Origin of the sequence: Exiguobacterium sp. s130, assembly GCF_018619055.1 — a bacterium.
Lineage (GTDB): Bacteria > Bacillota > Bacilli > Exiguobacteriales > Exiguobacteriaceae > Exiguobacterium_A.
Genome location: NZ_JACSNI010000003.1, coordinates 223,246 through 280,489, shown reverse-complemented (window position 1 = coordinate 280,489; position 57,244 = coordinate 223,246). Strand labels below are relative to the sequence as shown.

At 47.7% G+C, this 57,244-nt stretch carries 61 protein-coding genes (1 of these 61 cut by a window edge); 23 read left to right on the top strand and 38 right to left on the bottom strand.

All coding sequences use genetic code 11. From position 1 onward, the window contains the following. Positions 1-82: 82 nt before the first annotated feature. Together HZS85_RS09095 and HZS85_RS09090 are read left to right on the top strand one after the other, a co-directional pair. Positions 83-937 (top strand): aldo/keto reductase, encoded by an 855-nt coding sequence (locus HZS85_RS09095; protein ID WP_214855225.1) that lies wholly within the window; start codon positions 83-85, stop codon positions 935-937. 67 nt (positions 938-1,004) lie between these two features. After that, entirely contained in the window at positions 1,005-1,664 is a 660-nt protein-coding gene (locus tag HZS85_RS09090) for a type 1 glutamine amidotransferase domain-containing protein (protein WP_214855223.1), read from the top strand. 66 nt (positions 1,665-1,730) lie between these two features. Here HZS85_RS09090 and HZS85_RS09085 read toward each other — a convergent pair whose 3' ends face one another. The 11 genes from HZS85_RS09085 to HZS85_RS09035 form a co-directional block, all read right to left on the bottom strand. Continuing rightward, entirely contained in the window at positions 1,731-2,348 is a 618-nt protein-coding gene (locus HZS85_RS09085; RefSeq protein ID WP_174316073.1) for a hypothetical protein, read from the bottom strand. 80 nt (positions 2,349-2,428) lie between these two features. Further along, on the bottom strand, positions 2,429-2,965 hold the full coding sequence (locus HZS85_RS09080; protein ID WP_023467670.1) for a PadR family transcriptional regulator: 537 nt from the start codon (positions 2,963-2,965) through the stop codon (positions 2,429-2,431). 162 nt (positions 2,966-3,127) lie between these two features. Beyond that, positions 3,128-3,712, bottom strand: coding sequence for an NUDIX hydrolase (locus HZS85_RS09075; protein ID WP_214855221.1), 585 nt, complete (start codon positions 3,710-3,712; stop codon positions 3,128-3,130). After that, positions 3,709-4,290, bottom strand: a complete 582-nt coding sequence (locus tag HZS85_RS09070) for a CDP-alcohol phosphatidyltransferase family protein (protein WP_214855219.1) — start codon at positions 4,288-4,290, stop codon at positions 3,709-3,711. Before HZS85_RS09070 ends, HZS85_RS09075 begins: the two co-directional genes overlap by 4 nt. Position 4,291: 1 nt before the next feature. After that, a complete protein-coding gene (locus HZS85_RS09065) occupies positions 4,292-5,179 on the bottom strand; it encodes an ABC transporter ATP-binding protein (protein WP_064300242.1) in 888 nt (295 codons plus the stop codon). After that, entirely contained in the window at positions 5,151-5,900 is a 750-nt protein-coding gene (locus tag HZS85_RS09060; RefSeq protein ID WP_214855217.1) for an ABC transporter permease subunit, read from the bottom strand. Before HZS85_RS09060 ends, HZS85_RS09065 begins: the two co-directional genes overlap by 29 nt. Then, positions 5,897-6,655 (bottom strand): ABC transporter permease family protein, encoded by a 759-nt coding sequence (locus HZS85_RS09055; protein ID WP_214855215.1) that lies wholly within the window; start codon positions 6,653-6,655, stop codon positions 5,897-5,899. The genes HZS85_RS09060 and HZS85_RS09055 overlap by 4 nt, the downstream gene beginning before the upstream one ends. Continuing rightward, a complete protein-coding gene (locus tag HZS85_RS09050; RefSeq protein ID WP_214855213.1) occupies positions 6,642-7,838 on the bottom strand; it encodes an ABC transporter substrate-binding protein in 1,197 nt (398 codons plus the stop codon). The genes HZS85_RS09055 and HZS85_RS09050 overlap by 14 nt, the downstream gene beginning before the upstream one ends. A gap of 19 nt (positions 7,839-7,857) precedes the next feature. Continuing rightward, a complete protein-coding gene (locus HZS85_RS09045; RefSeq protein WP_214855210.1) occupies positions 7,858-8,616 on the bottom strand; it encodes an SDR family NAD(P)-dependent oxidoreductase in 759 nt (252 codons plus the stop codon). Next, positions 8,616-9,587, bottom strand: coding sequence for an MBL fold metallo-hydrolase (locus tag HZS85_RS09040; RefSeq protein ID WP_214855207.1), 972 nt, complete (start codon positions 9,585-9,587; stop codon positions 8,616-8,618). The genes HZS85_RS09045 and HZS85_RS09040 overlap by 1 nt, the downstream gene beginning before the upstream one ends. A 173-nt stretch (positions 9,588-9,760) precedes the next feature. Beyond that, positions 9,761-11,200 carry an NADP-dependent glyceraldehyde-3-phosphate dehydrogenase gene (locus tag HZS85_RS09035; RefSeq protein ID WP_214855204.1) on the bottom strand — a complete coding sequence of 480 codons (1,440 nt, stop codon included), beginning with the start codon at positions 11,198-11,200 and terminating at the stop codon, positions 9,761-9,763. Between the two features lie 218 nt (positions 11,201-11,418). On the opposite strand from HZS85_RS09035, the gene HZS85_RS09030 reads away from it, so the two are divergent. Continuing rightward, positions 11,419-12,297 (top strand): chemotaxis protein CheV, encoded by an 879-nt coding sequence (locus HZS85_RS09030; protein ID WP_214855202.1) that lies wholly within the window; start codon positions 11,419-11,421, stop codon positions 12,295-12,297. A 119-nt stretch (positions 12,298-12,416) separates the two neighbouring features. Here the strand turns inward: HZS85_RS09030 and HZS85_RS09025 are convergent, their stop codons facing one another. Beyond that, positions 12,417-12,713 (bottom strand): Hpt domain-containing protein, encoded by a 297-nt coding sequence (locus HZS85_RS09025; protein WP_251137908.1) that lies wholly within the window; start codon positions 12,711-12,713, stop codon positions 12,417-12,419. Between the two features lie 122 nt (positions 12,714-12,835). On the opposite strand from HZS85_RS09025, the gene HZS85_RS09020 reads away from it, so the two are divergent. Then, positions 12,836-13,771 carry a magnesium transporter CorA family protein gene (locus HZS85_RS09020; protein ID WP_023467658.1) on the top strand — a complete coding sequence of 312 codons (936 nt, stop codon included), beginning with the start codon at positions 12,836-12,838 and terminating at the stop codon, positions 13,769-13,771. A gap of 71 nt (positions 13,772-13,842) precedes the next feature. Here HZS85_RS09020 and HZS85_RS09015 read toward each other — a convergent pair whose 3' ends face one another. Then, positions 13,843-14,946, bottom strand: a complete 1,104-nt coding sequence (locus HZS85_RS09015) for a PP2C family protein-serine/threonine phosphatase (protein WP_214855200.1) — start codon at positions 14,944-14,946, stop codon at positions 13,843-13,845. Between the two features lie 126 nt (positions 14,947-15,072). Here HZS85_RS09015 and ytzI point away from each other — a divergent pair, with 126 nt between their 5' ends. Then, on the top strand, positions 15,073-15,246 hold the full coding sequence (gene ytzI / locus HZS85_RS09010) for a YtzI protein (RefSeq protein ID WP_023467656.1): 174 nt from the start codon (positions 15,073-15,075) through the stop codon (positions 15,244-15,246). Between the two features lie 134 nt (positions 15,247-15,380). Then, the gene (locus HZS85_RS09005; RefSeq protein WP_214855198.1) at positions 15,381-15,932 is read left to right on the top strand and encodes a hypothetical protein; all 552 of its coding nucleotides are present in this window, start codon (positions 15,381-15,383) and stop codon (positions 15,930-15,932) included. 49 nt (positions 15,933-15,981) lie between these two features. On the opposite strand, the gene HZS85_RS09000 is transcribed toward HZS85_RS09005, so the two are convergent. Next, positions 15,982-16,566 (bottom strand): YdcF family protein, encoded by a 585-nt coding sequence (locus HZS85_RS09000; protein WP_214855196.1) that lies wholly within the window; start codon positions 16,564-16,566, stop codon positions 15,982-15,984. Between the two features lie 360 nt (positions 16,567-16,926). Further along, positions 16,927-17,751, bottom strand: coding sequence for an endonuclease I family protein (locus HZS85_RS08995; RefSeq protein ID WP_214855193.1), 825 nt, complete (start codon positions 17,749-17,751; stop codon positions 16,927-16,929). Between the two features lie 337 nt (positions 17,752-18,088). Between HZS85_RS08995 and amyS the strand changes: the two genes are divergently transcribed. Next, positions 18,089-19,630 (top strand): alpha-amylase, encoded by a 1,542-nt coding sequence (gene amyS, locus HZS85_RS08990; protein ID WP_214855190.1) that lies wholly within the window; start codon positions 18,089-18,091, stop codon positions 19,628-19,630. A gap of 267 nt (positions 19,631-19,897) precedes the next feature. On the opposite strand, the gene HZS85_RS08985 is transcribed toward amyS, so the two are convergent. Beyond that, positions 19,898-20,512, bottom strand: a complete 615-nt coding sequence (locus tag HZS85_RS08985) for an NAD(P)-dependent oxidoreductase (RefSeq protein WP_023467651.1) — start codon at positions 20,510-20,512, stop codon at positions 19,898-19,900. Positions 20,513-20,693: 181 nt separating this feature from the next. Here HZS85_RS08985 and HZS85_RS08980 point away from each other — a divergent pair, with 181 nt between their 5' ends. The 7 genes from HZS85_RS08980 (at position 20,694) to HZS85_RS08950 (ending at position 26,607) form a co-directional block, all read left to right on the top strand. Further along, positions 20,694-21,002 carry a hypothetical protein gene (locus tag HZS85_RS08980; protein ID WP_214855187.1) on the top strand — a complete coding sequence of 103 codons (309 nt, stop codon included), beginning with the start codon at positions 20,694-20,696 and terminating at the stop codon, positions 21,000-21,002. A 17-nt stretch (positions 21,003-21,019) separates the two neighbouring features. Next, positions 21,020-21,388 carry a hypothetical protein gene (locus HZS85_RS08975; protein WP_214855184.1) on the top strand — a complete coding sequence of 123 codons (369 nt, stop codon included), beginning with the start codon at positions 21,020-21,022 and terminating at the stop codon, positions 21,386-21,388. 17 nt (positions 21,389-21,405) lie between these two features. After that, positions 21,406-22,329: an AAA family ATPase gene (locus HZS85_RS08970; RefSeq protein ID WP_214855182.1), complete on the top strand. Its 924-nt coding sequence runs from the start codon at positions 21,406-21,408 to the stop codon at positions 22,327-22,329. Between the two features lie 6 nt (positions 22,330-22,335). Continuing rightward, positions 22,336-23,403, top strand: coding sequence for a DUF58 domain-containing protein (locus HZS85_RS08965; protein ID WP_214855180.1), 1,068 nt, complete (start codon positions 22,336-22,338; stop codon positions 23,401-23,403). 28 nt (positions 23,404-23,431) lie between these two features. Then, positions 23,432-24,292 carry an ABC transporter permease subunit gene (locus tag HZS85_RS08960; protein ID WP_023467647.1) on the top strand — a complete coding sequence of 287 codons (861 nt, stop codon included), beginning with the start codon at positions 23,432-23,434 and terminating at the stop codon, positions 24,290-24,292. After that, on the top strand, positions 24,292-25,320 hold the full coding sequence (locus HZS85_RS08955; protein WP_214855178.1) for an ABC transporter permease subunit: 1,029 nt from the start codon (positions 24,292-24,294) through the stop codon (positions 25,318-25,320). The genes HZS85_RS08960 and HZS85_RS08955 overlap by 1 nt, the downstream gene beginning before the upstream one ends. 114 nt (positions 25,321-25,434) lie before the next feature. Next, positions 25,435-26,607 carry an MFS transporter gene (locus tag HZS85_RS08950; protein ID WP_214855176.1) on the top strand — a complete coding sequence of 391 codons (1,173 nt, stop codon included), beginning with the start codon at positions 25,435-25,437 and terminating at the stop codon, positions 26,605-26,607. A gap of 268 nt (positions 26,608-26,875) precedes the next feature. Here the strand turns inward: HZS85_RS08950 and HZS85_RS08945 are convergent, their stop codons facing one another. From HZS85_RS08945 to HZS85_RS08925, 5 genes are all read right to left on the bottom strand, one after another. Then, positions 26,876-27,985: an MFS transporter gene (locus tag HZS85_RS08945; RefSeq protein WP_214855174.1), complete on the bottom strand. Its 1,110-nt coding sequence runs from the start codon at positions 27,983-27,985 to the stop codon at positions 26,876-26,878. Positions 27,986-28,129: 144 nt separating this feature from the next. Further along, positions 28,130-30,685, bottom strand: coding sequence for a sensor histidine kinase (locus HZS85_RS08940; protein WP_214855172.1), 2,556 nt, complete (start codon positions 30,683-30,685; stop codon positions 28,130-28,132). A 208-nt stretch (positions 30,686-30,893) separates the two neighbouring features. Then, positions 30,894-31,352: a hypothetical protein gene (locus tag HZS85_RS08935; protein WP_214855169.1), complete on the bottom strand. Its 459-nt coding sequence runs from the start codon at positions 31,350-31,352 to the stop codon at positions 30,894-30,896. Between the two features lie 71 nt (positions 31,353-31,423). Next, positions 31,424-31,843 carry a hypothetical protein gene (locus tag HZS85_RS08930; RefSeq protein ID WP_214855166.1) on the bottom strand — a complete coding sequence of 140 codons (420 nt, stop codon included), beginning with the start codon at positions 31,841-31,843 and terminating at the stop codon, positions 31,424-31,426. Next, positions 31,843-33,960: a DNA topoisomerase III gene (locus HZS85_RS08925; RefSeq protein ID WP_214855163.1), complete on the bottom strand. Its 2,118-nt coding sequence runs from the start codon at positions 33,958-33,960 to the stop codon at positions 31,843-31,845. The genes HZS85_RS08930 and HZS85_RS08925 overlap by 1 nt, the downstream gene beginning before the upstream one ends. A gap of 44 nt (positions 33,961-34,004) precedes the next feature. On the opposite strand from HZS85_RS08925, the gene HZS85_RS08920 reads away from it, so the two are divergent. Beyond that, on the top strand, positions 34,005-34,901 hold the full coding sequence (locus HZS85_RS08920) for a DMT family transporter (RefSeq protein WP_214855161.1): 897 nt from the start codon (positions 34,005-34,007) through the stop codon (positions 34,899-34,901). Between the two features lie 46 nt (positions 34,902-34,947). On the opposite strand, the gene HZS85_RS08915 is transcribed toward HZS85_RS08920, so the two are convergent. Further along, a complete protein-coding gene (locus HZS85_RS08915) occupies positions 34,948-36,408 on the bottom strand; it encodes an MDR family MFS transporter (protein WP_058712922.1) in 1,461 nt (486 codons plus the stop codon). A gap of 145 nt (positions 36,409-36,553) precedes the next feature. On the opposite strand from HZS85_RS08915, the gene HZS85_RS08910 reads away from it, so the two are divergent. Next, positions 36,554-37,369: an SDR family NAD(P)-dependent oxidoreductase gene (locus HZS85_RS08910; protein ID WP_214855159.1), complete on the top strand. Its 816-nt coding sequence runs from the start codon at positions 36,554-36,556 to the stop codon at positions 37,367-37,369. Between the two features lie 253 nt (positions 37,370-37,622). On the opposite strand, the gene HZS85_RS08905 is transcribed toward HZS85_RS08910, so the two are convergent. The 7 genes from HZS85_RS08905 to rnz are packed head-to-tail and all read right to left on the bottom strand — an operon-like array spanning position 37,623 to position 42,374. Continuing rightward, positions 37,623-37,994, bottom strand: a complete 372-nt coding sequence (locus HZS85_RS08905; protein ID WP_214855157.1) for a hypothetical protein — start codon at positions 37,992-37,994, stop codon at positions 37,623-37,625. 27 nt (positions 37,995-38,021) lie between these two features. Further along, positions 38,022-38,585 carry an ECF transporter S component gene (locus HZS85_RS08900; RefSeq protein ID WP_214855155.1) on the bottom strand — a complete coding sequence of 188 codons (564 nt, stop codon included), beginning with the start codon at positions 38,583-38,585 and terminating at the stop codon, positions 38,022-38,024. Further along, entirely contained in the window at positions 38,582-39,535 is a 954-nt protein-coding gene (locus HZS85_RS08895; protein WP_251137906.1) for an ATP-binding cassette domain-containing protein, read from the bottom strand. The genes HZS85_RS08900 and HZS85_RS08895 overlap by 4 nt, the downstream gene beginning before the upstream one ends. Next, complete coding sequence (locus HZS85_RS08890; protein ID WP_214855154.1) at positions 39,471-40,190, bottom strand: hypothetical protein; 720 nt, start codon at positions 40,188-40,190, stop codon at positions 39,471-39,473. The genes HZS85_RS08895 and HZS85_RS08890 overlap by 65 nt, the downstream gene beginning before the upstream one ends. Next, on the bottom strand, positions 40,168-40,572 hold the full coding sequence (locus tag HZS85_RS08885; RefSeq protein ID WP_035409014.1) for a DUF4430 domain-containing protein: 405 nt from the start codon (positions 40,570-40,572) through the stop codon (positions 40,168-40,170). Before HZS85_RS08885 ends, HZS85_RS08890 begins: the two co-directional genes overlap by 23 nt. Beyond that, a complete protein-coding gene (locus tag HZS85_RS08880) occupies positions 40,569-41,465 on the bottom strand; it encodes a hypothetical protein (RefSeq protein WP_214855152.1) in 897 nt (298 codons plus the stop codon). Before HZS85_RS08880 ends, HZS85_RS08885 begins: the two co-directional genes overlap by 4 nt. 3 nt (positions 41,466-41,468) lie before the next feature. Continuing rightward, positions 41,469-42,374 (bottom strand): ribonuclease Z, encoded by a 906-nt coding sequence (rnz, locus tag HZS85_RS08875; RefSeq protein ID WP_214855150.1) that lies wholly within the window; start codon positions 42,372-42,374, stop codon positions 41,469-41,471. Between the two features lie 108 nt (positions 42,375-42,482). Between rnz and HZS85_RS08870 the strand changes: the two genes are divergently transcribed. Then, positions 42,483-42,662: a hypothetical protein gene (locus HZS85_RS08870; RefSeq protein WP_023467629.1), complete on the top strand. Its 180-nt coding sequence runs from the start codon at positions 42,483-42,485 to the stop codon at positions 42,660-42,662. Between the two features lie 61 nt (positions 42,663-42,723). Here the strand turns inward: HZS85_RS08870 and HZS85_RS08865 are convergent, their stop codons facing one another. Continuing rightward, a complete protein-coding gene (locus tag HZS85_RS08865; protein WP_056060303.1) occupies positions 42,724-43,848 on the bottom strand; it encodes a M20/M25/M40 family metallo-hydrolase in 1,125 nt (374 codons plus the stop codon). A 231-nt stretch (positions 43,849-44,079) separates the two neighbouring features. Beyond that, a complete protein-coding gene (locus HZS85_RS08860) occupies positions 44,080-45,033 on the bottom strand; it encodes an aromatic acid exporter family protein (protein WP_035409021.1) in 954 nt (317 codons plus the stop codon). Positions 45,034-45,119: 86 nt separating this feature from the next. Between HZS85_RS08860 and HZS85_RS08855 the strand changes: the two genes are divergently transcribed. From HZS85_RS08855 to HZS85_RS08840, 4 genes are all read left to right on the top strand, one after another. Then, positions 45,120-46,196 (top strand): N-acetylglucosaminidase, encoded by a 1,077-nt coding sequence (locus HZS85_RS08855; protein ID WP_214855148.1) that lies wholly within the window; start codon positions 45,120-45,122, stop codon positions 46,194-46,196. A 57-nt stretch (positions 46,197-46,253) separates the two neighbouring features. Next, positions 46,254-47,189, top strand: a complete 936-nt coding sequence (locus HZS85_RS08850) for a manganese-dependent inorganic pyrophosphatase (RefSeq protein ID WP_087679899.1) — start codon at positions 46,254-46,256, stop codon at positions 47,187-47,189. Positions 47,190-47,273: 84 nt separating this feature from the next. Further along, on the top strand, positions 47,274-48,038 hold the full coding sequence (gene fadH / locus HZS85_RS08845) for a 2,4-dienoyl-CoA reductase (protein ID WP_214855146.1): 765 nt from the start codon (positions 47,274-47,276) through the stop codon (positions 48,036-48,038). A 298-nt stretch (positions 48,039-48,336) separates the two neighbouring features. Then, positions 48,337-49,050 (top strand): ZIP family metal transporter, encoded by a 714-nt coding sequence (locus tag HZS85_RS08840; protein ID WP_035409029.1) that lies wholly within the window; start codon positions 48,337-48,339, stop codon positions 49,048-49,050. A 63-nt stretch (positions 49,051-49,113) separates the two neighbouring features. Here the strand turns inward: HZS85_RS08840 and HZS85_RS08835 are convergent, their stop codons facing one another. From HZS85_RS08835 to HZS85_RS08805, 7 genes are all read right to left on the bottom strand, one after another. Further along, positions 49,114-49,752, bottom strand: a complete 639-nt coding sequence (locus tag HZS85_RS08835) for an HD domain-containing protein (RefSeq protein WP_214855144.1) — start codon at positions 49,750-49,752, stop codon at positions 49,114-49,116. Next, positions 49,734-50,270: a GNAT family N-acetyltransferase gene (locus tag HZS85_RS08830; RefSeq protein WP_035409031.1), complete on the bottom strand. Its 537-nt coding sequence runs from the start codon at positions 50,268-50,270 to the stop codon at positions 49,734-49,736. The genes HZS85_RS08835 and HZS85_RS08830 overlap by 19 nt, the downstream gene beginning before the upstream one ends. Positions 50,271-50,335: 65 nt before the next feature. After that, a complete protein-coding gene (locus HZS85_RS08825; protein ID WP_035409728.1) occupies positions 50,336-51,058 on the bottom strand; it encodes an amino acid ABC transporter ATP-binding protein in 723 nt (240 codons plus the stop codon). Positions 51,059-51,071: 13 nt separating this feature from the next. Further along, positions 51,072-51,731, bottom strand: coding sequence for an amino acid ABC transporter permease (locus HZS85_RS08820; protein WP_035409731.1), 660 nt, complete (start codon positions 51,729-51,731; stop codon positions 51,072-51,074). Positions 51,732-51,788: 57 nt separating this feature from the next. Continuing rightward, positions 51,789-52,562 (bottom strand): transporter substrate-binding domain-containing protein, encoded by a 774-nt coding sequence (locus tag HZS85_RS08815; RefSeq protein WP_035409033.1) that lies wholly within the window; start codon positions 52,560-52,562, stop codon positions 51,789-51,791. Between the two features lie 286 nt (positions 52,563-52,848). After that, a complete protein-coding gene (locus HZS85_RS08810) occupies positions 52,849-53,274 on the bottom strand; it encodes a BrxA/BrxB family bacilliredoxin (RefSeq protein WP_023467616.1) in 426 nt (141 codons plus the stop codon). 30 nt (positions 53,275-53,304) lie between these two features. Beyond that, complete coding sequence (locus tag HZS85_RS08805; protein WP_214855142.1) at positions 53,305-54,489, bottom strand: class I SAM-dependent methyltransferase; 1,185 nt, start codon at positions 54,487-54,489, stop codon at positions 53,305-53,307. Between the two features lie 110 nt (positions 54,490-54,599). On the opposite strand from HZS85_RS08805, the gene HZS85_RS08800 reads away from it, so the two are divergent. Both HZS85_RS08800 and HZS85_RS08795 read left to right on the top strand, forming a co-directional pair. Then, positions 54,600-55,373: a sporulation protein gene (locus tag HZS85_RS08800; RefSeq protein ID WP_035409037.1), complete on the top strand. Its 774-nt coding sequence runs from the start codon at positions 54,600-54,602 to the stop codon at positions 55,371-55,373. A 201-nt stretch (positions 55,374-55,574) separates the two neighbouring features. Next, positions 55,575-57,244: the 5' portion of a glycoside hydrolase family 3 protein gene (locus HZS85_RS08795; protein WP_214855140.1), read on the top strand. The gene runs 247 nt beyond the window's last position; only the first 1,670 of its 1,917 coding nucleotides appear in the window; it begins with the start codon at positions 55,575-55,577; its stop codon lies beyond the right edge, outside the window.

The window sequence follows — 57,244 nt, the reverse complement described above, 5'->3', positions numbered from 1 at the left end:
GCCGTCTTTTTCATAAGATATGATACACTAGAATGCAGAAGTTCCAAACTTACAGTTCATTTAAGAAAAGAGGGAATTGAACATGTCATTAGGATTAGGTACGATGACGATCTTAAAACGCGGACAGGAAGAAGCGGCAGCAATCCTGCGGACGGCACTCGACGCGGGTATCACCCATTTCGACACAGCGGATGTCTATGCAAACGGAGCCGTCGAATCGATTATCGGCCAAACCTTCGCGCAAGAGGATCGTAGTCGATTGTTTCTTGCCTCAAAAGGTGGCAATCGAATGAATGCGACCGGAACCGGTTGGACATGGGATCCGAGTTATGACTATCTAAAGCAAGCTTGTCTTGAAAGTTTGAATCGTCTTGAAACTCCTTATCTCGATCTGTATTACGTCCATGGCGGTACGATTGATGATGATATCGATGCGTCGATCCGCGCGATGGAAGACTTAAAAGCAGATGGGAAAATCAAGGAATATGGTCTCTCATCATTGCGACCGAATGTCATCGAATATTGGCTCGAGCACAGTAATTTCTCTTACTTGATGACGCCTTATTCGTTGCTCGATCGCCGCATCGAAGAGTTGTTGCCACGCTTAAAAGAGAAAAACATCCAAGTCGTTGCCCGTGGTCCACTGGCAAAAGGACTCTTGACACATGAAAGTGCTTCACGCCTGCAGTCGGTTGATCGGTTCGAACAATTCGATAAGGAAACGCTTGAGGCGAGTCTACAAAAACTTCAAGATTTCCCGCTTCCGGCGCTTGCATTGCAAGCCATCGATCAACAGGTCGATATCGTCCTTCCTGGCGCGTCAAGCGTGTCACAGCTTCAAGCAAACGTCCAAGCGATGAAAGAGTCGATCTCGCAAGCTCAAATCGACCAGGCACTTGCTACACTGCCGGTTCATCACTATACGGAACACCGTTGAGGTTTAACTCTTCATATCTCCGGGAAACTCCTTCTTTGTAACGTTCATACAGAGGAGGAGTTTTATTATGGCTCGTATTTTAATCGTATCAACAAGTGCAGATGACATGAATGGTCACAAAACAGGATTATGGTTCGAAGAGTTCGCAGCACCATACAACCTGTTTAAGGATGCAGGACATGACGTGACGGTCACTTCGATCAAAGGTGGCGACGTCCCGATCGATAAAGCATCGATTGTCAAAGAAATTTTGCCGAAATTCCAAGATGCACGCCGTGCGTTGCACGACACGAAAGCACTCTCAGAAGTCGATCCAGCATCATTTGATGCTGTTTACTTCCCAGGTGGTCACGGTGCGGTCGTCGACTTCCCGAATAACCCACAAGTGGCAGGTGCCATTGAAGCTGTCATCAAAAAAGATGGCGTCGTCGCATCGGTCTGTCACGGTCCAGCGGCCTTCGCACACGTCATAATCGATGGCAAACCTTTCGTATCAGGTCGTCAAATCAACGGCTTCACAGACGAAGAAGAAAAATCGACAGGTCTCGAAGATAAAGTACCATTCTTGCTTGAGACGACACTTCGTGGTGAAGGCGCTACTTTCCTGACATCAGATGCTGGTAAGGAATTCGCAGTCATCGACGGCAACGTCGTCACAGGACAAAACCCGGCTTCAAGTGAAGCGGTCGCGAAACTTGTCCTTGCGAAACTTGCGACACAAGCTTAATACGATACCTTTATACAAAATGGAGCAAACGACATAACGTCGTCTGCTCCATTTTTTTGGCGTGAATTACAATCGGTGAAGTGAATCCAATCGTTCGAGATCAGCTTCAGTCTCACGTTTTTTTTGTTCGAGTCGCTTTAACTCATCCTCGAGTTGTTGCTGTTGTGCCTGTAGCGCAGATCGTTCTTCCTCCGTATAGGAACGTGCTACTTCTTTTTCTTTGAGATACCACCATTTTTTGACCTTTTTAGGCGGCGGTCCGAGTTCAATCTGTTGCTCGTGTTGTTTGACCTCATCTATTTGTTCAGCATGCGCCAATTGAAGCTGCTTCAATTCCGCCTCATAAGTGGCTTGTCTCGCTTCAAGAATTGGTGTGAGGTACGCGAGGATATGCGCAGTAAAGTCTCGCTTGACGACCCGTCGTAACACATCTCGCCGAAGGGAAGCTTCCGAATGACCTGAGGCATTCTCCCAAACGATTGAATCCGCTCGTTCTAGAATCTCCTCTTCTTCTGCTTCTCCGAGCCAACGTAATTTCAGCAATAATGGTTCAAGGAGTGCCTCTTCTACATACGCCGTAAATTGCGAATACGAGATCGCTTCTCGTATCAGCGGTTCTTCATGTAAGCGAAATAATGCTTCCGCCTCTTCCTCAATCCAGTCTTCATAGTCATTAAAGTACATCGATTCTCTCCTTACTAAATCCTATTACAAAATAAAACTGGCTCGAATCCGCCATCTACATGACAGTCGAGCCAATATTGTTAGACGTTTGCTTCGTTCTTTTTGATTTCCGCGATTGCCCAGTCACACCAATCCAAGTAATTCAACATCATACGCAAGCCGTACTCACTCGTCAAGGTCTCCCCTAGTGTTGCACCGTTCTCGAGGTGGTCGTGACGCCAACTATGCATCATCTCGACGGCAAATTGATGGTGCCGCTTCGACTCTTCCAAATAAGCAACGGCTTCCTCTGGTGGGAGCAGATGCAAGAGCGACACCCGCATCAAGTTCTCATCCTTCATCTTCGGTTTGAATTCATTTGGTGTCCGTAACCATTCAACGAGCTCCGTACGCCCTTTATCGGTAATCGAATAGACTTTCTTGTCCGGCAAGTCTTCTTGGACGATATGAACACTCGTCACGAGCTCTGCCTCTTCCATTTTCAACAACTCTCGGTATATTTGAGTATGGTGTGCGGTCCAGAAGTGGATCATCTGTTTTTTAAAAGTCGCGCTTAAATCGTAACCGGTCGCTTCCCCTTGGGTCAGCAGCCCGAGTAGTGCAAATCGTAATGCCACTGGCTGTACCTTCTTTCCTTCTTTTGTATATATACTTAATTATCTCAAATATATCTTAATTTCGCTACTCTTGCGTCGAACGAATGTACGATTAAAAAAAGACCTACGAGCGAAATCACATTCGATCGTAGGTCTTCATGCGTTATTTCTTTCCCATTCTTTCTATTTACGTAATTGCTCGATTCCCTGTCGTACATGTCTCCAGTAAGAAGAAGGATGCGGAACGAATTGACGACGATCGAACCACTCGCCTGTCGTGTCCTGAATACGCTCGATGGACATGTCAGCGATTCGCTCAAACTGCTCGATCGAAAAAGCAATCAATCGCTTCACTTCTGTTTCCTGGAGGACGTATGCGTCTATCGCTTGATCACTTCGAGCAAGAAAGACATGGCATCGCTCACAGTCCCAGAGCGACGCATCCCGAAACTCCTCTTCCTGGATGCCAAGCGGCATCAATTGATCAAACGTACACGTCAAACCAATCTCTTCCTCGAGTTCCCGGACACCATCCTCGACTGTCTCATTCGCAAGCAAGTGACCCGCTGCCGTGATATCAAGCATTCCTGGAAAGTCCTTCTTTTGTTCAGACCGTTGCTGGAGCAGCACGACGTCCCGCTTTGGATCGTAAACAAAACAATGAAACGTTTCGTGCCACAAGCCGTTTGCGTGGACTTCTGATCGCGGACGAGGTCCGAGCAGGTTGCCCGCTCGATCCACAGTCATGATCATCTCTTGTTCACTCATCGTAACACCTTCGAAGCTTGATAGAATCGCTCCCCGACCGTATAGAGTTCAGCAATCAAAAAGACAATTGCGATCCAAATGATGGTGCTTGGGAACAGGATCATCGCTGTTAGGAATAAGAACCCTTCCGTTCGCTCGACCAGTCCCGGTTGATATTGAAACGACTTGTAGCCGTAATTTTCACTGACCGCTCCGATTGCAAGGAACATCGTCATCCCAATGACGAATGATGCGACGAGCAACAGAATAACGGCCTGCGTTTCCGGAAATCGGAGTGCAAGACCAATCAGCACTGACAGCTCGACGATCCGGTCGAGAACAAGGTCGAGAATCGTGCCGATTGGAGTCGTCTTTTCTTTTCGTGCCATCGTTCCATCGATGACATCAAGCATGCCCGAGATCCACAATAAGACAATCGCCGTTCCCATCATATCGTTATAGACGAAAAAGCCCGTCGCACCACCGATGATGCCGGAGATGATCGTCACCTGTGTCGCCGATAATCCAATTTTCTTAAATAAGGTCGCCCCTTGATCAAATAGGGGTTGAACGATTTTACGCGCACGCGTATCTAACATGTCACCCCTCCTTTCTAACGATATAGCCTTCTTTCTCATGAATCGTCTCGTCTGAAGAGAGCACGAGTCGTTCTCCGGATGCTCGTTCGACTTCGTAGAATCGAACACCGTATTGAATGAGTTCTTTCGTAATCGTAACACGTTCATCCGTCTCCTTCGTCGGTCTTGAGACCAAGTTGACTGCCGTCAACGGATGCCATGTTTCTTCAATTTGAATGCCTTCGCCAAAAAACGGGCTGGTCTGGCTCAGCGTAATCGGTGTACCATGATCGACGATTCGCCCCTGTTCTAAGACATAGACGATATCCGCCATCGCCATTGCCTCTTCCCGATCGTGTGTGACAAGGAGTGTCGTGACACCTTGTTCCTCGGTCAACTTCCGAATCAATGTCCGTAGTTCCCGTCGTCTCGGTACATCTAGACTCGAGAACGGTTCATCGAGCAACAAGAAGTCCGGTTGACTCGCCAGCGCACGAGCTAAACTCGCCCGCTGCTGTTCGCCCCCTGACAATTCGTGAACAGCACTTTTTCCTCTTCCCTCGAGTCCGACGCGATGTAACCAGGATTCGAGCTCGATCGGTGTTAATTGTTTGGCACCGAGACGGATGTTCTGTTCGACGTTCAAATGTGGGAACAACAGCGACCGTTGAAACATCATCGTCACACCTCGCTGATTCGGTGAAAGAACAGTCACATCTCGGTCACCGAACTGAATCACTCCACTCGTCACACGTTCGAGACCCGCAATCAGGCGGAGAAGCGTCGTTTTCCCACTACCACTCGGTCCGACTAAAGCCACACATTGTCCAGATGCGATATTTAAATCGATATCAGACAACACATGCTTCGTTCCAAATCGTTTATTGACTTGTTGTATCGTGACTTCCATTTAAACGCCTCCGTACGATTCGTATCCAACTAGAAAAAATAACGGCTTGTCCAGCATAAAAGAGAATGGGCACCCCGATCAACCAGAGTGTCGCTAGACGCGCCGCCCCTTGCGAATTACCAGAATACGCCGGGAATACTTCGAGTGATATCATGCGGACGATCCCACCACCAATCAACGCAACTAGTGCATACTGACTGATCGTGATCACCGTGACGAGTAGCGTCACGGATTGTAACGTCGACCGAAGCATCGGTCCCGTCAAATAGAACCAACGCTTGAACCGGTTCCCCTCAATCAAGACCATCTGTTCAAGCATCCGTTCTCCGAGCGCCTGAAATCCGTTCGTGTACAAGCGAACTGTATACGGCAAGGTCGGCAGAAGCAACACGAGCAGGACACCAAAAAATCGATCTGCCAAACCAAGACGGATCCATGTCAAATAGAGACCGAATGATAGCAATAACACGGGAACGAACAGCGGCAAACTAATCAAGAACTCTGCTATACGAATCCGTTTCCCCGTTTGAAAGGCAATCGCTTTTCCTGCCATGTACCCGAAGAGATGATTCAACAATACGACGGCACAAATCATCGCGACGGTCGTGCCGAGCGTCGCTTCTAGGCGCGGATTCCAATTCCACTCTCCTAGAATCAAACCAATTAAAGGAACGATGAACAGGATTACAACGAATACAGTCACACTGATTTTTTTTATCATTCGCTTCGCCCCCTACTGATCTTCGTTGCCAGTGGGCGTGTCAAACCAGTCATAAGCAATAGCAGGAGGAAGAGTCCTCCCGTCAAGACGACACTCATTGCAAAAGCGAGTGGTTGCTCCGATAAATCGCCTTGTGTATACAAATCGAATGCATAGACGCCAAGTAATTTTGGATAGGTCACGCCGAGCAGTGCTGGAATCTCATATGCGAACAGGATGAAGGCAAGCAAGATAAATGCTGCCTCAAGCATCGGAACGAGTAGGAAAACACCCCGCGCATGCCAGAATCGGCGCACTGGTGATAAACCGAGCATCATACCGAGTTCTTGATAACGCGAATCAAGGCGCCGGACCACCGGTAAGAGATAAAAAAACACGAACGGAATTTCTTTATACAGATACGTCAAGATGACATTAAAATAATTCCCTTCATGCGGTCCGATGACAGGCACATCACTCAAATAGAGAATCGCGAGGTATGCTGCTCCTAGATGAGGGATGAATAAAGGAATCGCAAGTAACGCAGCTAGTCTTGTTCTGCTCAAGAGCCTTGCGAGCACCACACCAATGATCAGCGCGAGCACCGTACTGACGATGGCCACGTAACTACTGACGGTTAGACTCTCTAAAAAGACCTCATCCGTCAGTAGCTCGCGGTAATCAGCAGATGTCGTCATCGAGATACTGACCCATAACCCGTATAAGACCATACCTGCCATCAAGAGTGCAGCAGGATACGCGTTACCGCGCCACACGAGACGGCCATTCCTTACGGATCATCTCGAAGACCGATGGATCTAGTTCCGTCCGGACTTTCCCTTCAAAGACACTCGGCTTCGGTGTCGACGGTGCGGCCGGTACATCAGCGAACTGCTTTTGTTCTGCCTGATCAAGTGTCGACAAATCGAGACTCGTTCCATCGCCCCAGTAAGTCGCATCATATTTTTTCAATTGTGCCTCTGGTGACAACAGCGTATTGATCGTAACGAGTGCACCTCTCGGGTTCGGTGCATTGAATGGTACGGAAAGGAAATGGGTCGATGCGATTGAGCCATCCTTCAAAACAATCGGACGCGTTTGTTTCGGAAACGTTCCTGACTTCACTTCTTGTTCTGCCCGTCGTTCGTTGAAGCCCATCGTGAAGTCGACGTCTCCCTTCGCGTATAACTGATCGAGTTGCGCAAGCGTCTTCGGATACGTCTTCCCCTTTTTCCAGAGGTACGGTTTGATTTCGTTCAGGTAAGCCCATGTCTTCTTGAAGTCTGCTTTTGGGTCTTTTAGGGTCGCGTTCGATTCGACACCATACATGACGTGACGGACGAAGGCGTTTCCTGTAAAATCCGTCACTTCTGGATACGTGAAGCGTCCTGGATTTTCCTTGACCCAAGACTTCAACGCTTGTAAGTCCTTTGGTGGCGACTTTACATCAGCTGCGTCATAGTGCAACGTATATTGGACTTTTCCCCATGCGGCTTCGAGCCCGTCTGTTTTCGTACCGCTATCTGAACTTTGGGCGGCAGCATCAACGTATTTCATGTTTGGAAGAACTTTTGTAATTTCCCCATAAAGTAACTCATCTTTTTTAGCATTCAAGAAGTTATCGCCATTAATCCAGACGACATCGATGACGCCTTTTTCCTTACCTGCCTTTTTCTCAGCACGTAATTTTTGAATAATGTCTGCCGTCTCGATCGGAACGCGTTCGAGTGTAATATTATGTTCCTTCTTCAGACGGGGCGTCACATATTCATCGATATAGGCGTTGATTCCGTCATCGCCCCCCCACATGTACATCCGAACCGTTGATTTTTCTGCTTCTTTCTCAATCGTCTGATAAGCGGTTCCTAAAACGGTTTTCGGTTCCGGTGTCGCATCCGGCGTCCCGCACCCGGCAAGCAAGGTACCTAAGGCAAGAAAGCTCATTACTTTTGTTTTCATTCGTTGTTCTCCTCCGTCATCACTTTTTGTCAAAACCTGATTTTCCTAACCATTCAATCAGCCGCGGCATGACGCCGTACCCTTTTGCGGAAAGCTCCATCCACCACGGCGCATTGACCTCTCGCTTTCGGCGACGCATCGCCCGAACGACGGTCAGTGCGAGTTGTTCTTTCGATAAGACGATCGAAGCCACGTTTTTTTCATATTTTCGGCTGATGTCAGCTCGAACAAAAAATTCCGTCGCAATCGGTCCTGGGTTGACCGTCATGACGTGGATGCCTTTTGGACGTAACTCCAGACGTAACGCATTCGAAAACTGCAACATAGCAGCTTTTGTCATGCAATAGATCGTCGACTTCGGTGTCGGCAACTTTCCTGCCTGACTCGCGATATTGACGATCATGCCGCCTTCTCGAAGTAACGGAAGGCACGCTTTCGTTAGACGAACAGGACTTAAGACATTGATTCGGTGCATCGATTCAATCGTTTCAATCGAGGTATCGTCTAGGAAGCTGAATTCCCCGAAACCTGCGTTATTAATCAAAATATCAATCCGTCCATAACGATTTGCGAGTGTTTTCGCAAGCATTTCGGGCGCCTCTTCCAAATCGTAGACCAGGTAGTCTGCCTGGAGTTCAGACGCTAACGTTTGTAATCGATCCTCGCGTCGTGCGATTAAAATCAAGTTTGCCCCTTCTTTATGCAGAGTGCGCGCCAGTGCTTCCCCGAGTCCACTTGAAGCACCGGTGATGACGATCGTCCGGTTGATGAGTTGCATTAAACTTCCTCCATTTTCGAATAGTAGAGGATACCAGATCGTTTCTCAACCGTAATCGCACCACGTGCGACAAGCGTATCAAGACGTGCCTTCATTTCACTCATGACGAGTGGGAATGATTTTTTTAATCGATTCCCATACGTCACTTGTGCTAATTCAAATAATGTATGCTCTTCTGAAAAATACTTCAACAGTTGATCGCCGCGTGCCTTGCGTTGCATCAATCGTTCTTCGACGAGTACCGCAACATCTCGAATCGGAGCACCATGTCCAGTGTAGGCGATTCGAATCTGCTCACTTTGTAATTTTTCTAAAGAGTCAAGATACGCAAGAACGGGTCGTTTCACGAGCACGTCATCACCCGGTTGCGGTTGTTCAAGCAACGGGTTCGGTTCGACCCGGTCCAGCAAATGGTCCGCCGCGAACAATATACCATCGTCGCTTAAAATTCCGATTTGGTCACTCGCATGACCTGGCAGTTCGATGACGCGATATCGCCCAGAAGGTGTAATTGCGTCGCCTTCCTTTAATATGAAATCAAGTTGACCTTTTCCAAGCCATTTTAAGGCAGATTGATAGCTCGGTAACATCTCTTGAATCGCTGACGGAACACCAAATGAAGTCGCCAGTCGACGTAAGAACACGTCCCCATTGTTTAGGAACGTCTCGTCCTGTTCCAAATACGGGCGCAACCGCGCATGTCCATAGACAGGAATGCCTTTCTCTGAAAATCGATGTGCCATCCCAGCATGATCCGCATGGTGATGCGTCACGATGACACGATCTAAATCCTCAACCCTCAAATCGTGTCGCGCAAGCGTCTGTTGCATCATTTGCCACGCCTCGAGTGTATCGGGTCCACAATCAATGAGGATGTTTTCCCCTTCCGTTCGTAACACATAACAGTTCACGTCCCCTACAGGAAATGGTGTGGGAATCGGAATCGGGATGATTTCGTCTGATACAGTCATGCCTACACGCCTCTTTTCTCTCGTCCATTTTCTTTCATTATAGAGAGATTGAAGCTATAGCGCCAAACTTTGTGCGTCAGCGGATGATATTTGTTGTCTAGCTTACGCTAGAGTATAAGAAATGGATGCACAAAAAACCGACCTTTCCGCAGATTGAAAGGTCGGTCAAAAACTTATTTTAAGTTGAGGACTGTTAATTTGTCGCGTGTCATCGAAGCTAAGCTACGTCCGACACCTTGAACACCAAGACCCGATGATTTCACACCGATGAATGGGAAGTGGTCAGGACCACGTTCCGTACGTCCATTGATTTGAACAGAACCTGTTTCAAGCGCGTCCGCTACCGCAAACGCAGCATCGATGTTTTCCGTGAAGACACTTGCTTGAAGACCGTATTCTGATTCGTTCGAGTATGCGATCATTTCGTCGACCGTGTTAACACGAATAATTGGAAGAACTGGTCCGAACGGCTCTTCCCAAGCGACGCGCATATCACGTGTCACGTTGTCAAGAAGTGTTGGTTCGATCAAGTTTGCTGTACGTCCGCCACCTGTGACGAGCGTTGCGCCCTTGTCTGTTGCGTCCATAATCAAGCCTTCGACGAAGTCCGCTGATTTCGTATCGATGAGCGGTACGACGACACTTTCTTGTTCAGGTGAACCGACTGTCAATTTTGCAATTCGAGTCTTAAGTTCTTCAATAAGCGCATCCGCTTGGTGATCGAGAACGAAGACACGTTTGATTGCTGTACAACGTTGACCTGAGTAAGAGAATGCACCACTGATGATGTGATCTGCTGCAAGGGACAGGTTCGCATCCTCAAGAACGAGTGCTGGGTCTTTTCCGCCGAGTTCAAGGACAAGTGGAATCATTGCAGATTGACGTGATAAATGTTGTCCTGTTCCTGTACCACCTGTGAATGTGATCATGTTGATTCCCGGATGAGCTGTCAAGTAATCACCGATGACTGATCCACGACCTGTGACGATGTTGACGAGTCCAGCTGGAAGGCCGGCTGCGACGAGCGCCTCAACCATTAAGATACCGCTGATTGAACCTTGTGTTGCCGGTTTAAAGACGACGGCGTTCCCTGTCATGAGTGCAGGTGCGAGTTTCGCTGCTGCCAAGTTAACTGGGTAGTTGAACGGTGAGATGGCAAGCACGACACCGAGTGGCGCTTTTTTGATAATCGCGATTTTTTTCGCGCTACCGCCTGGGAACGAATCCCCTTGCATCATCTGACCGTCGAAACGGAGACCTTCTTCCGCAGTGTAGCGAATGATTTCAGCTGTCCGTTTGACTTCTTTGACGCCATCTGCACGCCCTTTACCGACTTCGCGCATGATGACTTCACCGATTTCGTCCGCACGTTTCTCGAGTTCCGTTGCCCAAGCGTGAAGCAGTTCAGCCCGTTTGTTCGCTGGTTGTTTTGCCCACTCTGCTTGTGCCGCTTTCGCTGAAGCGATGGCACGATCGACTTCTGGTTTTGTCATCGCTTGAACACGACCGACAAGATCCTCTTTATATGGTGAAGAGATTTCAATCGTCTCTTTTGATTCACTTTCATGCCATTTTCCATCTAGTAAAAACGTGTAGGTTGTTGCTGTAGTCATTCCACTCTACCTCCATTTATTTTTATCTCTCTCATTTCAGTGTGTGGCTGCATAGCTTATTGTAATCAATTGGTCTGACAAATGCCAAACTTTTTGCTTAACATATTATGAAAGCGATTACAACAATTTTTTTGTCGATTCAGAACTAGAATTTTTAACGTAGCATGCCGATAACTAGTCAGAAGTGAAGTGAAGGTAATGGAAAGGGGCACAACCATATGTACAATCAGCACGATATTTTATTAGAAGCCGGCACGAACGAACTCGAGATCGTCATCTTCCATTGTGGTCCGTATACGTTCGGTATCAACGTCATGAAGGTTCGGGAAATCATCGTTCCGCTCCCGATGACACCACTTCCGGGTACACCGGATGCTGTCAAAGGATTGATCGAACTCCGCGGCGAAGTCATGACGGTGATCGATTTGCCTACAGTCATCGGTGTTCCCCACGACGAAGCAACCGAGGATCGACTGATCATCTGTGAATTTAATGGAGAAAAGAGTGTCCTACGCGTTGATTCCGTGACGGAAATCCGCCGTATCTCATGGGAGCAGATCGATACACCAAACGAACTCGCTCGTGGCATCGAAGGGTTAACGAACGGTGTCGTTAAAACGGGAGACAAGATGATCATCCTGCTCGACTATGAAAAAATTGCCCTTGAGCTCTCACGCAAGGATATCTTCGCCCGCGAAGAAGGACGTCGCGTCCAGTCCCGTGACCGGTCCGATAAAATCATCTGGATTGCCGAAGACTCGGAAATGCTCCGGATGTTGATCATCGAAACACTCGAGGAAGCCGGTTACCACGGACTGAAGTGGTTCATCAATGGGAAAGACGCATTCGATGCTTTCGAACAAGGAAGTAACTGTGATCTCCTGATTACGGATATTGAAATGCCCAAGATGGATGGACTTCATTTAACGAAACGACTCCGTGAAGATGATCGTTATGCGGAATTGCCGATCATTGTCTTCTCTTCCTTGATTTCCGACGATTTACGCCATAAAGGTGAATCCGTTGGTGTCAATGCACAAATCACGAAACCAGAAATCGGTCGTTTGATCGAAACGGTCGATTCCTACGTCTTATAAGAAAAAAAGCCGACAGCATGTCGGCTTTTTTGATCTATTCGATTGCTCAACGCAGAGCGTCAAGATTTTTCCCAGTAAACACATCGAGCCAGACGACACGGAATTCCACCATGCATTGCTCAATCCGATCGACGATTTCTTGTGTTCCGGTCATTGAACCGGACTCTGCTTCTTTTTTCAAGCAGTTCGAAATCATCAGCTAAATCGTCAGCGGCAACGGAATAGGAAGCACCTTTTAGCAAGTGAGCGAGCTTTTCAGTTTTCTCAGCATCTTGTTTGGCGACGGCATCTTTTAGTTCAGGAAACTTTCGATCGAACTGCGCGATATACGTCTCTCCAATTTTTTGAAGGAACGCGTGATCCCCACCCGCGATCGATTGAAGTTCTTCGAGCTTCTTAGCATTAAAAAAAGGCATGTCTTCCCCTCCTCTGTTTTCATCTTATCACTAATCTTCTTAAAAAAAAATCGGAGAATCATTTACACGCCATCGTTTCTATTTCTATAATGAGACAGTGAAGAGCAGGAGGGATAGACAATATGTTGACGATTTATCGAAGCGATGTCACTGGGGCAGTCAACGAGATACAGGAGTTTACGAAAGGTTCCTGGATCCATCTTGTCAATCCGACCAAGGATGAAGCCGACCAAGTCATCGCTGCTACGAATATTCCAGAGGATTTCATTTATGACCCTTTGGACGTGGAAGAAAAACCACGTTTTGAAAAAGATGAAGAAGGTCTACTGATGATCGTCGACGTTCCCTACATCGAAGAAGAATCATCAGGACGCCGTTATAATACGATTCCGCTCGGTATCATCGTGACATCCCGTCATTTCATCACCGTTTGTTCGCAACAGCTCGATGTCCTGACGTTATTTTCGAGTGGTAAGTTGCGAGGATTCCGGACGAATTATCGATCGCGCTTCGTATTTCAGATACTCTATAAAGTCAGTTCCTCGTATCTCCGTTTCCTACGCCAAATCGATCGACGGATGGATGAACTCGAGGAAGAATTACAACGTTCGATGCGAAATCAAGAAATCTTTCAACTCATGAACCTTCAGAAATCATTGGTCTATTTCATGACATCCTTGAAATCGAACGATGGTGTCCTCGACCGAATCATCAAGACACCGAGTCTTGAGAAACACGAAGACGATGAAGACTTACTCGAAGATGTCTTCGTCGAACACCGGCAAGCAATGGAAATGGCACAAATCTATAAAGACATCATCAGTTCGACGATGGATACATTTGGTTCCGTTATCTCGAACAATGTCAACTTCGTCATGAAGTTCCTCGCCTCGATTACGATCGTCATCTCGATTCCGACGATGATATCTGGGATGTTCGGAATGAACGTCCATGTCCCTTGGGAAGGAGAAGTCATCGGTTTTTGGATTGTCTTCGGCATGATGATCTTCTTCTCTGGTCTTGCCGCATTCATCTTATGGCGGAGAAGGTTTTTCTAGTCCTAAAGTTTGTATGCGTCAAAAAAGACTCAGCGACGGTGCTTCCGTCGCTGAGTCTTTTCGTTTGTATTTTAATTGATTTCGACTGTCACGAGACAAAGATCATCCGCTTCATCGCTCTGATCCGGTTGAATCAACTGATGGATGTTCGGTCCTTGTTGTTCGATTAGGTTCTGGATGGCGAAGATTCCTTCATCAATGCCTTTACTATAGAGTTCCATGAATCCGTCCGTATACAGGTAAACACATCCGGGTGAGACGATGTCGATCGTCTTGCTCGTATACGTCGAGTCTTCGAACATACCAACAGGAAGTCCCGTATTCTCAAGCGGAATGATTTGATCGTTCATCCGCAACAAACCAGGTGGATGCCCCGCGTTCGCATAGCTGAGTTTCATTTCATCTAAGTCGATATAAAGGTAGACAGCCGTAAAATAGATTTCTGTCTCATCTCCCGGAAACAGTCGACTCATCTGTTGATTCAACTCTTCAAGCACTTGAGCCGGATCACCAATCCGGTGCACGAGTTCAAACAAGATTGAACTCATCCCCATCGTAATCAATGCAGAGGAGACACCGTGTCCCATGACGTCAAATAAGATGATGCCGTATTTATTCTGAGAGATGCGATACCAGGCATACATGTCTCCCGCTAGTTTCTTAGACGGGATATAGGTCGCCATGATGCGGATCTCATCGTCTTCGATATTGGCACTCAGCACACTCTGTTGCAGTTTTTGCGCCAAATCAAAGTCTTCCTGTAATACTTTTTCATATCGTTTTCGTGCATCGATTGCTTGTTTCAGACCAATCGCGTTACGAACTCGCGCGAGCAATTCCGTTTTACGGATCGGTTTCGTCGTATAATCGGATGCCCCTGCATTCAGTCCATCAACAATATCTTCTTCGTTAGATCGCCCGGAAACGATCAGAATCGGTAATTCATCAAGACCAAATCGTTTTCGAATCAAACGTGTCGCCTCGATTCCGCTGATCCCTGGCATCTCGACATCGAGGAGAACGACGTCCAACTGTTCGATGAATAACGGATCCTCCATCAATTCAATTGCTTCTTCTCCACTCATGGCTTTGACGACGTCATAGCCTTCATTTTCTAACAATCGCTCTAAGAGCAATAAATTCGTTAACTCATCATCTACGACCAAAATACTCATCCGCCGTCACCTCGTTCCGTTTAACATGTTTATCCGACATCAGTTTAGCACACAACCTACAATTTCGTTTAGACGGAAGCTGCGTTTTCCGTCATACTAGTAAGTGAACGAAAGGAGGAGTGGACTATGTGGTTATACGTCGTCTCCATTCTCATCATCGTATTCGTCTTGGTCGCCTCGATCATCGTCATTTCGAAAGGATATGGCTACAAGGGCAACAAGGATGATATCGAAATCGATTATGATGAAATCAACCGAAAACTTCGTCACGAAAATGATGATGATTCATCCAACAAATGAACCTCTTAGACCATCATAACACGATGGTCTTTTTTATATTCATTTCAAATACATGTTATTTTTAGATGTTTTTGATTCACTCACAAGGGTATATCCATATCATGGTTAAATATTATCTCAAGGGAGTGTTCATCATGGAACCGAAGCTTCAACATGATCCACACGCAGCACACGCAGAACATCCGAATCGCCAGTTCGATCAGGAAGAATCATCAGGTCGTCAAATCAATCTCGTCACTGGGATGTTGCTCGGTGCCCTTGTCGGCGGACTATTGACGCTACTTAGTTCTTCGTCCCGTCAAAACACGAAACAAAGCTTACGTGGTGCGAAGGATTCCGTCTCGACACTCGCGTCTTCCATCAAGGAAGATCCGTCGGGCAAAGCGTCACAAGTTATCAATCAGGTAAAGAGTGCTTCAAGTATCATCCAAGAAGTGGCGTCTGACGTTCAAAACGTTTATGACAAAGTGAACACAGAACTTGAAACAGTAAAGTCTGATGCTTCGACTGTGAAGGATACAGTCAACGAGACAAAAGGTGACCTGAGTTCTATCAGCAATAAAGTCGTCGAAGCGAAAGATGTCGCACTTGGCAAAGAAGAACCACCTGCTGAGCATGATGCTTCCAACAAACAAGCAAATGATTCTCAATCTTCTGAGGAAAAGCATAAAGGTGAAGGCATCTAATCACTCAATGCACTTCTTTCTCCCCGACATGTTCACCGTGTCGGGGATTTTAGCGTAGGAATTGAACAACGATCGCAACGCGTTCACGCATTCCAAATCGAAGGACTCCTGAAAGTGGCGTTTCAGCCGGAATCGCATCCGTCTGTAAACCAAGTTGTTTCGCCTCTTGTCGCGCACGGTACAGATGAAAGTCTGACGTGACGATCGAGACGCGACGAACGTCCTTTGGCAACAACGCTTTTGAAAATTGTAGATTTTCCGTCGTTGATGTCGAGTCGGCTTCAAGGATCAACCGCTCTTCAGCAATCCCAGATGCCACCATCCCGCGACGCATCGCCTCTGCTTCTGAAATATCTTCATCTGGACCTTGTCCACCACTCAAGATGAAGCGGACTTCTGAATGTTGTTTCCCATATGCCGCAGCTGCCTGAATCCGATTATGTAGGATTTGCGACGGTTTTTCTCCTTTGACACCCGCACCGAGGACGATGACATACGGTGACGTCCCATCAGCGAGTGGCCGTTCCCCTTTATTGACGAAAATACCGACACTGTACCAGAAGGCGACACAAGCAACGAGTCCCCCACCGACCACCCATTTGATGTTTCGTTTGTTAAACGTGCGTTTAATCATACCGTACGACCTCTCTACTAAAAAAATGGCTTACAGTAGGCAATACGAATGGTTCTCCAAAAAAGTTTCAGCATAACAGGTTCGGACTCCATGAAAAAAGGCTGACTCAAAAAAGAATGACGCGTCTTTTCACGCCCTTTCCTCAGGCGAGACACAAGCCAGTTTTCCTGCTTTTTCAAGCAGGAAAGCGGGTCTTATTTGTCTCTGTCAGCGCAAAGATGCGCTTTTCCCTGTAGGAGTTGCGTGAAACGCGTCATTCTTTTTGTTACAAGATAGGGGTGGCAGATCATTATTCTGCCACCCCTATCTTTGTAGAGACTGACTGTTGAGTCAGCCCCTTTCCTATTCACTGACTCGTCATCAATTTCCCCAAATTGATGTCACGTATTCCGGATGATCAATGAATGGATTCCGGTTTTTTTGCCACTTCTCGAAGATGACGTCGTTGCGACGCATTTCGAAGCTATCGACTGGATCAAGCTTATTCCATGCTTTTAGCGTCGACAATTTGCCGTGTAACGGGTTCGTTCCGTTACTGACGTTCTCAGAAGCCTCGAGATCGATTTCTCCGCCACCTTCATAACGAACTGCCATGTAGAAAATCATCCGCGCGATGTCACCTTTGACACGGTTCGGTGGTTCCCACGAATCACCATCGCGGTAGCAATCGCAACCACTGTATTTCGTACCGCCATTGTCGAAATCAAGATTGCCACGTGCACTGTTGACGACGACGTCTTCCGGACGCAAGTGATGCAAGTCAGTTCCTGGTCCTTTAGCTGTTCCAAAGTCACCGTGCGACTTTGCCCAGACGTGCTCCCGGTTCCATTGACCGACACTCCCACCGTTGTTACTTTTCGCAATCGATTTCCCCGTGTATAACTCGATGACGTTATTCGCATTATTTGGATCTTGATCCGTTTCTTTTAGTGCTGTCCATACCGTATCGTATGACACTTGTGTATGGTTGTCGATGATATCGTGCAGCGATGCCTTCAACGCTGCCCCTGTTTTCCCTGCTGCTGGTAGATAGTACGCATCGATCGTCGATTGAGATGTAACCATCTGCGGACCTGCAGAAACTTGTTTCGGATCGACTGTTTTTGCTGTGACCGGTGTAAAGACGATTGACCCGATCGCAAGTGTTGCGGCAAGCGCACCTGTGACCTTTGACTTCCAGTTCATGTGTGTTCCCCCTTAAATGGTATGTATGAAAACGGATGTTACACGCTCATTTTCACATCGAATCCATTCCTGGTGGAAGATGGACGATAGACCTGGTTTTTTGAGGATGAGCCACCGTTCAGAATATTCATCGAAAGGCAACGGTTAGATGGTCCTGATTTTTTTCGTCCAAGACGTCAATCCCATCGAAATAGTACTTCAGAAGAAATATTCTAGGGTCAAAAGTCACGAACAAAAGAGACTTACAAATAAGAATCCGGGACGATATTCCTCCTGTCTGAAGCTTTCCTATAATAAATAATGCAAGCGATTTCACAAATCATAAGGAGGTCTTTACGTGAAACAAAAAAGATGGATTTTAGCAACCGTCGCATCCGCTGCTTTTTTAGCGCCACTTGCGCAACCGATTGCAGTCGGCGCAACGGCAGACAACGGAACGATGATGCAGTATTTCGAATGGTATGTGCCAAATGACGGTAACCACTGGAACCGTCTCGGAAGTGACGCGACGAAACTCGATCAGCTCGGAATCACATCAGTCTGGATTCCGCCTGCCTACAAAGGGACTTCGCAAAATGATGTCGGATACGGCGCCTATGATTTGTACGATTTAGGTGAGTTCAACCAAAAAGGAACAGTCCGCACGAAATACGGCACAAAGGCCCAATTAAAAACAGCGATCGGACAATTGCATACCGCCGGAATCGATGTCTATGGCGATGTCGTCATGAACCATAAAGGTGGCGCCGATTTCACGGAAGCCGTCACGGCAGTCGAAGTCAATCCGGGTAACCGTAATCAAGAAGTCTCTGGCGATTATCAAATCCAGGCATGGACAGGCTTCAATTTTGCAGCGCGAAATAACCTCTACTCGAACTTCAAGTGGAAATGGTACCACTTCGACGGCACTGACTGGGATCAATCGCGTTCAAAAAGCGCCATCTACAAGTTCCGCGGTACTGGTAAAGCGTGGGATACGGATGTCTCAGGTGAAAATGGCAACTACGATTACTTGATGTATGCGGATCTCGACTTCGATCATCCAGAAGTCCAGCAAGAAATGAAGAACTGGGGTAAATGGTACGTCAACGAACTTGGTCTTGATGGGTTCCGTCTCGATGCCGTCAAGCATATCAAACACGGTTACTTAGCGGACTGGCTCGCGAACGTTCGTCAGACGACGGGCAAACCATTGTTTACAGTCGCAGAGTACTGGCAGAACGATCTCGGCACGTTGCAAAACTACTTAAGTCGGACGAATTATCAACAATCCGTCTTTGATGCACCGCTTCATTATAAGTTCGAACAGGCAAGTAAAGGCGGCGGGTACTATGACATGCGGACGATCTTTGACGGTACTCTCGTCAAGAGCAATCCAGCCCAAGCCGTCACACTCGTAGAGAACCATGATTCGCAACCTGGACAATCGCTTGAATCAACGGTTCAATCATGGTTCAAACCACTCGCCTACGCGATGATCTTGACACGTGAACAAGGCTATCCATCCGTCTTCTACGGTGATTACTATGGCACAAAAGGTACGTCGAATCGCGAAATTCCAGCACTCGCTTCGAAGATTGATCCGTTACTTAAAGCACGGAAGGACTTCGCATTCGGGAAACAAAATGATTACCTCGATAACCAAGACATCATCGGTTGGACACGTGAAGGTGTCTCAGACCGTGCGAAATCAGGTCTTGCAACAATCCTGTCAGACGGCCCTGGCGGTAGCAAATGGATGTACGTCGGGCTTCAGAACAAAGGAGAAGTCTGGACGGATATCACTGGTAACAACACAGCATCAGTCACGATCAACCAAGATGGCTACGGTCAATTCTTCGTCAATGGTGGTTCAGTCTCCGTCTATCGTCAACAATAAGCATTTAAAGGGGCTGACTCGGCTGACTCAAAAGTCAGTCTCTACAAAGATAAGGGTGGCAGAATGATGATCTGCCACCCTTATCTTTTAACAAAAAGAATGACGCGTTTCGCGCCACTCCTACAGGGAAAAGCGCATTATGCGCTGTCAGAGACAAACAAGACCCGCTTTCCTGCTTGAATGAAGCAGGAAAACTGGCTTGTGTCTCGCCTGAGGAAAGGGCGTGAAAAGACGCGTCATTCTTTTTTTGAGTCAGCCCCTTCTTCATCATTCAGCGAGACCGACACTCGATTTGATATGATCTTCTGTCTCGATTGCCTGTAAGAGGAAATGCGCCACATCTGCGCGATTGATCTGTTTCGCATCTTCCGGTACACCTGTATCTGCTTGACGATAAAGTCCCGTCAACGGACCGTTCAGTAAACGGAGTGGTCGAGCTACCGTATAGTTCAAATCCGCTTGTTGCAAAAGCGCGATCGCTTGGCGGTGATCCTTCAGTGGATTTTTCAGAATCCGCTGAGCGAGCATCCCTTGTACACCCGGTAATTCATCATCAACACCGGCAGACGCAACATAACCGATCCGGTCTACCCCCTGTTTTTTCATCGCTGTCACGATCCGGACGAGACTCCGTTCTAAAAAGCCACTGTATGCAAGACTTTCAGTGCCAAGAGCCGTCAGGACAGCCTCTTGCCCGGCAACAGCAGCCGTCACCGCTTCTTGATCGAGCACGTCACCCTTAACGACGTGTAACCGTTCGTCACGTAGTGTCAGTTTTTCCGGACTACGGACGAACGCTGTGACCTCATGCCCGTGATCAATCGCTTGCTTGACCAGTTCTTGCCCCGTTTGACCCGTCGCTCCAAAAATAATCAATTTCATACAAAACACCCTTTCTCTTTCAAGAACCACTGATTCCATCATACCCTCACCACTTGAAAATGAATCGTCTCACCCTGTCTTTATTTTCAGAAAATTGTTTTTATTTGTTAAGCGTGTATGCTAAAATCTTCCTAAGTACATATGGATATTTTTTCCTTAAAAACAGGAAGAAGGATCGCTTGTGTTACGGCAACGCTTTATCATGTCGCTCGGTGTCATTTTGATTGGTCTGTTCTTGTTTCAAACTACCGCGACGTATATTTACACGCATTACATCATGCCGGATCCTTTTAAAAAGCCTTCGATTGCAGAAACTGAAGCGAACGGCGAAATTAGTTTTAAAAACGGTCACTCACCTACTAACACAAAAGGCAAAATGCCTTTTGAACCGATCGATCCACGACCTGGTCCAAAAGAACTCTGGAAATCTTTTAAAGCGGATGTATCTAACTCTGACTCCCCCTTTCTTATCTGCAATACATCATTTTAATCAGCTTGTTTAGTTTCGTGGTCTGGAAACTCGTTCAGTCGCGCCGCGTGAAAAAACGGCGCAGGTCTACAGGAGAAGTAACGGATGACGTTACATTCGCTCAATCGATCTTTCATCCTGTTTCTTTAAGAAAATCGCCTTACCTGTATTCATCGTATTCGTTTTCACGTGTCCGTGATCTCGTCATCCGCTTTGAGCAACACTTACCGCGCAGTCAGCAACATCGTCCGAACGAAACGCTTGAAGACTGGTTACGTCGGATTGAAGTCGCTGTCGATTTTCAGTTATATCGGAATATTCGCTACGGTGATATGTCGGAAACGATCGTCTCGAATGATGAAATTCTACGCTTCGAACAACAACTAGCACGCTACTCAACCATTTAACCTTGGAGGGATTTCCTATGAAACTACAACAATTAAAAGATCAACTCAATTCGATCTATCTCGGTAAACCGGACGTCATCGATCTCTGTCTGACGGCACTCATCGCAGAAGGACATATTCTACTAGAAGACGTACCGGGAACAGGGAAAACGATGCTCGCCAAGTCGCTCGCTCAGAGCTTTGAGAGTGCCTTCTCGCGGATCCAGTTCACGGCGGATCTTCTCCCATCAGACGTCATCGGTTCGGACTTCTTCAACTTAAAGACGCAGGAGTTCGAAAATAAACGCGGTCCATTGTTCGCGAACGTCGTCTTGATCGATGAGATCAACCGTGCTGTTCCGCGGACACAATCCGCATTGCTTGAAGCGATGGAGGAACGTCAAGTCTCGATCGGTGGAACGACCTATCAGATGCCAGCCCCATTCTTTGTCATCGCGACGCAAAATCCGATCGAATCGGCAGGAACGTTCCCACTACCGGACGCCCAACTCGACCGGTTCATGGTCGCAATTGAAGTCGGTTATCCGGATTTTGAGAACGAACGGCGCTTATTGTCTGAAATTCTGACGAACGTCCGTCGGTCAGCTGTTGGCATCGCGTCAGGTGGCGACTTGATTTCCTGGCAGGAAGAGGCACGCCGCGTCCATGCATCGCAAGACGTGCTTGATTATCTATTACACATCGTTCAAGCGACACGAAACCATGAACTCATTGAAGTCGGTGTCAGTCCGCGTGGAGCGATTGCATTACTTCGCGCCTCGCAAAGCTACGCTTTCTTGAATCAACGCGACTTCATCATCCCGGAAGATATCAAATATCTTGCAAAACACGTCCTATCCCATCGCCTGACACTGACACTCGCAGGTGGAATCAAGACGACGAAAGCGGCTGTTTTGACGCATATTCTGGACGACGTGCCGGTTCCGGTCGAGATGGGGTGACGAATCATGCAGATTGAACGTTCCGTCCCGTTTTGGCTTGAACGCCGACTTTTTCCACTGTACGTCACGATGACGTTCATCTTCCTCTTCATTCCGCGTCTTTCCGTCCTCGGATTTCTGTTCGCAGCTTTGGCGACGATTCATTTCGTCGTCGGGCGAACAGAAAAGCAGTTACGACGGGACGTCGCCATCGAATGGAAACACTATGAATCATTGATGTTCAACCAGGAGAAGACGTCGCTCCATTTGCAAGTCTTCGGCGTCGAATCCTTGAGTCAGCTTGGGCTCGAAGCGACACTTCGTTTGCACACGGATGGCGGAGTCATCTTCCCGGAGATGGATCCACTACATCCGGCGACGTTTCATGCAGTGATTGACTCTGAAGACGCAGTGACGATCCCGATTCAGACGGTTCGCCGCGGACCAGCCGAGTTCGATGAGATCATCTTAACGATTCGCCTGCCTTGGAAGATGGGCGTCTATCTCTTTACGTTCGATACGTATCCGTCGTTTACAGTCTTGCCGTCCTTGACAGCGCAAGCGACGCCGCTTCTTTTACAACGTTTACGGATTGGCGACCGACCAGACCGCTACTCACCGCTCAAGAACAAACTGGTTCAGCTTGGTGCAAAACCTTATACGGCGGAACCGTCAAAAGAGATCGATTGGTATGCGACGGCGAAGACCGGTCGCTTGCAGGCAAAAGTATTCGAAACGAGCAATCAAGATACGTTTACGATTGCCTTGAACTTATCTGCCCCGAGCGGTTACGGACTCCACCAACAATTTGAGACGTTCATCGAACAATCGGCATTCCTGATCAGTGAATTAATCAAGGAGGGCTGTAAGATTGAACTGTTCTTGAATCGACTCGACGGAGCAAACCGGATGACACATCTCTCGTTACAAGAAGGACAACCGCAATTAAAACATGTCTTGATGACCCTTTCGACGGTCTCGACGCGTGATTCGTTCATCGCGACACAACAGTTCGAACGCTATGTACTGCGCCGGAAACATATGAACAGTCAGTTGATCCAAATTGGCAATGACCGGATCCTCGCCATCGGCTGAGGATCCAAAGAAAGGAGTTTTTCGCCTCATGGTGTTTATCGCCCGAAAATCAATTCAGCTTATCGTGGCATTTTTTGTCTTGATTGCGATCAGCGCCCTTCCGGCGCTTGTCGCGCAAATGAAATTCAACCCAGCAAGCTACTGGGAAGGTCTGAAGCAACAATTTGCTCAATTAACGAAACTTGATGAGATTACCTATTTCAACGTAACCGCTCAAAAGGAATTCTTGTTGCTTCCTACCATCAGTCCATTCATTAAAGAGACGTTGATCATCTTTACGACAGCTATGCTGGTCTCCGCTGTGTGTGCGATTTTTTATGCTTATTTGTTTTATCGGAGTGGTCGCAAAACACGCATGATGCTGAAACAAACGACTCGGACGCTTGAGATGGTTCCGGATCTGTTCTGGATCATTCTTTCGCAATTCCTTGTCCTCTATCTGTTTAAAACGACCGGGTATGACAAAATCGAAATTGCGGGATCCTATGCTGAGTACATTCGTTTTTTACCGATTCTTACGCTAACGTTGACAACACTATTCTTCTTCATCAAATGGTTAACGACGCAAGTACTCGAACAGGAAGCTGCTCCTTTCCTTGAACTCGCACGGGCTAAAGGCATTCGTCCTGCGGCTCTTTTCTGGAAACATTTGATTCCGACAATGATCTATCGGTTTTATCTGTTTTTCCGAGCGAACATCATTACGGTCTTATCGAGTCTCGTGATCATTGAATACACGTTCGAAGTGCAAGGTATGTTCCGGTTCGTCTTTTATAATGGACAAATGCCGATTTTGATGGTCATCTTGTTCTTAATCTATCTGCCGATTTTCATCATTGATTTGTTGGCAGAATGGCTTATTCCTAACGCCTGGAAAGGGGGGATTTGATGCGTCGTACTTTGATGCGAGATCCTGTCTTCTGGTTATGTTTATTTTTACTCACTGGTTTACTGCTCCTTAGTTTTGGAAATACGATCTTCCGTGATGGTCAAGTCGATCAAATCTCGAACCGGTATGCTGAAGACGGTACGTTCCTTGCGACGTCACCACTAAAACCGTCAAGTGATCAATGGCTCGGTACAGACCGCTCTGGCTATGACCTCTTTCAATTGATGATTGAAGGATTTAAATGGACAGCCGGTATTTGTATGATTGTTGCGCTCGGTCGAATGTTTCTTTCGCTAGTGATTGCGATTCCGCTAGCTTTTAGAAGTGCTCGCGTCAATCGATACTTAAAACTTATTCTTGATGGATTTTTAGTTTTACCGCTCTCTCTTGTCGCGTTGCTCATTTTGCTTCCATCACTTACGTTCTTTGATTCGACTGCTATCCCACCGTTGTTCGACCGTGTATCGTTCGAGTTGATCGTCTTGATTTTGCTTGGTCTCCCCTCTTTATCGCTTTATCTGATTGCTGAGACCCGTCAGTTACTTAGTCAAGAGTTCATGATTGTCGCCCAGACGCTTGGTGGCAGTCCGTGGCATCGGTTCAGACGCCACATTTGGCCACATCTTGTTCCAACGTTGACAATCGTTTTTATGCAACAGTTCATCCAAACGTTGATGTTACTCGTTCACTTATCACTTTTCAAAATTTTCTTCGCTGGAACGGTTAATTTATATGTAGGAACTGTCCCAACGATTTTTGAGTGGTCCTCGATGTTCGGTTATTACTATAACCAGTTTTCAGCGACGTCTTGGCTCAATCATATGTTCCTTGTTCCACTGATTGGGCTAGCATTAGTCGTCTTTTTCAGCAATCTATTCATGAGTCGACTCGAACGGGCTTTCCGCTTCCGCCAGCAACTAAAACCAATCAAGCTATCGGCATCTCGTGCTCAAGACGAAGCCGCCGCGACGTCGATGGTCGATCCCTTTACACTCGTTGCCCGGAACTCCCGTCACGATTCTGATTGACAATCCATTTTTTTCCTCTTACACTAGAAAAAAACATGAAATGAGGGCGTCCAATGTAAGTCATTCTGAATTCTCACTCCTAACTAAATACGTACGATATGGAGGTCCTTCAGAATGAACCGGTTTACGCTTTTATTGGTCAGTCAATGGATTGCGAATGCGGGAGATGCGCTCTATATCGTCTCCCTGATCGCGATGATCTATCAAACGACAGGGCAAGCGAGTCTCGCTGCCCTGTTTCCTGTTCTCGTCACAGCAGGCATGACAGGAAGCGGCTTCTTATTCGCCCAAGTCGCTCAACGTGTTCCCCATGCCTCGTTGTTGTTCGGCAGTCAACTCCTCAAGACGATTCTCTTAGGCATCATCTGGGGGCTTGATTTACCACTGCCACTTATCCTCGCACTCGTTGGATGTATCGCTTTCTTCGACGGATTTGCTCGTCCGATCGAAAGTGCCTTCATCCCTCGACTGTGTCAGGATGTCCAAAAGGCTAACAGTCTCGTACAAGGTACGAATCAAGTGATTCAGCTCATCATGTGGCCGCTCGGCGCCATTCTGGTCAGCTGGTTATCGCCGCTTTCCGTCTTGTCCGTCTCGGCCGGTCTGTTTTTAGGTGCGAGTCTCATCAGCTATCTGTTCTATCGAAGCGTTCGCTCTCTACCCGACCCTTCGATGGAAGGGGAAGACGTTTCCTTCCGGTCGAGTATTCGCTACACGCGAGCGCATCCATTCGCGAAAGCCAACACGTATCTCGTCGGAATCGATGCGTTCGTCAGTACGGCTTGGATTTCTGCTCTGTTTCTCGTCTATATCGATACACATTTCCAGCTATCGGAACGCTGGTGGGGCATTCTAAATGCCTTCTATCTGCTGAGCATGATCGCCGGTAGTTACATGATGTTACGTCGTCGTGGAACGCGTTCGTTGCTTTATCGCAGCATCGGCTTTTCGATTGTTGCGACCTTCTTGTTTGCTTTCGCTCCAATCGTCACACTTGCCGTGATCGCTTGTCTGATCCAAGGGTTTGCGAGTCAAGTCCGGGCGATTGAGCTGAATACGTTGTTGCAAAAGACGACACCACTCGAACGGTTACCGTATGTCTATAGCGTGCAACAAACCGTTTATGCACTCTGTTTCTGCCTCGGCAGTCTATTGTTCGGATGGCTTGCCGATGTGTTTGCGATCGAGCTTGTCTATGCGCTCGCAGGAGCCCTCTCTTTGTTGATGTGGCAACCGGCTCGCCAGCTATTGGCACATTCCTCTCAGGAGCATCGACACGTGTCGTAATAAATGACAGTCAAAAGAGGCTGACTCAAAAAAAAGAATGGCGCGTCTTTTCACGCCCTTTCCTCAGGCGAGACACAAGCCAGTTTTCCTGCTTCGTTGAAGTAGGAAAGCGGGTCTTGTTCGTCTCTGACAGCGCATAAATGCGCTTGTTCCTGTGAGTGGCGTGTGACGCGTCATTCTTTTTGTTACGAGATAAGGATGGCAGATTATCATTCTGCCATCCTTATCTTTGTAGAGGCTGACTTTTGAGTCAGCCCCTTTTTTTGATTCAGTTCTGACGCATTCGAGTCACACTATACAACAGAAGCAGCATAAGTGAGACGAGACCGAGCGCGGCATAGGTCATCTGAAGCGAGAAGACACGTTCGACGAAGACGAACAGCGTACCGGTTCCAAGCACAGCTAACCGTTCAATGACTGAGATCAGCGACGTAAACGTTGCACGTCCATTTGGCGGCGCAACTTCTTGGATGATAGTGGTCAAATAAGGCTCAGCCCAGCCATAGCACAAGTACAGCGTTCCGAGTAACCCGATACTGACGAGCGGAGAGGCAACCGACAATCCGGTAAAACACACGATATAGATCATCGCCCATCCGACCGGAGATCGGAACCGAGATAAGGACGCGCCGGTCGCCTGCATGATTTGAAATAACACGAAAACGAATCCGAAATGGACCATCGGTATCGTTTGATCCCGTAGATAAAGTTGCCAAAACTCATCGACGAAATCAATCGTCGCCCCGTATAACAAGACAAGACAAAGAATTCGGACGTAGACGCGTCGAAACGAAAAACTGTTTAGCAATGTCTTTAATGAACTCGTCTCTCCGTCTTGTTCTCGCGATGCTTCCTTTAAGAAAAACGTCAGCAGTACTGTTCCGAGCAATACCCACCAGGACACGTGATAGTGCCAAATCAAGTCTACCGATCGCACGGCGTAACTCCCGACGAGTGCCGCAAGTCCAGACGTCAATAAACCACCGATTGAAATCAGTCGCCAGACCGGCTCGAATCGCTCTTCTATCCTTTGCATTCGCAATGTTTCATAGACGTGGGCTTCAAGCGCTCCACTAAGTGCTGCGCCACCGATGCCGGCAAGGACCATCGCCAAGAGGAAGGCAGGTAATGAGTAGGCTTCAAGCAACACCGTAAACGATAACCACTCACATACGAAACCAGCCAGAATGAACGGCTTTCTGCCCCACCGATCGGATAACAAACCGAACGGGACCTCACCAATCAACATGACCCAAGCAAAGACGATTTCTGCGATGACGACGTCGGCAATGCTCATTCCCCGGTCTTCCCAGTAAAAGCGCTCAATCACATAAGCTGGAATGAACGAACTACTAGCTTCGATCAGGATCCAAAGCATGAGTGATCGTCGGACTTAACAAGGCCATCTGCTTCGCCGCATCTCCTCACTTCCTTTCTATTTGATAGTAGTTAATTCCCGTTTTGCAGATGAAACCAACAAAAAAACGCCCTTTGATTAAAAAATCAAAGAACGCTTTTGACATTAACAGTCATCTGCCGATTCCGTGACCGGTACGACGGACTGGACGATCGGTAGTTCGACGATGAACGCGGACCCGACACCTTCTGTTGATTCGACATGAATCATCCCTTCGTGCGAACGAACAATTTCCTGACAAATCGCAAGACCAAGACCGGTACCACCGATTTTTCGACTATCCGAATTATCGACTCGGTAAAACTTACTAAACAGTTGTGGTAACGCGTGACGCGGAATGCCGATTCCCTCATCTTCGATCTTCAGCTGTACACGATCTTCGACTTGACGCATCGTGATCGTGATTTGACCACCATCCGGTGAATACTTGATTGCATTATTGATCAGGTTCGTGAACAGCTGACGCATTTTTTGTTCGTCAGCATGAATCCGCCCCGTCGTCGTTTCTTCAAAATCAAGGACTAGCTCGTGATCTTTTGCCGAAGCCGTATGGAACTCGACCGTTTCCTGAATGACTTTCGTCAAATCAAGCGGTTTGAAGTCATATTGTTGCTGACTCGATTCCATGCGCTGGACATCGAGGAAGTCGTTGACGAGGTTCGTCAACCGTTCGGTTTCTGCATGAATCGTCTCGAGATACCGTTGACGTTTTGATTCCTGGACGTCGCGCGCGAGCATTAATTCCGTGTAGCCGTAAATCGAGGCAAGCGGTGTCCGTAACTCATGCGAGACAGTCGAGACGAATTCCGATTTCATCCGGTCGATTGCTGTCTCTGCCGTCACGTCACGTAAGACGAGCATCGTACCGCGGAAACAACCACCGTAATGAATTTCCTCTGCATACAGCGTGACGAATCGCTCTTCCTTGTTTAAGGACAACGCCAAGCTCTCCGTCGGAATTTCCTGACTGCAGACATGATCCATGTAGGTTAAGAACGCCTCATGTTGATCGACTTGCACTGCCAACTCTTCGATTTTGACGTCGAGCGTCATCAATCCTTCTTCCGCCACTTGATCGTGCGCCGGATGATGGAATAAAGCAAGCAATGGTTTATTGGCAAAAATCGTCTCTCCTTCGATATAAATGACCGCTTCCCGAATCGAATGGAGAAGTTTGGACGTCTTTTCCCGTTCTCGTTCGACTTCTTCAAAGACACGCATCCGGAGCAAGGAGAGTGCCAATTGACGGGAGAACGACCAGATTTCGTTCGTCTGCTCTTCCGTAAAGGCATCCCGGTAACGGACGAGATAAATGCTTGCAATCATTGTGTTCGTCGCTGGATCCATCACCGGTACGACGATTTCGTACATCGCGTACGGATATGGGAGCGGATGATGACTCGCGACTTGTTTCGTCGAGCGAACAGCACGCTTGTTTTGACGTGTGCGTTCGAGTAATGACGTCGAAGCATGTAATAACTGGTGCTCCTGAGCTGCCGTCATCCCGTAAGAGACGAGATCCGTATAGCGGTCTTGCTCTAGGAAGACGATTGCTCCGAGCTCCGCATCGGTAATCGTAATCAATTTTTCGATGATCGCCGGATACGCCGTCAACGTTTCGCGAGACGCAAGTGTCTCGGTCAACTCATTGCGATAACGCAAATGGGTCTCGTTACGTAACGTGATGTCGAGTGCTTCTTCGAGTTCTTCCTGTTGCGATTGAAGTTCTTCTTGCTGGGCAATTAATTCTTCCTGTTGACTTTGTAGTTCGTCGTTACTTGCGACGAGTTGATGTTTTTGCCCGGAAATGGAGGCTGCCATCTGGTTGAACGTCGTCGTCAACTCACCAATCTCATCTTGACGATTCGTGATGACGATCGGTGTCGCATCCTCACCTTTAGCGAGTCGTCCACTTTCCCGGTTCAACTGACGCAACTGACGCGTCAAGCGGCGGACGAATGGTCGGACGAAAACGAGAGTAATCAATAAGAGGATTGCAATATTGACGGCTCCGAGAATTTGCGACGAGTTGACTTGTTTACCAAGCTGCTCTTGCGCCGCCATCTCTTGATCGTTTAAGGAATTACGATATTTTGTGAAGACCGTCTCCATATCAACGATACTTGAACTCATATCAGCTGCACTCTTCGTCTTGATGTTGAACTTCCGCTGTGGATCGAGTGGTTTTGATTTCGTGACCTTTCCAAGCGTCGGCATCTTCAAGAACGGTTCCGTCACTTTGCCGTCTTTTTTCGCCGCGACATAATTGACGAGGCTCGGCATGACGCGTTGGGTATACGCTGTATAGAGTTCCCGTGCGTCCGTTGCATACTGCCGTTCTTCTTTGAAGCGTGCATTGCGCTCGAACCAAGTCGTTTGTTGATTGATGCCATTTTTCTTTGCTTCGATTTCTTTTAACATCTCTTCGTCACCAAGCAAGACGAAGCCACGCATCTCGTACTGCATGCTTTGCCATGATTCGTACAAATCGGTCGCCCGTGTCCGATGTTCGTTTAACATCTTTAATTCTTGGCGTGATTCATCCACCTGTTGTTTCGTATATAGGTAGACACCACCTGTCGTTAGCAGCAGTGTCAGAAAAATCACATAAAACGCAGACATGATTTGCCGTCCAATCGTTCGATTCAGCCATGTTTTCATTAAAGGAATTCAACTCCTTTCCCTTTATCTTCCTCCAGCAATAAAGGTATTCCCGTCCATTCATTGTAAACTTTTTTCAATCGATACACAGCATTCTGCTCAAAAAGATTTCAATTTCATACAACTTTAATCTAAATCGTTGTATATGACAATTAGATGTCACGATTCGATCGTTTTCAACAAAAAAAGAGCCCCTCAGGACCCTTTTTTAATGATGATGGTGATGGCTATGGCTATGGCTATGGCTCCGGACCGGCTGTTCGTCCGCTAAATGATCCGCATCCAAAATACCGAGCCGTAAGTACTGGGCGACGACTTGTTTTTTCGTCGCTTCGGAAATCTGATCCGTTCCTTGGACAAGCTTTAAGATGCCGGTCGCAATCCGGAACGGTTCGAGATTCGTCTTTTCAACCGGAAAACTTGTCAACGTTTCTAAGTAAGCGACGTAATTCAGTGCATCCGATTCATTCGGACTGACGAGACGCGCCGCATACTCGCGCAGTTGTTGCGTCAATGAATTCGTTGAGATTCCCTTTGAGGCTGCAGAGATGACTCCAAACAGAATGAACCCGATGATGAGAACAAAAAATCCGACCATGAAAATCGGCATGCCCGAGAAGAAGCCGTCGCCTCCCAGTTCGCCTTCCATGAATGCTACTGTGAACATAGTGAACCCTCCAAATGAATAGAATGATGACGATCACTTATCCTACGTCATCCTCTTCAAGAAAGTTTCACCTAGTTAGGTAGTTTTTGCAAGTCAGCTTGGAACCAGTCTTCAACGAAGAAGCGTTCCGTCTCCGTCTCGATTTGATATGAATACAACACTTCGAAGTCGCCCTCCGTCAGCATCGGTAACGTCAATTCGCGTACGAGTTGGCGTAACTCTTCCGTCAACTCAGCTTCGTAGCGGATGAATCCATCTTCCCGGTGCTCGACTTCCGTCAAGTACGGAAGCAGGATATGCTTGCCGAATGATTGTGGATCATCGATCACTTCCGCAGTCACACCAAAAAGTTCTTCTGCTTCTTCGACCAGTCCTTCTGCCGACTGTACCTCAATATGGTCCGGAAACCAGACCGTCAAGCGGTGCCCTTCTTGTAACAGTCGTTCAAAGACAGGACGAAACGTTTGATTTTGAATCAGTTCGTATTGCATCAGTCTTCCCCTTTCGTGAATTCGAATTTTAATTGATCGCGTTCGAGATATAGCATCGCCTTAAACTGGCGCGCATTCTTTTTCATCTCGAGTGGCTTTGTTTTTTGACCCACTAGTACTTTTTTGACTTCCGTTTGCGTCAGTCGGGCACCAAGGATCGTTTTCGGTAACGTAAAGCCACAGTTGTTCTTTTGATAGCCACTGCAGCCATAGAACTTCCCACGATCAAGCACTGCTGATTGACACAGTGGGCAGGGACCGACCGGACGATTCGTTGCACCCCGCGGGGACTTGCTTTTGACTTGTGTCGGATCAACGGCGAGTTGTTCAATTCGTTGTTTAGCATCGACGACGAGATGCTCCGACAATTTCTTCGCCTGTTCAATGAACTGGGCAGCAGATGCCTCCCCTTTGCCGATTTGCTCGAGACGGCTCTCCCACTTCGCTGTCATCTCTGGCGAAGCAAGAATACTCCCCGTCACGGCATCAATCAAAATCCGACCTTTTGGCGTCGGATGAATCTCTTTTTTGACGAGTTTGATGTATTCCCGCCGTTTTAGTCCGTCGATGATCCCGGCACGAGTTGCTTCCGTCCCGAGTCCCTCGACTTCCTTCATGATCGCTTGCAAATCGTCTTCAAGCAACTTACCAGCTGTTTTCATACCGAGGATGAGCGTCCCTTCCGTATAGCGTTTCGGCGGCTCCGTTTGTTTCTCGAGCAGTCGACAGCCTTTGATCGGCATCTCTTGTCCTTGTTCGACGGCTGGCAATTCGACTTCTTTTGACTCGATTTGTAAGACCTGTTTAAAGCCCGGATCAATCGTCCGACTGCCGCGCGTCAAAAAACGGTCCATCTCACGCGTCGTCACGATTTCCGTCTTCTCCGAGACGGCGTCCGGTGCAAAGGCAGCAAGAAAACGGCGAACGATTAAGTCGTAGACTTGCGCATCTCGTCCGGAGAGCTTCGCGACGGCACCCGCTTCTTCTGTTGGAATGATCGCATAGTGATCGCTAACCTTCGCCGGATTAACGTAACGTTTATCGTTAGCTGGATTTTTCGTCAGGACATCCTTGATTGGACTATATTCCGCTTGCTTCAGTAACCGATCAAGAATGACCGGGAACTGTCCCGCCTCCTCTTTCGTTACGAAGGAAGAGTCCGTTCGTGGATAACTGATCCAACCACGGATATAGAGTTTTTGCGCGATATCGAGCGTCTCTTTTGCACCGAGACCAAACCGTCGGCTCGCTTCTGTTTGTAAGAGCGACAAACTGAACCAAAACGGTGGACGTTCCGTCTGACGTTTTTTTTCGATTGATGCGACGACTCCGGTTCCTTTCGTCCGATCCACGATCGCTTGTGCCTGTTCCCGGTCACTCAGCTTCGTCTGTTTCTTTGCGTTGATGTATTTTCCTTTGTATCGCGTAAAATCCGCCTCGACTTCGTAGTACGTCTCCGGTAAGAAATTCTCGATCTGTTTTTCCCGTTCGACGATCAGTGCGAGCGTCGGTGTCTGGACTCGTCCGAGGGAAAAAACGTCGGCGATGCCCTTCTTCTTCAGTAACGTCGTATACGCACGGGACGCATTCATCCCGATCAGCCAATCGGCGCAAGCGCGACTCATCGCCTCATGGAAGATGTTTTCTGTTTCCTTTCCATCAAGCAGATTCGCAAACCCATGGTCAACCGCTTGAGGCGTCAAACTCGAAATCCAGAGTCGTTGCAGTGGTTTTGCGTTGTTCGCGAGACGTAAGATCAATCGGACGATTGCCTCTCCCTCTCGCTCGGCATCCGATGCTATAATGATGGAAGTCGTCGTCCGCTCATTCAATAGTTTCTTGATGACTTGGTACGGTTTACTCTTACCTTTTGCCAGTCGGTAATCAAATCGTTCCGGGATGATCGGCAGATGATCGTAGTTCCATCGTTTCCATTTGGCGTCATAATGCGCCGGCTCCTGCAGTTCGCATAAGTGTCCGACCGCATAGGCGAGTTTTGCTCCTTGCGGAAACCGGTCACATGGTTTGATTTCAATGTAGCCGTCCCGCTTCACGGACGGATACGGAGCTGCCAGTTTTTCCGCTTGTTTTGGTTTTTCAGCAATGATCAATTGCACACGCTTCACCCTCATTTCCTTACTTCAGACATGTGGAGGTACCCATGCCCTATTTTACGTTATTCATGGCTTTATTCTTTATTTCAACATCAGCAATCTTCGTCAAGTGGGCGGAGACACCGATCGAGGCTGTCGCCTTTTACCGCATGTTGTTTTCGACCTTGTTGTTGCTCCCACTCATTCGATTGAAGGAACTGTTGCAACTCAGTTCGTCAACGATCCGGCATATGCTATTAAGTGGCGTTTTGCTCGCCGGGCATTTTTGGCTGTGGTTCCTCTCTCTTGATTATACGACAGTTGCGAGCTCGACGCTCTTCGTGACCGCGAGTCCGATTTTTGTCCTGGCCGGTAACGCGTTATTCTTCAAACAACACCCGTCGCGCAAAGCACTCCTGTTCGTCGCTGTCGCCTTATTTGGTGGCGGTCTCGTCGCTTATGGAGATATCGCTGTCGGCATGCGCGCCTTGATCGGGGACGGTCTTGCCTTGCTCGCAACGATTTTAGTCGCTGGTTACTGGTTGCTCGGTCAACACGTCCGCACAAGCGTCTCGACGAACCTCTATTCGTTCGGTGTCTACGCTGTCGCGTCGCTCGCCTTGCTTTTGTTATCGTTGATTCAATCAACGAACCTCGTCGCTGCGTTCCAACAGGATTGGTGGCTGTATATTCTTCTCGCCGTCTTCCCGACGTTACTCGGTCACAATTTATTCAACTGGGCGCTCGCTCGTGTCAGCGCCAGCATCGTCAGTATCACGATTCTTGGTGAAGCGGTTTGGGGGATGATCTTCGGATACTATCTGTTCGATGAGAAGCTGACATGGATTCAAATCACCGGTGCCGCTTTACTATTGATCGGAATCGGATTGTTCCTCCGACGCAACGAACGCGATATTCGCGAACAACTCGCCCAGCGTGAGAGTGCCACTAGTCAATCTTCTTAATGACAAAAGCGAACCAGGATGATCATCATCCTGGTTCGCTTTTTCATTACGATCGTGGATCGTCAGGTCGAACTTTCGGTAAACGCCATGTCATCGCGAACGCAAGAATCGCACAAAGAACGCCACCGATGAATACGTAACGTAATCCATGTGATAACGCGATTTCTGCCGCATACTGCACATCCTGTCCGAACGTTTTTGCCGTACTCGATTGGAAAAATGGATCAATCGCGTACCCTGAGAGCGTGTCCGACGCTGAAAACGAACGAAGGATGGATAGGTTGAAGATCGTACCGAAGATCGCAACACCGAGCGTCTGTCCCGTCGTACTCAAGAACGAGTTGACGGCCGTCGCTGAGCCACGAAGTGACCAATCGACGGAAGTCTGCAGGACGACCATGAAGACAGGTTGTGAGAGACCAAAACCAATTCCGATCAGCGAAACGGCAAGATAGATGAAAACATCACTTGATTCGCGCGTGATCAACGATAAAATCACTGTACCGACGATCAGCAGTCCCATTCCTGTCATCGTCCGATACCGGGGTGAGGCGACACCAATCGTCCGTCCACCGATAATGGCGGTCAGCGTCCAAAAAAGCGACAGTGGCATCAACATGAAACCAGCTTCGGTCGGACTCTTCCCGAGTACCCCTTGGGCAAAAATCGGAATATACGCTGACATCGAGACGAGCACCCAGGCGGAAAAGAAGACCGCTAAGTTGATCACGAGAATGACCGGATGGCGAATGACTGCTGGTGGCAAGAGTGGATCGCTCGCCTTTTTCTCGACCCGATAAAACGTGAACAATAATACGAAACTAATGAAAAAGCTCGCTAGAATGATCGGCCGCAAGAACGTCTCCGACTCACTCCCCGACAATAAACCGTACAGAAACGCACTCATCCCGAGCGCAAACAATAAGGCACCCCGGTAATCGATTTTCCGCTCCGTTTCCCTGACCGTCTCTTTGTAGTAAACGACGATCATGAAAAACGATAATAAGGCAAACGGTACGTTTAGTAAGAAAATATACCGCCACGAAAGCGATTCGACGAGGAATCCACCGACGAGTGGTCCAGCGACACCCGAAATCCCCCACACGGCACTGAGCACTCCTTGGATTTTCCCTCGTTCCTCATATGTATACAAATCACCGATGATCGTCATTGCGATCGGTAATACAGCTCCTGCCCCGATACCTTGGACGGCGCGGAAAACGATCAACATCTCCATCGATTGAGCGAGTCCACAGGCTAACGAAGCGACGGTGAAGACGCCGATCCCGAATAACAGAACCCGTTTTCGACCATATAAATCTGCCATCTTTCCGTAAATCGGTGTTGATACCGCCATGAACAACAAGAACCCGGCAAAGATCCAACTGACTAATTTCGCCCCATTCAATTCACTCGCCATGACAGGTGTTGCTGTTGCAACGATCGTCCCCTCAATCGCGGCTAAAAACGTCGCGAGCAACAAGGCGACGGTTACTTTTTTCCTCATCTGTTCCACTTCCCCTCTACTGTTCTATCATACTGGTTGAACCAGTGATAAGAAAAGTAAATGCTTATGAAACAGGATTCGCGGGAACGGTATGGAATGGTATACACTAGACTCAGATTCACGATTTCGAATGGAGGAATGTCCTATGTTACGAAAAACGGCACTGATTACCGGTGCATCGGGTGGAATCGGACTGGATCTCGCTGTTCTTGCGGCGCGAGATGGCTTCGATTGTGTACTCGTTGCCCGCAATGAGAAAAAATTGAAGGAGCTTCAACAGGTCCTTGAAAAACGCTATCAGATCAAAGTCTATGTATTCGCTGCTGATTTATCACTAAGCGACAGCGTTGATCGTCTCGTGCAATACTTAGAGGAACAAGAATTGACGGTCGATCTATTGTTCAATAATGCCGGCTTCGCCACGTCGGGACGCTTTGCGGAAATCGATCCAACAGAAGACATTAACTCGATCCAGGTCAACGTCGTCGCCTTGACGGATTTGACGAAACGTCTCTTACCAGGAATGGTTGAACGTGGCTTCGGACGCATCTTGAATGTCGCGTCGGTTGCTGCCTTCATGCCAGGACCATACATGAGTGTCTACTATGCAACGAAAGCCTATGTCCTGTCGTTCTCGGAAGCACTTGCGACAGAAGTCGACGGCTCGGGTGTTAGTGTGACTTGTCTCTGCCCAGGACCGACCGATACGAACTTCTTCGACCGGGCGAACATCACGCTACCGTTCAAGAGTATGCCGTCACACCTCGTCGCATTCGCTGGGTACCGTGGCATGCTCAAAGGACGCCGCGTCGTCGTTCCAGGTGTAAGCAACCGGGCCATGGTTTCCTTGTCCCGTCTCTTGCCACGCCGTCTCCTGACCGAAGTGACAGGTCGAATTCAAGATCCTGCTCGCCAGCAAGAATCGTCGACAGAAGAAGAACTCCTGTACGCCAATTCCTAAAAAATGAGACTGATTCAAAAGTCAGTCTCTACAAAGATAAGGGTGGCAGAATGATGATCTGCCACCCTTATCTTTTAACAAAAGAATGATGCGTCACACGCCACTCCTACAGGAAAAAGCGCATTATGCGCTGTCAGAGACAAGCAAGACCCGCTTTCCTGCTTGAATAAAGCAGGAAAACTGGCCTGTGTCTCGCCTGAGGAAAGGGCGTGAAAAGACGCATCATTCTTTTTTGAGTCAGCCCCATTTGTATTTACGCTTCATGATGACGAAAACGCCGCGTCACATAACGTTTGAAGCGATCAAATGCCATCGTATAATGATACAGATAACGAACAACGAGCGCACCCGTGATTGAGACGAGGTACCCCGTCGATAAGACGAGTAACCAGGAAACAATCGCGAGGAACCATGAACTCTCGAATCGTAAATATTGCCATTGTAATCCTTCTGATGAGGTAATCAACATGGCGCCCGGGAAAACGGAGGCAGCGAGTAAGTAACAAGCGGCGTAGCGTCCTCTAATGGTACCTTTCATCAACAAAATACTACCAAACACTAAGCCTACGCTCGAGACGATGAGTAACATGACGACATAAGCAAGCGAAATCGATGATCCCAGCATATGCCTTCCCTCCTGTTCGGTATGTTACTATTCTGTACCCCTCTTTTCATCGAATGAATGCAAAATTCGTAAAAAAATCGGAAACAATATCCAGATGAATACCGCGTTACTGAATCCATGAAGTAAGTCAAACGTTCCCCCGGTCACAAGTAATGTCAAAAAGGCTTGCCACGAGAACCCGGTTAATACCAAGAAACCGAGATTGCTCACCCATCCATATAAAAAGCCAGCAAAAAAACCATATCCGGTCAATACAATTCGGGATCGAAGAAACGGAATGAATCCTAGACTGGCAATCGTTGCATACGCCAGTGCCTGAAATAGGACGAACGGACCGCTTCCTAAAAATAAACTCGTCAATACGACGACGAGCATCCCAGAGATAGCACCGGCGATTGGATGAACGAAGACGGCTACTAATAAGACGATGGCCGTTGCCGGCTGAATGTTCGGCAAACTGGAAAACAACAAACGTCCAACGATTGCCGCTGCCGTCATGATAGCGATGAACCGTAATCGTTGATCTGTCACCTGAAGTCTCTCGAACATGACTAAAAACAGACAGACGATCAGAACCGTTACGACGATCATACGAACAACCGACTTTCTTGTAAAAAGTGCTTCGTCGGTCCATCGAAAGCCACTTCTCCGTGCACCAGATAGATGATCCGCTGTGCTGCCCGAATTAGAACTGGATCATGCGTCGCCATGACGATCAGATTCGTCGGATTCTGCTTCCACGATGCGACAAAAGCCATTCGCGCGCTGTCATCAAGTCCAGCCGTCGGTTCATCAAAGTAATAGCTGTCTTTACTCCATTCGATACCGTCCAAGAGACGTTTTTTTTGCGTCGTAAAACTACCGCTTCGATCGTCTAATGGCGCAAGCATCGGATGCGCTGGTATATAATGCATCTCTCCCGCCCGCCGAACTTTTCCGTAAAGCGGGCGCTCGACACCGAGTGCGAGACGTAGGAGCGTCGACTTTCCACTCCCATTCGCACCGACGATCGCAATCCGTTCGCCTTGATGAAATGACAATTTCCCTGTCACCAGTGCATAGCGTGTCTGCAACGGATAACGATGTTGAACGTTTTCGATTTGGTTCAGGAAACGTCCAGTTGTTTCAGCCGATTCACTTGTCAGCGAGAGGTCGGATTGGATCGTCATCGAGCAATGGATCTGACAACCAAACCGTCGTTCGATTTCTTCAAGCAATCCCATTAATCGCTTGCGTCTGACATGATCAAGAAAGAGAAACGGTTCCGACAAGAACAAGCTCTTTGGTGACGAAGACAACGCATGACCGAGTCCGACGAGCTGTTGTTCCCCAGCCGAAAGTTCACTCGACTCCGCTTCAAAAAAGGCTTCTAAGCCAAGTAAGGTCGCGAGTTCTCCGGCTCGAAACAAGGAGACGGTCGCAAGCAGGTCCCGGACACGTCCATGTAGGAGGCGCTCTGGTGTCAAGACCGATTGATCATGTTCGATTGCCTGATGTCGCAGTCGCTCTTCGCGATCGGTGTCGGTATACATGGTAGGCATCCCGGATTCCTCCTTTTGTAAATAATAGCGCTATAGGCAAAATCATGGCCGGAATGATTGCCCATGGTGTCAGGCAAAGAGCCAATCCTGTCGCAAGTAATAAGCCAATCTGAACATCACGTCGCGTGATCGGTCTTAAGCGAGACGGCACCGCTTCAATCGGTACGATATGATAGGTCGCCATCCGTTCCAGACGAATGCCAAGCGACGCATCAGGATGACTCATCTTAACCTCCGGCCAAGTCCGTAAAAACGAGGGGATTAGTGCCAGGACCATACCCGTCAATCGTGTTAGTCGGGGTAGGAAACGAAACAACGGTCCCATCTGATCAAGTCGAACTAACGTGAAGATCCATTGACTTGAGGTGACGAATAATGTCACCTGGATCGTCGTTTCATATATGGCAAACGAATCAATGCTTGCTCCATATAGGAGTGGTACACACATCATGACGGCATAGAGAGCAGGAAGTAAGAGATATCGAAAAATAGTCCGCTCTTGAACGAATAAGAACAAGAGTAGATGATAGACCATGATGATCGTTTGATCGTGTGTGAGGACGAATGGAATCGTAATCATCCCGATGAAAAAGAGAGCGACGTTCACTGGGTGAAGTCGCTCCCGTTCTGGTTTACTCAAAATAAGCCATTGCATCTTTTTCAAACCGCCATTCGAGACGGTCTCCTTTTTTCAGTTCATAACTCCCGGCACCGACTTCCCCGGGTTTTCCGTTGACACCGAAGACCCAGCCACTCCCTGCTCCAGCTGACTTTTCACGAATCCCATCGACTGCCGTTACATATGCCATCTCACCTTTACCTGTTTTAACGACATCAAGCGTTGTATCTTCAAGCGCATCCAGTGCTGTATCTTTTTTATTTAAACACACGTCTTTATCGAATAATGTCTTATCCTTGACGTGATCCACGACCGACACCTTGACTTCGGTCTCACAAGACGCTGTTTGTTGTTCCTCTTTTGCTTCTGCGCAACCGGCAAGTAACACGATACTTGCAGCAAATAACCATTTTTTCATCGTACGACTCCTTTTCGCCTTGAGGTCTCAAAGCTGTAATTGTATAACAGAATAGTTTTGTCTCGTAATGATTGACCGTCAGACCGCAGATAGGTCAGGCGAATCGCATTCGCTAAGACATCGTCCCCTGTATTAACATACGGAATAAGTTTTCCTTTGTCATCAATCAAAAATACTGTCGCATCCTGCAGACTAAACGTTTCGTAGAGCCCATCGAGATCCATCTCGACATAGGGAGTTTTGGAATCATGTAAAATCTCATGCATCGAGAGTTTTCGTAACGTCTCAAACGATTGGTTCGCATCAATCAGTTTTTGATAATACGATATCAATGATTTCGTTGCCAACTCTTCACGTGGTCGATAGGAAATCGTTCCGGTCAACTCTTGATAACTGACATCATAACGAATGAACCGTTTCGGAGTTTGGACGAGCATCTCAAACGAAGCATTCCGTAGATTCCCGCCTCGATCGAACATTAGCTGGCTTTGTTCCAACCGTAATCCGTCTTCTCCTACACGGCGTTCGACTTGTGCGAGAAAGCTATCGAACGAATCATCCGTGATGGTCACGCGACCAATCTGTTGAGTTTCTTCCCGCAACGTTCCGGCATCAAACGGTCCGAGGAAAAGTTGAAACAGGAAGAACAAGAACCCGAATAATGCCATGTATCGTTTATAACGTGAATTCTTTTTCGGATGCAACACGATCAAAAAGATGATGATGCCGAGCGGTAATTGAATATCATAGACTGGAAACGACACGGCGCCGAGACACGCATAAAAAATGAACTTCATATACAAGTATGTTTCTTTTTCCGTTCGCCGTTCAAGTAAAAACGCTAAGCCACTAGCAGCCAGTAAAAAGAGTGCCCATAAAATGAGAAAGTCCATCTTTTACCCTTTGACCGGAACGACCCGGTGATCAAACATAAGATGGCTGTTTGCAAATACTTCTCGTGCCTCTTGTTCCAGTACTTCTTCTTGATCGACATAACGCGCAGATACGTGCGTCAAGAGGAGCTTTTTTACCTGCGCCGTATCCGCGATGACAGCTGCCTGTCGAGCGGTCGAGTGACCGAAGCGTCCCGCATGTTCGACTTCTCGATCGGCAAACGTCGCTTCATGGACTAATACATCGACATCTCGCGCGAGTTCTATCGACGCCGCGCACGGCATCGTATCGCCAAGAACCGCTAGCTTGACACCTGGTTTGGGAGATTCTAAAAAGTCAGACGATGCGTAGACCGTGCCATCGAATTCAAAGGTTTCTTCCAGTGTGATTCGGCGATAGAGTGGACCGGAAGGAACTCCAAGCGCCTTCAGTGCATCAACACGTAATGCCCCACGCTCTTCTGGTCCTTCTAGGCGGTACCCGAACGCCGGAAAACGGTGCTCAAGTGACCGCACCGTCACGCGGAAACCATCTTGTTCGTATGTTTGACCATCTTCGACTTCAACGATCTGGAGTGGATAACGTAAATATGTTCCTGTAATCCTTAATGTCGCATCCATCCATTCCTTAATCCCTATCGGTCCATAGATCGTTAGCGGTGTCGTTCCTTCTAAGGCAGCTCGTGTACTGATAAATCCTGGTAATCCAAAAATATGATCCCCATGTAAATGGGTGATGAAGATCGCGTTGACTTTTCGTGGTTTAATCGGACTGTGTAAGATTTGATGTTGCGTAGCCTCTCCACAATCGAACAACCAAGTCATTTTGGGGTGTAACAAGGCAATCGAAGTAACGTTCCGTTGTTTTGACGGCATACCGGCTCCTGTCCCTAAAAAATAAAATTCCATCTTTTTCCCCTTTTCGTAAAATTAGCATTTTTTATACACAAAATACACCTTTCGTCTGTTGAAGCATGGTAAACTGTACCTATTCAGATTTGGAAGGTGGGTTTTTCCATGACTAAAATTGAACGGACATATGCCCGGATCGTCCGGGAAGCCCGTAAACTAAACGAAAGTTATCGGCAAAAATACGGAAAGTCGATTCAAATCGATGAAATCGCTTCGACCTTATTATGTACAGAAGAACTCGTTTTAGAGTCTATGGAATATGTGGATCGTCCTCAAGTAGTTTAATCGTACAATGATAAAGAGTGTATCGCAATGTCGCGATACACTCTTTTTGTGTTCCATCAGCTTATTTGTTCGTGATGTAATCGACTAACGTCACACAAAGTTCCGCTGTTTTGACGAGTTCTTCGATTGGCATCTTCTCATTCGTCGTATGGATATCTTCATATCCGACCGCCAAGTTGACCGTTGGAATACCGAAACCAGCGATGACATTGGCATCTGATCCGCCACCAGAATGCAAGAGACGTGGTGTACGTCCAAGTTGTGTGATGGCTGCTTTTGCGACTTCGACAACTTGATCTCCATCTTCGAACTTGAAGCCTGGGTACATGACTTTGACCTCCACTTCGGCACGACCACCGAGTTCTGCCGCTGCTTCTTCAAACGCCGCTTTCATCTTCTCAGTCTGCGCTTCCATCTTCGGAGCAACAAGTGAACGTGCTTCCGCGAAAATTTCTACATAATCACAAACGATGTTCGTTGATGGACCGCCACCGCTGAACCGTCCGATGTTAGCTGTCGTCTCTTCATCAATCCGACCGAGTGGCATCTTCGCGATGGCTTTTGAAGCAATCGTAATCGCCGAGACCCCTTTTTCTGGTGCAACACCAGCGTGAGCTGTTTTTCCAAAAATCTTCGCATTGACTTTTGCTTGGGTTGGAGCAGCAGTGATGATGTCCCCTACTTTTCCGTCTGAATCGAGTGCGAAACCGTAATCCGCATCAATTTTCGATGAATCAAGGACCATCGCCCCAACAAGTCCAGATTCTTCACCGACTGTAATGACGAACTGGATTTTTCCGTGTGGTTGTTTTGTCTCATTGAGTACATGAACGAGTTCAATTAGTGAAGCAAGTCCCGTTTTATCATCTGCTCCAAGAATCGTCGTGCCGTCCGTCTTGACATAACCGTCCTCGATGATTGGTTTGATTCCTTGACCCGGGAATACTGTATCCATATGGGAAGTGAAATAAATTTTATCGACCCCGTCTTTTGTTGCCGGAAGCGTGACGATCAAGTTATTTCCTTTGTGTTCCGTCTTAGACGAAGCGTCATCCTCAAAAACGTCACATCCGAGATCCTCAAACGTTTTTTTCAAGTGAGCACAAATCCGTGCTTCCTCTTTTGATTCCGAATCGATCTGGACAAGCTCTAAAAACGTATCCAATACGCGTTGTTCATTGACCATGACAAAAACCTCCTCTAATATAATTCAATCCAATAGCGCTTTATTAGTATACCATCCTGACAGCCATTTGCACTTCTGAAAGGTTGTTTGTACAATGGCAGTAATCAGTCGATATGAGAGAGGAGGACATGACGATATGGCAAGACCATCGAAACAACAACGGATCATTAAATGGACGACGATCGGAATCTTAGCGATTTTCCTACTCGGAACATTCGCTTCAACGATGTTTTATTTCTTTTGATTGACGTAGCGTTGTTTGAGACGCAAATATTGCTCTGCTTCCTGCAGCATATGCAACAAGGCAGAGCGGACCTCGAACTCTTCCCGCGTGACGGGTAAGGCAGAGGCACGAAAACGCGTCAATAGCGCTTCTAGTTCTAAAATGTATACCATTGCGTCGGCTTCAGGTCGGACATTGTCGCCAATCGTCCGAAAGAAGGCGGCGACTTTTTTTCCTTCTTCGACGACGAGAACAAGTTCCTCGGCATGATGGACGATACCGCGCAGTAACTCGAATTGTTGTTCGCGCATCCGGAAATAGGCATAGTCCTCATCATCATTACGTCGACCGATCGCATTCCCCATCCGTTTTAAGGCAGCATCTTTTCCCTCATGTAACAGACGTTCCGTCTCGTCAAGCGTCAACGCATGATGATTGACTCGCCCTGTCTCGATCGCGGCCGCGACTTCATAGAATAAGGACGCGATCCGTTGATCAATCTTTTCCCGTCGGTCGTCGATCAATAGATCGAGACTTGGCATGTACATGTTGACAAGCATTCCGACACCGACACCAATGCCGAGCAATAAGGATTCGTTCAACAGGATATGTGCGTTGAGCTGACGTTCCGTATACAAATGTGTCAGTATGACGACACTCGTGATGAAACCGTCCTGAAGTCGGAGGCGTTGAACGGATGGAAGGAATAAAATGAAATAGATCAATAACGTAACCGGACGATAGCCGATGACTTCGAACAGAATGAATCCAAGTACGATGGCAAGTAATGACGCCATGATCCGTTCGTAGGACGACCGAAACGTCTTCTTTCGTGTCGATTGGATACTCAAGATCGCAATGATCGCAGCGAAGACGTAATAATCGAGCTTGAGTCGCTCCGCGATCCACATCGCGAGCGCGGCAGCGACCGCTGTCTTCAGCGTTCGATAACCGATTTGCATCAGGTTCACCTCCCTTTTGTTTTTCTTTGTTAGACTACCTACGTTGGACACGAATGTCCATTGCTTTTTAAAGGACGTGATTTTCTTTGACGACACGCACTATCCGTCCTGGTCGCCCCGTGCGCCGGACTAGCTCACTGAAAGGGTTACTCTTCTTTTTCCTCATCGGCATTCTCTTGTTCTTTTGGCTTCGTGAGGAACCGAAGACAGTTTTATCCCCACCGGCTCCTTATACAGCTGAGCGCTATGAGAAAGGTACAATCAACGAACAAGACTTTCAAACGTTCGCCGAGGCAAAGGAGTATGCGGGTCAGCGTGGTGCGGTAAAACGTTCATCGGACGACCGCTACGTCTATCTCGGTGGACAAGGTACCGGGATCGTCGATGATCGCGGTATTCTGTCGATTCATCATGACGCCGATTTAAAGAAACGGCTTACCTACGTCGCTTCCGGCACACGCGTCCAATTGCTTCAGTTCGGTGAACAGACGAGTCGCATCAGCGTCGCAGGCGCAACTGGTTATGTCCCAACGGATCGCTTACGTCCGTTCCCAGCAGAACGTGTCTCGAATCCGTCGTACTATCAGACGAAGGGAAATCGACTCCTTCACTACATCGTTGCTGACGGTGGACTTGGTGGATTGATTGTCGCTGGTGAAGCGACGAACGCGACGTCTCGGACGAGCAAATACGTCGAATCGAAGACACTGACACGTGATTTGACGAAACCGACGCGCCTGAGTGCCAAACAACTCGATGCGTTCATCAAGGAGCAAGCGCCGGACAGCCCCTTGGTCGGGAAAGGAAAAGTCTTTAAATCCGTTGAAAAGAAATACCGGGTCAACGCGGCCTACCTGCTTGCACACGCCATTCACGAATCCGACTATGGACGGTCTGAGATTGCCCGCGAAAAAAATAATCTATTCGGCGTCAATGCGACGGATTCTGCCCCGGGAGAAGATGCGACTGCTTATAAATCCTTGACGGATTCAATCGAGCAGACCGGCCGATTCATCGCAAAAGACTATCTTGATCGGGATGGACGTTATTTCCGCGGGGCTTACCTCGGGAACAAACAAAAAGGAATGAATGTCTTTTACGCGTCAGACCCCTTCTGGAGCGAAAAAATCGCTGGTATCCTAGTGAAAATGAACGCTTTCTAAATCCGAGATATGATACACTATAGGGCGAGACAACAATCATTGAGGAGTGAACACGTCATGGAAAAAGTTTTAGTATTTGGTCATAAAAATCCTGATACCGATACGATCACATCGGCAATCGCTTATGCAGAATTAAAGAAAGCGCTCGGTGTCAATGCCGAAGCAATCCGCCTCGGTGAGATGAATGATGAAACGTTATTCGCGCTCGATACGTTCAAAGTTTCAGCACCACGTCTAGTGACAGAGGTCGCGACAGAAGCGTCACACGTCATCTTAGTCGACCACAACGAACGTCAACAAAGTGCGAACGATATCGACGCTGTTACCGTAACAGAAGTCATCGACCATCACCGAATCGCAAACTTCGAGACATCGGATCCTGTCTATTACCGGGCAGAACCAGTCGGTTGTACAGCAACGATCCTGAACAAGCTCTACAAAGAGCATGGTGTTGCAATCAAACCAGAAATCGCTGGTCTGATGCTATCAGCGATCATTTCTGACTCGCTTCTGTTCAAATCACCGACTTGCACAGAGCAAGATATCATCGCAGCGCGTGAACTCGCAGAAATCGCCGGTGTCGATGCGAACGTCTACGGTCTTGAGATGCTCAAAGCTGGAGCTGATCTCTCGAAGAAAACTGTTCCTGAATTGATCGCACTTGACGCAAAAGAATTCACGATGGGAACACTCAAAGTCGAAATCGCTCAAGTCAACACGGTCGATACAGCTGAAGTCTTGCTTCGCCAAGAAGAACTCGAAACAGCGATCAACGAAGTCATCCTTGCAAAAGGTCTTGATTTGTTCGTCTTTATCGTCACGGATATCTTGACGAACAACTCAGTCGGACTCGTCCTCGGGAAAGAAGCGAATCTCGTCGAACGTGCTTATGGTCTTGAAGCGACGAACAACCTCGTCTACCTCGAAGGTGTCGTTTCACGTAAGAAACAAGTCGTTCCTGTTTTAACAGATACAGCTCTTGCAACACAATAAGTAAAAAAAGAAGGAGTTCGCTCCTTCTTTTTTGAATAAAGAATATGAATGGCTGTTCATTCATTACATAAAGGAGGAAGCAATATGACACAAACGATCATGGTGACGGGTGGAACGAACGGAATGGGGAAAGCGATGGCGCTCGCCTTAAAGGAAGCTGGCTGGAATGTCGTCGTCACAGGACGTGACGCAGAACGCTTGCGACTGATGGATGAAGCATTGGAACAGATTCAAGGCGAGCATCTGACGATTCAGATGGATGTCCGTGACGCGGACGCTTGTCTTGCTGCTGTCAAGCAAGCACGCGAACGGTTCGGTCGTCTCGAGGCATTGATCAACAATGCTGCCGGGAACTTCATCTGTCCGACCGACGAATTATCGCCGAATGGATGGAAGACGGTCATCGATATCGTCCTCAACGGGACATTTAACTGCTGTCACGCTCTTGTCAAGGGTTGGCAGGAAGATCAAGTCGCTGGCGGTCAAATCGTCAATATCGTCGCTTCTTATGCATGGCAGGCCGGCGCTGGTGTCGCTCCGAGTGCTGCTGCAAAAGCCGGCGTGCTGAACTTGACGCGGACGCTTGCCGTCGAATGGGGCTATAAATATCAAGCCCGTGTCAACGCGATCAGTCCGGGACCGATCGAACGAACGGGTGGTGCCGATAAACTCGCTTTATCACCAGAACACGCGGAACGAATTCGCCGCAACGTCCCACTCGGTCGATTCGGAACACCGGAAGAGATCGCGACGCTCGCAACCTGGATGGTATCAGATCAAGCCCGCTACTTGAACGGAGAATGCATCGCTCTTGACGGTGGTCATTGGTTAAATAAACAACCATTCTGATGATTGAGATTTAATCACTTAAGAAGTCGTTCTCCACAAAGATAAGAATGACGCGTTTCACGCCACTCCTACAGGAAAAAGCGCATTTTTGCGCTGTCAGAGACGAACAAGATCTGCTTTCCTGCTTGAATGAAGCAGGAAAACTAGCTTGTGTCTCGCCTGAGGAAAGAGCGTGAAAAAACGCGGCATTCTTTTTTGGAGTCAGCCCCTTACATTCGTCTCGAACTATTTTTCTTTCTTTTCGTTATGTTTATGAATTATATAGAACAGGTAGAAAGTACAAGAAGGAGGCGATCATATGTGGGGTGCGTTCGGTTGGGGTGCGTTAGCAGGTGGCGCCGTTGTCATTGGCGCCTTGTTTGGACTGTACTTACCCTTAAAACAACGACTAATCGGTTACATCATGTCGTTTGGAACAGGAATCTTGATTGGAGCAGCGACATTTGAGTTGCTCGATGAGGCATTAAAGAAATCAACAACGTTCGTCGTCGCGATTTCCTTTATCGTCGGGGCACTTGTCTTTACGGGCTTTGACTTGTTCGTCTCGTCACGCGGTGCGAGTAAACGGAAACGCTCGTCTGGTGGGAATGAAGGCACGGGGACGGCGATTTTCTTTGGGACGATTCTTGATGCCATCCCGGAATCGATCATGATCGGTGCCAGTCTGTTATCTGGAAATGTCAGCGCGGCACTCGTCGCGGCAATTTTCGTCAGTAACATCCCGGAAGGTTTATCGAGTACGACGGGGTTACGAAAAGATGGCTTTTCGAAGAAAAAAGTCTTGCTGATGTGGGGAGTCGTCTGGTTGATCTCTGCCCTCGCCTCACTCGCCGGCTATACGGTTCTCGCAGAACTACCAGACATGCAGTTCGCCATGATCGGCGGCTTCGCAAGTGGTGGGATCATCGCGATGCTCGCTTCGACGATGATGCCGGAAGCTCACGAGGAAGGCGGTGCGATCGTTGGTCTGTTCGCAGCACTTGGGTTAATTACTGCCATCATCCTTAGTTAAATACAACATAAGGCGTGTTGTCTGGAAAACGAACCGGACAACACGCCTTATGTGTTAAACAATTTAAAACTCACCTGTTCCTCCCGTAACCCCCTCCCATTCCTCCTTAAAACGAGCCACGAACTCTTCCATGTAGCGATGCCGTTCCTCCGCTAAATGATGGGCCGTCTTCGTATTCATTAAATCTTTTAGTCGGAATAACTTTTCTTCAAAATGATTCAGGGCACTTGTCTCGCCTGTTCGATCACCCGGCTTTCGTGCTGTTAGTCCTGGCACATGCATTGGCTCCCCGAACCGACCAGCGAACTGAAACGTTCGCGCAATCCCGATTGCGCCGATCGCATCGAGACGGTCGGCGTCTTGGACGACTTGTCCTTCGATCGTTCGCATTGGAGGACGTGTGCCATCTTTATAGGACAGGCTCGTGATAATGTTTAAAATCTGTTCCTGTTCCTCCTCTGTCACCTTTCCTTGCAAAAAGGTGGCGACCGTCTCTGCCGTTCCCCCGAGTTTGCTATCTGCTACGTCATGAAGTAAGGCTGCTAATTCGATGATCCGGGTATTCCCGCCTTCCTGTTTTGCAATATGTAACGCTAAACGGCGAACTCGTTCAATGTGAGCATAATCATGACCTGAAAAGTCCGTCGCATGAAACGACCGGACGAACGCTTCCGTTTCTTGAATCATTGTCGACCCCTCCATTCTGGTTCAAGTAATCCATACAGTAACATGTCATGCCGCTCTCCGTCTCGTCGTAAAAAAGCACGGTATCTTCCTTCCTGCACGAACCCAAGTCGCTCGTATAATTTAATTGCACGCAAATTATAATCAAAGACCGTCAATTGAATCCGGTACAGATTCAGCTCCAAGAAGGCGTATTCGAGGATCGTCTGTAGCGCATCCGTCGCATACCCTTGCCCTTCACAATCCGGATCGATGCCGATCATCAACCACGCCGTTCCGTGTGTCGGTAAAATATCTTCTAATGCAACGACTCCAATCATCCGTTCATCTTCAAAGTTCCGGATCGCAAATCGAAACGTCTCCGGTGCATCCGTCGCCATCATCTTTTCAATCTTATCCATGGATAAATGACGATATGGCGTTGCACTAAAATGACGGGCGAATGTCGCATCGTCAAGCAATCGTTGCATCACTTCGGTATCTTCCGGTTGAAAACGTGTCAGACGAGTATGATGACCTTCCAGCAGTTTTTTCATTCTTATCCCCCTCTATATTAAAAATCGAAAAACGCTAACCCCTTTTCAGAGTTAGCGTACTGTGATCATAAAACTTTTTCGAGGAATTTTTTCGCTCGGTCCGTCTTCGGATTGTCGAAGAGTTCGACTGGTGAACCTTCTTCCATTAAAATTCCTTCATCGAGGAACAAGACACGATCGGCGACTTCTTTTGCGAAGCCCATCTCGTGCGTCACGATGACCATCGTCATTCCACTCTCAGCAAGCTGCTTCATGACGTCTAGCACTTCGTTGACCATCTCTGGGTCAAGGGCTGATGTCGGTTCATCGAACAGCATGACGTTCGGTTCCATCGCAAGTGCGCGGGCGATCGCGACCCGTTGTTTTTGTCCACCTGACAACTGATTCGGGTAATTATCGCGTTTTTCCGCTAAACCGACACGTTCCAGTAACGTCTCCGCTCGTTTAATCGCCTCGTCCTTTGAAATCCCGAGGACGTTGATTGGTGCGTACGTCAGATTATCAAGGACAGACTTATGCGGGAACAAGTTGAACTGTTGGAAAACCATGCCGATGTTCTGACGTGCTTTCGAGATGTTCGCCTTTGGTTTTGTCAGTTCAAAACCATCGACGATGATCGTCCCACTCGTTGGTTGTTCAAGTAAATTGATACATCGTAGAAATGTTGATTTACCAGATCCCGACGGTCCGATGACAGCGACGACTTCACCGCGTGTAACCGTCGTCGATATACCTTTTAATACTTCTAATTTTCCGAACTGCTTATGCAAATCGGTGACTTGGATCATAGGTTCCATCTGATTACCCACTCTTTCTCATAGCTTTTTCGACTTGTTGGCCTATCAAGCTCAATCCCATGACAAGAACAAAATATACGAATCCGGCAAACAATAACGGTTCGAAATAGATTGCCTTTTCTCCTCCGACGATTTGCGCCCGGCGCATGACATCAAGCACGCCGACCGTCGAGACAAGCGCCGACTCCTTCGTCAACGTGATCAATTCGTTCATGATCGCTGGGAGGATATTTTTAAAGGCTTGCGGCAAAATGATCGAACGCAGTTGTTTGAAATACGAAATACCGAGCGCATCTGCAGCTTCCCATTGTCCACGATCAACAGCCTGAATCCCTGCCCGAATGATTTCCGAAATATACGCTCCGGAGTTCAAAGAGAAGGCGATGATTGCTGATTGGTATCCTGTCGTGACATATCCAGTTAGTTGCGGTAATCCGAAGTGAACGATTGCCAGTTGCAAAATCAGTGGTGTACCCCGGAAAATCGCTGTGTAGGCATGACCGATAAAACGGAGGATTCGACTTTTTGTGATTTTTAGTGCCGCGACGACGATTCCGATCAGCATCCCGGCAATGGCTGCTACGATGACGACTTGGAAGAGGACCGGAATGCCCTCGAGAATATATGGAATTGAATCTTGAATCTTTGTAAAGTCTATCATAATCAATCTCCTAACGTCGCACAAAAGGGATGAAGTTACCCCCACCCCCATGCACTTGACTTATTTTGCTTCTTTTTGGAACCACTCTTCTGCTAATTTATCGATTTCACCACTGTCGATCATTTTCTTCAGCTCTTTGTTGAAATCGTCACGCATCTTATCCCCTTTTTTGAAGGCGATTGCTGAACCAGCTGGACCATCTTCTTTAATCTGGTACGTTTTCAGGGAGGCATCTTGATCCATGTATTTGACGGCGACTGCATCCTCGATAATGAGGGCATCGATCCGACCTGTATTCAATTCTTGAATGATTTCTGGAATTTTGTTCAATGGAACCGTTTCGCTGTCTTTAAAGCGGTCTTTCGCGAGTCCCTCTTGAATCGAACCAAGCTGGACACCGATTTTTTTACCTTTGAGTTCATCTTCTGAACTGATCGCTTTATCCTTCGTCATGACTAAGTTTTTCGATTCGAAGTAAATGTCCGTGAAGTCAGCATTTTTCTTCCGTTCTTCCGTTGGTGTCATGCCCGCCATGACGAAATCCACACGACCTGAGCTAAGCGCACCAAGTAGACTACCGAATTCCATATCTTCGATTTTTAATTTATATCCAAGATTTTTCGTAACTTCTTTGGCGATCGCAACGTCGAAGCCGACGATGTCTTCTCCTTTTTTCGTATCGATGTATTCAAATGGGAAGTAATCCGCTGATGTTCCCATCGTCAATACTTTATCATCCTTACTTGATCCACCTGTTGATTCTTCCGACGCGCCACATGCTGCCATTGTGACTGCCAGAATGCCTGCCATTGCCGTTGCTAATAATTTTTTCATTCGAGATTTCCCCTTCCAACGCTCAATTGTCAGAACTTTAACAATAGTATGACTTATGTGTATGTCCAATTCAATACCGAAAAGCCTGACCTGTTCTATTGCTTTTAGGATATACGAATATTTATTCACTGTAAAGCATAAATATATAAATTTTTTGACTTTCTATTCATAAATCATGCATAAATGACTGTTTATACAATTTTGCAAACGTTTTCAAATTTAAAATTTATTATTTTAGTCTTATGAATACACAAAAAAAGACTCCTTTTTCAGGAGTCTTCTTCGCTTAGGCGTAGATTTCAATTAATGATTCAAGTTTCTCGACGACTTCTTCCGCCGTGAACGATTCGATGTCGAAGCGCTCGACCATCGAGAGGATGTTTCCATCTTGCATTAACGCAAATGATGGAGATGAAGGTGGATAACCTTCGAAATATTCACGCGCACGGTCTGTCGCTTCGCGATCTTGTCCAGCGAATACTGTGACGAAATGATCGGGCTTGATGCCCTCTTTCCGATTGACGTACGCTGCTGCAGGACGGGCGATCCCGCCAGCACATCCACAAACAGAATTGACAAGGACAAGTGTCAGACCTTCCCGTTTCATTGCTTCATCCACGCTCTCTGGCGTCGTTAATTCTTCAAATCCAGCAGCTTGCGCTTCTTTGCGGGCTGTTTGGACGACATCTTCAAAATACATTTGGAAATCCATCGTATTGCCTCCTTTGATTCGTTCTCCTTCTTATTGTACGAGTTTCGGTGAAATCTGTCCAAGTCTGCCGCTTAATTCATTTTCTAAAAATGGTCGTGCCTGCAACAGATCACGGAATGCGATGTACCGGTCGATTTTTTCTTCCGTTGGTCGCTTGTTTTGTTTGTACGCACGGATCAAGATGTTCTTCGGTGTGTGCTCAAGATCGATGAATTCAAGCAATTGCGCTTCATATCCTACAAGCGTCAATAACTCGGCACGAATCGAGTCCGTCGCAAGTGATGCGAATTTTTCTTTGATCAGTCCGTGCTGGAGCATGACATCAAGCGGAGCGCAGTCCAATTGACGGTTCAGTTCCTTTTGACAACACGGTACACTTAGGATGACTGATGCATTCCAGTCGACAGCTCGCGCGAGTGCGACGTCCGTCGCAACATCACAAGCGTGAAGCGTCACCATCAGGTCGACTTCCGTCTCCCCTGTATAATCATGAACGTCTCCGACGCGGAATGTCAGATCGGTATAATCCAGATCACGTGCAATTTGCGTACATTCTTCGATAACTTCTTTCTTTAAATCAAGACCTGTCACTTCAAGGTCGAATCCTTTGACGACTTTTAAATAATGGTAGAGAGCGAACGTCAAATACGATTTCCCGCAACCAAAGTCTAAAATCCGCAGTTTTTTTCCTGTTGGTAAGGCGGCGATGCTATCCTCGACGAATTCAAGGAAGCGATTGATTTGCTTGAACTTATCGTACTTCTGTTTTTTGACTTGCCCCGCTTCCGTCATCACACCTAGACGAATCAGAAACGGAACCGGTACACCGTCTTCTAATAGATAGGTTTTTTTTCGGTCATGCGACAAGAGTGCTTTCATTGGTTCCTTTTGGGATGTCTTGATCGCGACTTTCATCTTTTTCGAGAGCTGGAACTGCCATTCTTCTTTTTCAAAACGGAAGAGGAATTGCCGGAATTCCGTGAACCAGTCATCGAGTCGACCGATGAAATCCTCCACTAAAATATTTTCATGCTTCATGACGCGTTCAAATTGAAACTCAACCTGCATCATCACCGTATCTCTTAATAGAATCGGTTTTACCTTGATTCGTCGGAGATCATTGGATTTTTGACGCGGATTGCTCATCGTTGCATGGATCAGTACTCCTTGCGTGATTTTCGAAGCAAGGTTCGCTTTTAATTCATGTAGTTCCACTAGTCGTCCCGTCCTTTTCTAATGTTCTTTCGAAACTGTAGCAAATTCGTACCTGTTCGACAAGTTTACACGCTTCATCATTCGTACGTAATCAAAAGGAGGAATGCATCATGTTCAAAAAAATTCTCTCACAAATCGGAATCGGTGCTGCAACGGTCGACACACGGTTGACGGATGATCGCTGTGAACCAGGCGGTCAAATCCACGGTGTCGTCCATATCAAAGGTGGAAACGTCGATCAAGAAATTGACCGGATTTATCTTGAATTCAACACGCAGTACAAACAAGAAGTCAATGATAGTACGACGTTTACGACCTTTACGCTCGACCGGTTTGCCTTAAATGAAGCGAAGTTCACGATCGAAGCGGGTGTCGAGCGGGAAATTCCATTCACATTACGTGTGCCACTAAATACGCCACTCTCCGTCAGCCAATCGAAATCATGGATCGAGACCGGACTTGACATCGCACAATCCGTTGATCCGTCGGACCGTGACGCTGTCATCGTCGAAGCAAACCGTTATCAAACGACGGTCTTAGATGCCATGGAGTCACTTGGCTTCCGGTTAAAGAAAGCCGATACAGAAAAATTACCTGGACGATTCCGTAAAGATTTACCGATTGCTCAGGAACTTGAATACTCAGCACGCAATACACACTACGCTCATAAACTGGATGAGATCGAAATCATCATGCTCCAAGACAGCTCAGGGATTGATTTAATCGTCCAAGTCGATCGTCGTGCGCATAGTCTCGGATCATTGTTCAGTGAAATGGCTGGAGCGGATGAGTCGATGATCAAACTCCGCCTATCCAATAGTGAACTGCAGGATCAGTCATTTGTCGAACGCCAGCTGACAAACATCGTGGAGCGCTATAGCTGATCGATCGAATGACTAAAAAGTGATTCCTCTTCAAGGGGAGTCATTTTTTTTTTCAAATCGGAATGCACAAAAACATTATTAAAACTTATTTGCTAATGTAATCGTTTTCAAATAAAATATTGTTTTAAAACAAGCACCTTGCTATACTGTCCGTATTGAAAAGTATTCCAGTCGTGGTTTGACTAGAGGAGGATGTACATCATGAAAAGGATTGGGCAATTCACGTTAACAGCAGGACTCGCAGCAGTACTCGTCTCAAGTAGTTTGCCTGTCATGGCAGAGGCAGGATCTTCAGCAGATCGGATCAGTCAAAAAATCGACATGATGACACTCGAACAAAAAATCGGACAGATGATCATGCCGGACTTCCGGCAGTGGAATGGCAGTAACCATACGTCGCTTGCTCCGGAAGTCGCGAACATCATCGACCGCTATGATTTAGGTGGCGTCATCTTGTTTGCTGAGAACGTCAGTGAAACCGAACAGACGACAAAACTCGTTCATGATCTGCAAGAAGTCGTCAAACAAGATGACAGCAACGATATTCCGCTCTTTGTCACGATCGACCAAGAAGGTGGCATCGTCACTCGGCTCGGAACAGGAACGAACTTACCCGGCAATATGGCGTTAGGTGCGACCCGTAGTAGCGCGTATGCCAATGATGCCGGTCATATCATCGGTTCCGAACTGCATGCGCTTGGCATCAATGTCAACTTCGGTCCGGTTCTTGACGTCAACAGTAACCCTGGAAATCCCGTCATCGGTGTTCGCTCGTTCTCAAGTGACCCGGAGCTCGTCGGAACGCTCGGTTCCGCTTTGATGAAGGGTATTCAAACTGAAGGCGTCGCAGCGACCGCGAAACACTTCCCGGGTCACGGCGATACCGCGATCGATTCCCATTATGGCTTGCCGGTTGTCGACCGGTCCCTGGAGGAGCTGGAACAAGTCGAGCTCGTCCCGTTCAAGCGAGCCATCGCCGAAGACATCGATATGATCATGACAGGACACATCGGAATGCCGCAAATCGAGTCTGAAGTCGTCACGTCAAAAAACGGCACTTTCCCTTTACCTGCGACATTGTCGGATGACGTCATCACGGGCGTACTGCGCGAAAAACTCGGCTACGATGGCATCGTCATCACGGATGCTTTGAATATGCAGGCGATCGCCGACAATTTTACGGAATCAGAAGCCGTTCTGAAAACATTTGACGCCGGTGTCGACATCGCGCTCATGCCGACGATTCTTCGTTCCGAGCAGGATGTCACAAAACTCGACCAGATTTTTAAGGACGTGATTGCGGCAGTCAAAGACGGACGTCTGTCAGAGGAACGGATTGATCAATCGGTCGAGCGGATCCTGACGCTGAAGGCAGAACGCGGAATATGGAATGGCACGACGGATACGACATCCTTAGCTGATAAACTCGCGCAAGCGAACCAAATCGTCGGTAGTCCCGAACATAAAGCAAAAGAACGCGCGATGACGGAAGCCGCGGTCACACTCCTGAAAAATGATCAGCGGACGTTACCCTTCAAGCCGAAAAAGAATGCAAACGTTCTTGTGATCGCCCCTGCGACGGATCAAACGGACAGCATGAAAAAGACGATTGCTTCCCTGCCTAAGAACCGGAACTGGCACGTAACGACAGCGAATTACTCGGCTACTACGCTACCGCTCGACCAAAACCCGACACTACGGGCACAACTCGATGCAGCAGATTACATCATCGTTGGTTCAAACGTCAATACGAGTGCCAAACTACTGCCTACTGCACCAGAGCAAGCGATTCCAGCTTCAATCTTCCGGTATGCGAAACAAACAAATACACCATCCGCCTTGCTTAGCCTCCGTAATCCATACGATGTCGC

What these genes read in the sequence shown, in the direction of transcription:
- HZS85_RS09095 (WP_214855225.1), top strand. Translation starts at nt 83, where the DNA reads ATGTCATTAGGATTAGGTACGATGACGATCTTAAAACGCGGACAGGAA.
- HZS85_RS09090 (WP_214855223.1), top strand. Translation starts at nt 1,005, where the DNA reads ATGGCTCGTATTTTAATCGTATCAACAAGTGCAGATGACATGAATGGT.
- HZS85_RS09085 (WP_174316073.1), bottom strand. Translation starts at nt 2,348, where the DNA reads ATGTACTTTAATGACTATGAAGACTGGATTGAGGAAGAGGCGGAAGCA.
- HZS85_RS09075 (WP_214855221.1), bottom strand. Translation starts at nt 3,712, where the DNA reads ATGAGTGAACAAGAGATGATCATGACTGTGGATCGAGCGGGCAACCTG.
- HZS85_RS09070 (WP_214855219.1), bottom strand. Translation starts at nt 4,290, where the DNA reads ATGTTAGATACGCGTGCGCGTAAAATCGTTCAACCCCTATTTGATCAA.
- HZS85_RS09065 (WP_064300242.1), bottom strand. Translation starts at nt 5,179, where the DNA reads ATGGAAGTCACGATACAACAAGTCAATAAACGATTTGGAACGAAGCAT.
- HZS85_RS09060 (WP_214855217.1), bottom strand. Translation starts at nt 5,900, where the DNA reads ATGATAAAAAAAATCAGTGTGACTGTATTCGTTGTAATCCTGTTCATC.
- HZS85_RS09050 (WP_214855213.1), bottom strand. Translation starts at nt 7,838, where the DNA reads ATGAAAACAAAAGTAATGAGCTTTCTTGCCTTAGGTACCTTGCTTGCC.
- HZS85_RS09045 (WP_214855210.1), bottom strand. Translation starts at nt 8,616, where the DNA reads ATGCAACTCATCAACCGGACGATCGTCATCACCGGTGCTTCAAGTGGA.
- HZS85_RS09040 (WP_214855207.1), bottom strand. Translation starts at nt 9,587, where the DNA reads ATGACTGTATCAGACGAAATCATCCCGATTCCGATTCCCACACCATTT.
- HZS85_RS09035 (WP_214855204.1), bottom strand. Translation starts at nt 11,200, where the DNA reads ATGACTACAGCAACAACCTACACGTTTTTACTAGATGGAAAATGGCAT.
- HZS85_RS09030 (WP_214855202.1), top strand. Translation starts at nt 11,419, where the DNA reads ATGTACAATCAGCACGATATTTTATTAGAAGCCGGCACGAACGAACTC.
- HZS85_RS09025 (WP_251137908.1), bottom strand. Translation starts at nt 12,713, where the DNA reads ATGCCTTTTTTTAATGCTAAGAAGCTCGAAGAACTTCAATCGATCGCG.
- HZS85_RS09020 (WP_023467658.1), top strand. Translation starts at nt 12,836, where the DNA reads ATGTTGACGATTTATCGAAGCGATGTCACTGGGGCAGTCAACGAGATA.
- HZS85_RS09015 (WP_214855200.1), bottom strand. Translation starts at nt 14,946, where the DNA reads ATGAGTATTTTGGTCGTAGATGATGAGTTAACGAATTTATTGCTCTTA.
- ytzI (WP_023467656.1), top strand. Translation starts at nt 15,073, where the DNA reads ATGTGGTTATACGTCGTCTCCATTCTCATCATCGTATTCGTCTTGGTC.
- HZS85_RS09005 (WP_214855198.1), top strand. Translation starts at nt 15,381, where the DNA reads ATGGAACCGAAGCTTCAACATGATCCACACGCAGCACACGCAGAACAT.
- HZS85_RS09000 (WP_214855196.1), bottom strand. Translation starts at nt 16,566, where the DNA reads ATGATTAAACGCACGTTTAACAAACGAAACATCAAATGGGTGGTCGGT.
- HZS85_RS08995 (WP_214855193.1), bottom strand. Translation starts at nt 17,751, where the DNA reads ATGAACTGGAAGTCAAAGGTCACAGGTGCGCTTGCCGCAACACTTGCG.
- HZS85_RS08985 (WP_023467651.1), bottom strand. Translation starts at nt 20,512, where the DNA reads ATGAAATTGATTATTTTTGGAGCGACGGGTCAAACGGGGCAAGAACTG.
- HZS85_RS08970 (WP_214855182.1), top strand. Translation starts at nt 21,406, where the DNA reads ATGAAACTACAACAATTAAAAGATCAACTCAATTCGATCTATCTCGGT.
- HZS85_RS08965 (WP_214855180.1), top strand. Translation starts at nt 22,336, where the DNA reads ATGCAGATTGAACGTTCCGTCCCGTTTTGGCTTGAACGCCGACTTTTT.
- HZS85_RS08960 (WP_023467647.1), top strand. Translation starts at nt 23,432, where the DNA reads ATGGTGTTTATCGCCCGAAAATCAATTCAGCTTATCGTGGCATTTTTT.
- HZS85_RS08955 (WP_214855178.1), top strand. Translation starts at nt 24,292, where the DNA reads ATGCGTCGTACTTTGATGCGAGATCCTGTCTTCTGGTTATGTTTATTT.
- HZS85_RS08950 (WP_214855176.1), top strand. Translation starts at nt 25,435, where the DNA reads ATGAACCGGTTTACGCTTTTATTGGTCAGTCAATGGATTGCGAATGCG.
- HZS85_RS08945 (WP_214855174.1), bottom strand. Translation starts at nt 27,985, where the DNA reads ATGCTTTGGATCCTGATCGAAGCTAGTAGTTCGTTCATTCCAGCTTAT.
- HZS85_RS08940 (WP_214855172.1), bottom strand. Translation starts at nt 30,685, where the DNA reads ATGAAAACATGGCTGAATCGAACGATTGGACGGCAAATCATGTCTGCG.
- HZS85_RS08935 (WP_214855169.1), bottom strand. Translation starts at nt 31,352, where the DNA reads ATGTTCACAGTAGCATTCATGGAAGGCGAACTGGGAGGCGACGGCTTC.
- HZS85_RS08930 (WP_214855166.1), bottom strand. Translation starts at nt 31,843, where the DNA reads ATGCAATACGAACTGATTCAAAATCAAACGTTTCGTCCTGTCTTTGAA.
- HZS85_RS08920 (WP_214855161.1), top strand. Translation starts at nt 34,005, where the DNA reads ATGCCCTATTTTACGTTATTCATGGCTTTATTCTTTATTTCAACATCA.
- HZS85_RS08915 (WP_058712922.1), bottom strand. Translation starts at nt 36,408, where the DNA reads ATGAGGAAAAAAGTAACCGTCGCCTTGTTGCTCGCGACGTTTTTAGCC.
- HZS85_RS08910 (WP_214855159.1), top strand. Translation starts at nt 36,554, where the DNA reads ATGTTACGAAAAACGGCACTGATTACCGGTGCATCGGGTGGAATCGGA.
- HZS85_RS08905 (WP_214855157.1), bottom strand. Translation starts at nt 37,994, where the DNA reads ATGCTGGGATCATCGATTTCGCTTGCTTATGTCGTCATGTTACTCATC.
- HZS85_RS08900 (WP_214855155.1), bottom strand. Translation starts at nt 38,585, where the DNA reads ATGATCGTCGTAACGGTTCTGATCGTCTGTCTGTTTTTAGTCATGTTC.
- HZS85_RS08895 (WP_251137906.1), bottom strand. Translation starts at nt 39,535, where the DNA reads ATGCCTACCATGTATACCGACACCGATCGCGAAGAGCGACTGCGACAT.
- HZS85_RS08890 (WP_214855154.1), bottom strand. Translation starts at nt 40,190, where the DNA reads ATGCAATGGCTTATTTTGAGTAAACCAGAACGGGAGCGACTTCACCCA.
- HZS85_RS08885 (WP_035409014.1), bottom strand. Translation starts at nt 40,572, where the DNA reads ATGAAAAAATGGTTATTTGCTGCAAGTATCGTGTTACTTGCCGGTTGC.
- HZS85_RS08880 (WP_214855152.1), bottom strand. Translation starts at nt 41,465, where the DNA reads ATGGACTTTCTCATTTTATGGGCACTCTTTTTACTGGCTGCTAGTGGC.
- rnz (WP_214855150.1), bottom strand. Translation starts at nt 42,374, where the DNA reads ATGGAATTTTATTTTTTAGGGACAGGAGCCGGTATGCCGTCAAAACAA.
- HZS85_RS08870 (WP_023467629.1), top strand. Translation starts at nt 42,483, where the DNA reads ATGACTAAAATTGAACGGACATATGCCCGGATCGTCCGGGAAGCCCGT.
- HZS85_RS08865 (WP_056060303.1), bottom strand. Translation starts at nt 43,848, where the DNA reads ATGGTCAATGAACAACGCGTATTGGATACGTTTTTAGAGCTTGTCCAG.
- HZS85_RS08860 (WP_035409021.1), bottom strand. Translation starts at nt 45,033, where the DNA reads ATGCAAATCGGTTATCGAACGCTGAAGACAGCGGTCGCTGCCGCGCTC.
- HZS85_RS08850 (WP_087679899.1), top strand. Translation starts at nt 46,254, where the DNA reads ATGGAAAAAGTTTTAGTATTTGGTCATAAAAATCCTGATACCGATACG.
- fadH (WP_214855146.1), top strand. Translation starts at nt 47,274, where the DNA reads ATGACACAAACGATCATGGTGACGGGTGGAACGAACGGAATGGGGAAA.
- HZS85_RS08840 (WP_035409029.1), top strand. Translation starts at nt 48,337, where the DNA reads ATGTGGGGTGCGTTCGGTTGGGGTGCGTTAGCAGGTGGCGCCGTTGTC.
- HZS85_RS08835 (WP_214855144.1), bottom strand. Translation starts at nt 49,752, where the DNA reads ATGGAGGGGTCGACAATGATTCAAGAAACGGAAGCGTTCGTCCGGTCG.
- HZS85_RS08830 (WP_035409031.1), bottom strand. Translation starts at nt 50,270, where the DNA reads ATGAAAAAACTGCTGGAAGGTCATCATACTCGTCTGACACGTTTTCAA.
- HZS85_RS08825 (WP_035409728.1), bottom strand. Translation starts at nt 51,058, where the DNA reads ATGATCCAAGTCACCGATTTGCATAAGCAGTTCGGAAAATTAGAAGTA.
- HZS85_RS08815 (WP_035409033.1), bottom strand. Translation starts at nt 52,562, where the DNA reads ATGAAAAAATTATTAGCAACGGCAATGGCAGGCATTCTGGCAGTCACA.
- HZS85_RS08810 (WP_023467616.1), bottom strand. Translation starts at nt 53,274, where the DNA reads ATGGATTTCCAAATGTATTTTGAAGATGTCGTCCAAACAGCCCGCAAA.
- HZS85_RS08800 (WP_035409037.1), top strand. Translation starts at nt 54,600, where the DNA reads ATGTTCAAAAAAATTCTCTCACAAATCGGAATCGGTGCTGCAACGGTC.